Raw genomic sequence first — 55,522 nt, 5'->3', positions numbered from 1 at the left:
GCGTCGCCGGCTGTCTCGGCGGGGGAGGCGGAAGCGGAACCAACCTGGACCTGAGCGGCGTCGAGCTCGACACCGGCGAGTACGACTGCGACCTGACGGAGCCGTCGGACCCGGAGCTCGACTACCGGCCGACCCTCGGTGACCCCGAGTCGGACGTGGTCGTTCGGGCGTTCGAGGACTTCACCTGCGGGCACTGCGCGAGCTACAAGCTCAATCACTTCCCGACGATCCGCGCGGAGTACATCGACCCCGGCGCGATCCGGTACGAACACTGGGACTTCCCGCTCCCGGTCAACGAGCGCTGGGCGGTCCCGGTCGCCAGCGCGGCCCGCGGCGTCGGCGCCCGCAACGGCGACGAGGCGTTCTTCGAGTTCGCCACGGCCGCCTACGAGTCGCAGGGGAGCTACAGCGGCGAGGCGATCGGTGCCGCCGCGGAGGCCGCAGGCGCGGACCCCTGCGCGGCGATGTCGGACGCGCGGTACGCGGCGTACGGGGAGGCGTCGGCGGACGACAAGTCCGAGGGCCTGTCGATGGGCGTTCAGGGGACGCCGACCATCTTCGTGAACGGGAGCCCCGTCGAGGGCGGCTACGGCGCCGAGACGATCGCGGCGGCGATCGAATCCGAGCTCTGAGACGCGGCGAACGTGGTCGCGACCGGCGCGGGCCCGGGTGGATCGTCCCGGAGCGTCGATCTTTTGCCCGTTCGGCGCGTTTTATAAGTAGATGAGCGACGCCGACCGCTCCACCGAAACCGACGCCTCCGGCGGCGACCGCCCGGTGGCCGTCGCCGATCCGGTCGACGTCGAGGCGCCCGACGCGACCGCGGACGCCGACGCGGGTGGAGACCCCGACCCCGACGCCGCCGCGCGCCGCCGGCTCGGTGCGGTCGTGCTCTCGGTGCTGATCTCGCAGGTCCTCCTCTACCCCGGCGTGCCCGACCTCGTCGTCGCGCTCGGCGCGCCCGCCGGCATCGACGCCGGCATGTGGTTCCTCGTCGCCGAGTTCGGCGCGTTCGTGACGTTCGCGGTCGTCTGGGGCGCGCTCTCGGACGCGCTCGGGCGCCGGATCCCCCTGATCGTCGCCGGCGTGCTCGGCGGCGCGGGCTCGTACGTCGCGCTCGCGTCGCTGCCGGGGTTCGGCCTCGGTTTCGAAGCCGCGCTCCTGGTCAGGGTCGTCGGCGGCGCGCTCACCATCGGCGCGTTCTCGCTCTCGATCACGCTGCTGATGGACCTGCGCGGCGGTAACGGCCGCAACATGGGGGCCGCGGGGCTCGCGATCGGGCTCGGCGCCGCGGTCGGCTCGGTCGTCGGCGGATCCCTCGCGGCCCTCGGCGCGCTGTACCCGGTGTACGCCGGCGCGGTCGTGCTGGCCGCCGCGGGGCTGCTCGCGGCGACCGTCGACGACCGGGCGGCGACGCCCTCGACGGAATCGGGAGCCGATCCCGGGGCGACCGACGGCGTCGGCTTCCGCGACGTGCTCGCCCGCGCCCGGACGACGCCGGGGCTCCTCGTCCCGCTCGCGTTCGGCTTCGTCGACCGGCTGACGGCGGGCTTCTTCGCGCTGGTCGGCGTCTACTACTTCCAGGACCCGGCGACGTTCGGGCTGTCGGCGGCCGGCGCGGGCGCGACCCTCGCCCTCTTTTTCGTCCCGTTCGCGCTGCTCCAGTCGCCGTTCGGCGCGCTCTCGGACCGGATCGGCCGCTTCCTCCCCGTGGTCGCGGGCTCCCTCGCCTACGGCGTCGTCACCATCGGCGTCGGCGTCGCGCCGGCGTACCCGGTCGCGGCCGGGCTGATGGTGTTGGTGGGGGTCTGCGGCGCGCTGATGGCGCCGGCGACGATGGCGCTCGTCACCGACCTCGTCGAGCCGGAGGTCCGCGGCGCGGCGATGGGCCTCTTCAACGTGTTCGGCTCGCTCGGCTTCCTGACCGGCTTCCTCATCGGCGGGAGCGCCACGGACGCGTTCGGCTACACGCCGGCGTTCCTCGCGGTCGGCGGGCTGGAGCTGGCCATCGCGATCGCGCTCCTGCCGGCGGTCCGGTCCATCTCGCCCGGCACGGGGGTGCTCGGCCGGCTCGGCGCGAGGGGATGAGCGATCGGCGGGCGACGGTAGCGCGCCTTCCCCCCGCCCCGAGGCGAGTCCTTTTAATCGGCGCGTCACCTGCGTTCCCGTAACCGATGGACCTCCTCGTCGTCGGCGCCGGTGAGATCGGGCGCTGGGTCGCCGACACCGTCTCGGCCGACGCCGCGCCGGTCGACGCGAGCGTCGCGTTCGCCGACCGCGACCCGACCGTCGCGGCCGACGCCGCGGCGGGGCGCGACGCCCGAACGGTCGACGCGGACGGGGACTCAGTCCACGACGCGGTCTGCCTCGCGGTGCCGATGTCGGCGGTGCCCGCGGCGGTCGAGGCGTACGCGCCGCGCGCGGAGGGGGCGATCGTCGACGTCTCCGGCGAGATGACCGACGCGCTCGCCGCGATGCGCGAGCACGCCTCGGACCTCGAACGGGCGAGCTACCACCCGCTGTTCGCACCCCCTCGGGTCCCCGGAAACGTCGCGGCCGTCGTCGACGAGGGCGGCCCGGCGGTGGAGTCCCTCTCGGCGGCCATCGAGGCCGGCGGCAACGACGTGTTCGAGACGACCGCCGCCGAGCACGACGAAGCGATGGAGACGGTCCAGGCGGGCGCGCACGCCGCGGTGCTCGCGTGGCGGCTCGCCGCGGAGCCGGTCCGCGAGGAGTTCCACACCCCGGTATCGGCCGCGCTCGACGACGTCGCGGACACGGTCACCGAGGGGTCGCCCGGGGTGTACGCGGAGATTCAACGCGCCTTCGACGGCGCCGAGGACGTGGCCGACGCGGCGGCCGACATCGCCGCGGCGGACGACGAGGCGTTCGCCGCCCTGTACGAGCGCGCCCGCGGCGACCGCGAGGGGCGAGACCGGCTGGAGTGAGCCGACGCGAAGCGGACGAGACACCAATGATCGACAGAACCGCGGTCCGGAACAACGCGAACTACCTGCGCAACGTCAGACCGATCGACCCCGAGGAGATCGCCGAGTACGTCGAGGGGACTCCGCACCCGGCGGTCGTCCGCGAGACGCTCCGCGAGGAGGCGTTCGACCTCCGGCTCCGCGAGCGCGAGGACGGCGCCTTCGTCCCCGTCGAGGAGGCGCCCGTCGACCCGCCGGGCTGGGCGCCCGAGGCCCTGCCGGAGGCGTACTCGTTCGCCTTAGAGGACCTGCTGGTCCGCGAGTACGGCGCGAACTGGCACCGCGACGACTCCGGCGACGAACTTCGCGAGCGCGTCCGCCGGCTGAAGACCGACTACCTCTACGAGAACGAGGTCGAGTACGACCGCGTCGCGGCGCTCGGCTACGCGATCTACCACCTCCCCGCCTACTACGCGACGGTCGGGTACGTCCTCGACGACCTGACCGAGAACGGCCTGCTCGACCGGACGCTCCGCGTCCTCGACGTGGGCGCGGGCGTCGGGGGGCCCGCGCTCGGCCTCCACGACTACCTCCCGGACGACGCCGTCGTCGAGTACCACGCCGTCGAGCCGAGCGCGGCCACCGAGGTCCTCGACCGGATGCTGGAAGAGACCGGCCGCAACTTCCGGACGACGGTCCACGAGACGACCGCGGAGGCGTTCCTCGGGATCGACGAGGGCGAGGAACCCTCCTCAGCGACGGACGACCCCTTCGACCTCGTCATCTTCGGCAACGTCCTCTCGGAGCTCGCCGACCCGGTCGCGGTCGCGGAGGCCGCCCTCGACGCGCTCGCGCCCGACGGGAGCCTCGTCGCGTTCGCGCCGGCCGACCGGAACACCGCGACCGGGCTCCGCCGGATCGAACGCGCGCTCGTCGCCGGCGACGACGGCGGCTACCCCGGCAACGACGCCGAGATCTACTCGCCGGCGCTCCGGCTGTGGCCTGACGCGATCCCGACCGATCCGGGCTGGTCGTTCGACGTCGCGCCCGATCTGGAGGTCCCGCCGTTCCAGCGCCGGCTCGACGAGGCGGCCGCGCGCGGCGAGACGGACGAGCCGGGCGAGTTCGTCAACGTCGACGTCCAGTTCGCCTACTCGATCCTCCGCCGCGACGGGAAGCGGCGCGTCGACGTCGAGGCGAGCGCCGAGCGGTGCGCGCGCATGGCCGAGTCGGAGCGTCACGTCACCGACCGGGTGAACCTGCTCGCGGTGAAGCTGAGCCACGACTTAAGCGAGGGGGACAACGCCCTCTACCGCGTCGGCGACGGCTCGCAGGCGACGGACCACTACTTCGTCTGTACCCGGGAGACGGCGCTGAACCGCGACCTCCGCGAGGCCGGCTACGGGTCGGTCGTCTTCGTCGAGAACGGGCTCGTCCTCTGGAACGAGGACGAGGGGGCGTACAACGTCGTCGTCGACGACGAGACGGTCGTCGACCTGGTCGCGCCCTGACCGGCCGGAACCTCCTCCGGCGGTCACCCCGACTCAGTCGCCGGCCACCGGCTCGATCAGGTCCGGCGCGTCGACGCTCGGCGAGTTCACCCGCGTCGACACCGGGTGCGCGGTCATCTCGTCGCTCGGGTAGGGGTCGAGCAGCGTGGCCGCCTCGTCCGGATCGCCCCGGAGCCACGTCTCCTCCTCGCCGGCGTCGGGATCTAAGATCACCGCCATCCGGTGGTGGAGGTCCGCGACGATGTCGTTCGGCTCGGTGGTCACGATCGAGAACGTCTCGACCACGTCCGAGTCGTCGTCGGCTCCGTCGTCTCCGTCGCCTCCGTCCCCGCTCCCGCCGCCGAACGCGCCGAGGCCGGTCTGGGTCGTCTCCGGTGTCGGCGGCTCCCAGCGCTCGTAGATCCCGGCCATCGCGAACGGACAGTCGTCCTCGAAGGCGACCCGGTAGGGGGTCTTGCCGGAGGCGTTGCTGTCCCCGTCGGAGCCGCTCCCGCCGACCCACTCGTAGAAGCCGTCGGCGGGGACGAGACAGCGCCGGCGCTCGAAGGCGTCGGCGAAGCTCCGCTTCTCGCGGACTGTCTCCGCGCGGGCGTTGATGAGGTCGAACGACTCGTCGGCCCACGAGGGCGTCAGTCCCCACTCCATCCGGGTCGCCTCCGACGGGGTCTCGTCGGTGATCACCGGCAGCGACTGCCCCGGGGCGCAGTTGTAGCTCGGTTCGCGGTCGCCGAAATCGGCGTCGAACCGGGCCTCGAGGTCGTCGGTCGGGGTGAAGAGCGTGTAGCGGCCGCACATGTCTCCCGCGTTCGTTCGGGAGGCACTTAACTCCGCGACGGGAGGCCGTCCGACAGGTCCCAGCGGTCGGCGATGATCCCGTCGACCCCGGCCGCGAGCAGCCGCTCCGCGTCCTCGCGGTCGGCGGCGGTCCACGCGTTCACCGCGAGGCCGGCCCCGTGCGCCGTCTCGACGAACCCCGGCTCGGTCGCGAGGTCGATCGGGGGGTGGACCGCGACGCACCCGAGGTCCGTCGCCGCGTCGACCGCGCGCTCCGGCGGTCCGTCCGCGACGAGCAGCGCGCGGTCCGTCGTCGGATCGCGGTCCCGCAGCGCCGCCAGCGCCTCGGCGTGAAACGACGAGAACAGCACGTCGGTGGCCGCCCGTCGAGCGGCGTCGAGCGCGTCGCTCGCGATGCCCGGCTGCTTGAGTTCGACGTTGACGAGGAGGTCGTCGGGCGCGGCGTCGAACACTCCTTCGAGCCGCGGGATCGGCTCGGCCGAGTCGAGAACCGTCAGATCGCGGAGCTCCTCCCAGTCCGCGTCCGCGACCCGGCCGGACGCGTCGGTCAGTCGGTCGAGCTTCGCGTCGTGGACGACGACGAGTTCGCCGCTCGCGCACCGGCGCACGTCGACCTCGACGGCGTCGACGTGCGGCGCCGCGCGCTCGACGGCCGCGACCGTGTTCTCCGGGTGCCGGCCGGCGCAGCCGCGGTGGCCGATCAGGGTGACGTCGGTCGGGTCCGTCGGGTCGGTCTCGGCGTCCGCGTCCGTTCCCAGTCCGTTCGCGCCGTCGGTCACGTGCCGCTCTTCGACTCGGACCGTGTTAGCTCTTCGTCGTCCCGGTCGCGCGGCCGCTCCCGTCGGCTTTTTAGTCGCGCGGCGCTCCGGGACCGACATGCGTATCGAGAACAGCTTCATCCCCGTCGAGGGGGTGGGCGAGACGACCGAACGACGCCTCTGGGAGGGAGGAGTCACGACGTGGGACGAGTTCGATCCCGCGGTCGACGTCGCGGGCGTTGGCGCGACGACGGCGGACCGGATCGAGTCGTTCATCGCGGAGGCGCTCGCGCGGCTCGACGACGGCGACGCCGCCTACTTCGACCGCGAGTTCCCCTCCGGCGAGCGCTGGCGGCTCTACGAGAACTTCCGCGAGGAGACCTGCTTTTTCGACATCGAGACGACCGGCCTCGACGAGCGGCGCGACCGCGTGACGACGGTCAGCTTCCATCAGGGCGGCGAGACGACGACGCTGGTCGCGGGCGAGGACCTCACCGCGCGGCGGCTCCGCGAGCAGTTCGCGGACGCGAGCCTGCTCGCGACGTTCAACGGCGCGCGCTTCGACGTGCCCTTCTTGGAGACCTCCTTCGACCTGGAAGTCGACACGCCCCACCTCGACCTGATGTACCCCGCCAAGCGGATCGGCCTCTCGGGCGGGCTGAAACCGATCGAGAAGCAGTTGGGGATCGAGCGGGACCGCCCGGACATCTCCGGGCGCGACGCGGTCCGCCTCTGGCGCGAGTACGAGCGCGGCGAGGAGGACGCGCTGGAGACGCTCGTCTCGTACAACCGCGAGGACACCGTGAACCTGCGGACGCTCGCGGACGCGGTCTGCGAGCGGCTCGACGACGAGGTGTTCGTCGGACCCGGAGACGCGAGCGCGACGAACTGAGCGACGTCGTCGCAAAGCGCGCTCGATCCGGTGCGCTCAGTCCTCGTCGTCGCCGGCCGGCCGCGACGCCACGGGCTCGGGGTCGGTCTCCGGCGGTTCTTCTTCGTCGCTTTCGGACTCGCCTCCGTCTTCGGACTCATCGCCGTCTTCGGACTCATCGCCGTCTTCGGACTCATCGCCGTCTTCGGACTCGCCGCCGTCCTCGGATTCGTCGTCGCCTTCCGACGCCTCGTCGCCCTCAGACGACGAGTCGGGGGTGCGTTCTCCGTCCGGCTCCGGTTCCGTCGCGTCCGAGTCCGGCTCGGATTCGGACTCCGCGTCAGGGGTCGACTCGGCCGCGGGTTCGGCGTCGTCGGGAGCGGCGTCGGTCTCGTCGACCGCTTCGTCGGCCGCCGATCCGTTCTCCGCGACGGGATTTCCGTCGTCGTCTGCGACCGCTTCCCCGGTATCGGCCTCGTCGGTCTCTCGCTTCGACTCCTGAACCAACTTCATCTCGCCGCGCGCCCGGAGGGTACCTTGGATCTCCGCGCCGTCGTACACCACCAGGTCGCCGGCGGAGACGTCGCCGAGGACCCGCGCGCCGCTCTCGACGGTCACCGTCCCGCCGCGGGTCGTCACGTCGCCGTGGATGATCGTGTCGGCGCCGACGGTGACGTCCTCGCGGGCGCGAAGCGACCCGAACACCTCGTTGCGCTCGCCGACGCGGATCGACGCCGCCCGGAGGTTGCCGTGGAGCCGGCAGTCGTCTCCGACCGTCGCCGGCGTCGACACGCGCCAGGCGTCGTCGGAGATCTCGGCGCTCCGCGGGACCAGCAGGGGGTCGCGCACGTCGTCGCCGTCGGCGAGCGCCTCCGCCAGCTCGTCGGCGGCGTCGGTCTCCCCGACGCGCAGGAGCTGCGAGAGGACGATGAAGTAGAAGACGATCGTCGGCACCGGGTTGCGGATCACGATCCAGCCGTTGGCCTCGAACCCCTCCTCGATCGTCACGTCGTCGCCGATGTCGAGGTCGCCGGAGACCATCAGGCGGCCGGTGACGGTCACCCGCTCCCCGAGGTAGGCGTCCTGCCCGACCAGCACGTTCCCGTCGACTGAACACCACGTGTCGAGCCGGCAGTCCCCCTCGGCCTCGATGTCGTTGGCGACGCGCACGCGCTCGCCGATCGCGACGTTGCGGCCGCGGACGCCGAGTTCGACCGTCGACTGCCCGCCCACGAGCACGTCGCCGTCGACGACGACGTCGTGCTCCTCGACGGTCGTCCCCGAGGGGATCGCGAGCTCCTCGATCGGGCCGTCTCCTCGCAGCGACACACCGGGAGCAGTCGCCCCGCCCGTATAAACGGTGCGGGGCGTCGGACGGGCGTCGGACGCGGGCGCGGGAGAGACGCCGCGCTTTTCAGTGCGCCGCCGGTATCGCAGATATGGGATTCGGATCGTACGACGAGAGCGAACAGAAGGATCAGGATGTCGACACGGACGAGGACGACGCGGTGAACGTCCACGAGAACGACCACGACGGCGACGTCTCCATCGAGGGCGACGCCGACACCGACGACCTCGTCGGGCGCCTCTCGGAGATGCGCGACGACGACGAGGAGTAACCGGCGAGAGACTCCCGCCCGATAGCCCCCGGCGGGCCCCGACCGTGTCGCGCTCCTTTTACAGATACGCCGCGTACGCCGACGCATGAGCACCGATCTGACGTTCACCGACCGCGGCGTCGACGTCGTGTATCAGGGCACGGAGTTCGAGCTGGAGAAGACGCTGATCGAGGAAGCGACCGGGAAGTCGTACCGCGACGTCACCGATCACGAGGTGCTGACGATAGTCGCGGAGGACCCGGATCTGGACGGCGAGCCGGTCCGGATCGGCGACGTGCTGTAACGGTCGCCTCCCCGCTCCGGCGGCGCAGTCGCCCCGCCTCTCTTCGACTCGTCCCTCCGCTCCGGCGGCGCGGCCGTCCAGCCCCTCTTTGACCCTTCGGTCGCGCCGTGCTCCCCGCTCCGCTCGTCGTCGACCGCACCGATCCCGCCCGTCAGCCGCGGCCGGGTCGGCCGGCCGGCGTAAGAAATATACAACGTTAGATAGATATAACACACATGGGTGACCACTCCGTGAGACCGCAGACCCTCCATCGGACCGGTCGCGCCGTTCACATGCTCGTGACGGTACTGGTGTTGAACCTCGGGCTGGCCCGCGAGTCGGCACCGATAATCGCCGGCGGCGGGGTGTTGTTCGTGACGTTCTTCCCGTTCAGCCGACTGCTCGCCGACCGCGTCGGCCACACCCGATCTGACGAACGGACCCGCGAACTCACCCGGCTCGCCGCCAGCCGGGCGGCGTTCCTGCTCTTCGGCGTCGCGTTCGTCGCGTTCCTCCTCGGCGCCGCGCTGGAGGCGACCGGCAGACTCGGGGGCGTCGCGGGGAGCGTCTACGCGCAGGCCCGGGTCGTCGTCGTCTGGGCCGCCGTCGCGATCTGCGTCTCCTCCGTCGCGCACGGCACGCGAGCATGGGTACGACGCCGGAGCGTGGCGGGGTGACCGTGGAGTTCGAGACGCGCGTCCAGCGGCTCCGCGAGGAGGCGGGGTTGACGCAGGCCGAGCTCGCGGACCGGGTCGACGTGACACGTCAGACGATCCTCTACGTCGAGAAGGGCGAGTACAACCCATCCTTGGAGCTGGCTTGGCGTATCGCGCGCGAGTTCGACGCGCGCGTCGAGGACGTGTTCGACCTGCCCGACGAGCCGCAGTCGTAGCGCGCGCGGGTCGCTCGCGATCCGGCTCACACCGGGGCCGAGCGCAGCGAACCGCTCGCGTCCGGAGCGGGCGTCGGTCACCGCCCCGGTCGTCGAGTCGCGGTCGGTTCAGTGTGACGGCCGCGGCGCGGTCCTCGTTCCGACCGGACGACTTTTTTCGACGCCCTCCGAAGTCGGGACATGGAAATCGGATTCGAACTCGGAGCGAACGTCCCGTCGGGCGTGTTCGCGCTCCACGCCGCCGTCGCCGTGGTGTTCCTGATCTTCGCGGGCCTGAACGGCGCGAACGGCGAGACGGCTGGCCTGGCGCTGTACCTCGCGATGGCGGGCATGATCGCCCTCGTCGGCGTGGTGGCCGGACGAATCGTCTCGCGTCGGTGAGGCCGGCGGAAGCGTTGCGCTCGCGTTCGGTTCGATCGGTGAGAGCGACGCTTTTCGCACGGCTTCCGAGCGGCTTCCGTTCTCGGGATCCGACCCTCTGCGACCAGACGCGTCGGCTGTCGCTCCCGTTCGGCTCACCCTCTACCATCTCCGTGGTCGCGTGCGCCTCCCCCGGTTGGGGGTAATCCTCCTCTCGGAGGAGCGGCCGGTTCGTCCGGGCGCGCTCCACGACGTGCCGGAGCTCGTCAACGCGATCAGACATCGTCGTCACCTCCGGACGAGCAGTTCGGGCAGGTGTCGTACGGGATCGTGCTGCCGGGCTTCGAGGTGCGCGTGAGCTTCGAGCCGCAGTTCGAGTAGAGCCTCATAGCCGGCCCCCCTCCCCGTCGGGCGCGGCGCACCGCTGGTTGTACTCGGTGATGTACAGACCGCAGAACTCGCAGATCTTCGGCTCGGAGTTTACCTGAGGTTCACGAAGGTTTAAATTTAGGATGGGGCCGGAGGGATTTGAACCCCCGATCGACTGATATCTCCGGTGCGCCTCGGAACTCCAGAGGGTCGTCAACACGACCGATGATCAGTCGGCCGCTCGGTATATCAGTCTGGAGTGTCGTCCCGGGCGTAGCCTCTGGAGTCAGTCGCCATGCCTGGCTTGGCCACAGCCCCGCGTGATCTCGCGTTCCACGCTTGCCGAAACGCGGATAAAGGGGTTTCGATCGAAGCCGATCGAGGGACGGCGACGCGCTCCTCGGCGCGACGGATCCGCCTCGACTCGGGGCTCGCCGGAGGCGGACGAAATCCGACTCACTCCCGATCGTCGGCGCTCCAGTCGCAGTCCTGACATTTGAACCCGGTGACGAACTCGGTCACGCTCGGCATGTACCCGACGGAGATGACGTCGCCGCCGCACTCCGGACAGTCGCGGTCGGCGTCAGTGATCGACTCGGCTTCCAGTACCGACTCCCCTTCGACCAGCTCTGCGAGCGTTTCGGGCGTCACCATCCGCCCCTGAACGACGCGGTTTGACATACCGGGCGTTCGGCGTCGAGCGCCTAAACCCCGGCGACACGCACGGGACACGCGGTGGCGGGCGAGCGGACTCGGGAGTCGGACCGGAACGGGCCGCCCCGAGCACGCTCAACTCACAGCCACGGGGCCCGGGAGTCGTCGTCGGTGAACGGGTCCGACCCGTCGTCGTCCGTCTCGCGTCCGCTGCCGTCGTTCGCGAGCACCGCGACGTCGTCGTCGACGACGGGAGACGGCCCCTTCGGCGGGGCGTCGAGCGGGGGTTCGCTCGGCGGTTCCCCTCCCGGGTCCCCGTCGGAGTCGGTCGGATCGGCGTCGTCCGAGTCGCTCTCCTCGCCGGAATCGTCCGCGGGTCCGCGGTCGCCGTCGTCCGCGTCGCCGGCGGCGCCCGCCACGCCGCCGGAGTCCGGGTCGTACGCGAACAGGGCCGTCACCGCGAGCACCGCGAGCGCGACCGGCGCCTCCGTCTGCATCAGATCGAACGGGCCGAGCAGGATCGGCAGCGCGAGCACGCCCAGCGCGACCGCCGAGCCGAACCGGAACCGGTCGATGTCGACGCGGCCTCGGAGATGGGGGGACAGCAGCGCGATCGACAGCGCGAACGCCACGCCCACGGCGGCGGCCGCGGTGCCGTTGACCACGTACTCGGTCGACGTCTCCACGGCGAAGCCCGACGGATCGAAGCTCGCGACGAGGCCGAGCCCGATGATAACCCCCGGACTCGGGAGGTACTCTCCGATCTCCGAACTGGCGGTCTTGGCGGCGACGGTCAGGATGACCAGCCCGGCGAACCGCTCGAAGACGGGCAGGTTCAGGAGCCCCTGAAGCGTCGGCGCGAGGGCGGCCTCGACGGCGGCGACGGGAACGATCACCGCGCCGATGAGCAGCACGGAAGTCGCCATCTGCCGCCGGGAGCCGTCCATCTCCGCGAGGATCACCGCCGCGGTTGCGGAGCCGCCGAAGATGAGGATCCCGGTTTCGACGACGCCCGTGGCCGATCCGAGGACGCCGGCGACAACGAGGGCGGGGAAGATCCCGTCGATGAGCGGCAGGGCCATGACGGTCGCGAGCAGTTTCGTCGCGCTCCCGACCTGCTGTTCTAATCGCAGGGCGACCGGGTGGCGTGACGTGCTCATTTAGGGACGATAGCCCTGACCGACGGGGCGGCGGTGGGACGCGTGCGACTCGCGACGGTCGGGGGACCAGCACGCGGAGTCCACGCGGGAGGTCCGACGAGCCCATGTAAAGCGTTTGCGCGGATTGCCGGCTGTAAAGCGGACGCCGAGTTCGTCGTTCGGCTGGCCGGCGATGCGCGCGTTCACGGGACTGTCGGAGTCCATACTAGGTATACGTATTTCGGTCGCGTTAAAGGTTGTGTGAGACGTGTCCGCACGACACGAAGGATCGACGGTAGAGGGGCGACTTCGACGACGATACGTCGGCCGCTCCCCGTATTTTCCGATCATTTTTCGGCTTTCGAGTCGACCTCGGGCCGAGTACCCCGGGTGGCGGACCCCGTTCGGTCGGTGTCGCGACGACGTCGCGATGATCGCGCTCTCACGCTGAATGTAGCCATAATCGTGTATACAACACGGATCTGGGTGTGATCAACCACCACGTCCGTGCCGTCTCGCAACGCTTTTCATCGGCCGTTCGTGACGGATTATATGGCGACAGATTCTGGCCGATTCTCGACGAAGCTCGAGGTTCCGGAAGCGCTGACGTTCGACGACGTGCTCCTCCGCCCGAAGGAGAGCCGAGTCGAGCCCGACGACGCGGACCTGAGCACCCGGGTGTCGAACAACGTCGAACTCACCGTTCCCGTGCTGTCGGCGGCGATGGACACCGTTACCGAGAGCGATCTCGCCATCGCGATGGCCCGTGAGGGCGGTCTCGGGGTCCTCCACCGCAACATGACCGTCGAGGAGACGGCCGCCGAGGTCGAGCGCGTCAAGCGCGCTCACGAGCTCGTCATCCGCCGCGAGGACGTCGTCACCGTCTCGCCGGACGACACCGTCCGCGAGGCCGACGCCGTGATGGAGCGGCAGGGCGTCTCCGGCGCCCCCGTGGTCGCCGACGACGACACCGTCCTCGGGATCATCTCCGGGACGGACATCCGACCCTACCTCGAGGTCGGCGAGGACGACGCCGTCCGCGAGGCGATGACCGACGAGGTCATCACGGCCCCGGAGGACGTCGACGCGCGCGCGGCACTGGAGCTGATGTACGAGCACAAGATCGAGCGCGTCCCGATCGTCGACGACGCCGAGGGGCTGGTCGGACTCGTCACGATGCAGGGCATCCTCCAGCGTCGCGAACACGAGGAGGCCGCCCGCGACGAGGACGGGCGGCTCCTGGCCGGCGTCGCGGTCGGTCCGTTCGAGGAGGAGCGCGCCGTCGCGGCCGACGAGGCGGACGTCGACATCATCTTCATCGACTGCGCGCACGCGCACAACCTCAACGTCTTAGACTCGGCGGAGGCGATCAAGGGGACCGTCGACGCCGACGTCGTCGTCGGAAACGTCGGGACGCGCGAGGCCGCCGAGGCCGCGGTCGGCTTCGCCGACGGACTCAAGGTTGGAATCGGTCCCGGGTCGATCTGTACCACGCGCGTCGTCAGCGGCGCGGGGATGCCGCAGATGACCGCGGTCGCGGAGGTCGCGGACGTCGCCGCCGAACACGACGTCCCCGTGATCGCCGACGGCGGGATCCGCTACTCCGGCGACGCGATCAAGGCGCTCGCTGCGGGCGCGAACGCGGTGATGCTCGGCTCGTACTTCGCCGGAACCGACGAAGCGCCGGGGCGCGTCATCACGATGAACGGGAAGAAGTACAAGCAGTACCGGGGGATGGGCTCGGTCGGCGCGATGAAGTCCGGCGGCGGCGACCGCTACCTCAAAGAGGAGGAGGAAGACGAGGAGTTCGTCCCCGAGGGCGTCGAGGCGGCGACCCCGTACAAGGGGAGCCTCGCCTCGGAGCTCCACCAGCTCACGGGCGGGATGCGTTCCGGGATGGGGTACGTCGGCGCGGAGACCGTCCTCGACCTCCACGAGCGCGCGGAGTTCGTCCGCGTCTCCGCCGCGGGACAGAGCGAGAGCCACCCGCACGACGTGATGATCACCGACGAGGCGCCGAACTACAGCCCGGACGAGTGATCGCGGACGACCGCTCGGAGGAGCAGACCGGAGGCGGGTCCGGACACACCGATCGGACCGCGCGCCGAAGAGGTATTTTAATATAGCCAGCGGCGAGATGAAACGTGTGAGCGAACACCCCCTCGCTCCCGTCACCCATGAGTGAGAAACCGCCGCTGGTCCTCGTGGTCGAGGACGAACCCGACCTGGCCGATCTGTATGCCGCCTGGCTCGGCGACGAGTACCGCGTTCGAACCGCGTACGGCGGTCGCGAGGCCCTCGACCAGCTCGACGAGACCGACGACGAGGTCGACGCGATCCTCCTCGATCGCCGGATGCCCGGACTCTCCGGCGACGAGGTCCTCACCGCCGTCCGCGACCGGGGCATCGACTGTCGGGTCGCGATGGTCACCGCCGTCGAGCCCGACTTCGACATCCTGGAGATGGGGTTCGACGACTACCTCGTCAAGCCCGTCACCAGCGACACCCTCCGAGAGACGGTGGAGGGACTGCTGCGGCGCGGCGAGTACGACTCCGAGGTCCAGGAGCTGTTCTCGCTGACCTCGAAGAAAGCGATGTTAGAGTCGGAAAAGAGCGCGAGCGACCTCGCCGACAACGAGGAGTATCAGCGGCTCACCGACCGGATCGAGACGCTCCGCGAGCAGGCCGACGAGTCTCGCGACGCGGTCGCGACCGACGACGAGGACTACGAGAAGCTCTTTCAGGAGTTCGACACCGACGGGTAGCCCGCGACCGAACGGTTCGAGGGAGGTGTGCCGCCGACTCTTTATGACCGATCGAGCCGAAGCCGTGTTCACATGCGCGTCCGGGACCTGCCGCTTTCCCAGTCCGTCGTCGATCACTTCGCCGAGCGCGGCGTGCGCGAGCTGTACCCGCCGCAGCGCGCGGCGGTCGAGGCGGGCGTCTGCGAGGGCGCCGACGTCGTCGCGGCGGTGCCGACCGCGTCGGGAAAGACGTTCGTCGCCCAACTGGCGCTGTTGACCGCGGCGGGGCCCGGCCTGTACGTCTGTCCGCTCCGCGCGCTCGCCAGAGAGAAGTACGAGACGTTCGCTGCGTTGCCCGGCGTCGACGTGGGCATCTCCACCGGCGACTTCGACGCGACGGGCGAGGCGCTCGCGGGCAACGACGTCGTCGTCGCCACGAGCGAGAAGGTGGACTCCGCGATCCGCAACGGCGCCTCGTGGGTGGACGAACTCGCGTGCGTCGTCGTCGACGAGGTCCACCTGCTCGGCGCGGAGCGGCGCGGGCCGACCCTCGAAGTGACGCTGGCGACGCTCCGCCGCCGGAACCCCGACCTCCAGACGGTCGCGCTCTCCGCGACCGTCGACAACCCCGACGCGATCGCGGACTGGCTCGACGCCGCCCTCGTCGAGTCCGACTGGCGTCCGGTCGACCTGCGAACCGGCGTCGCCGTCGGCGGCGAGGTCGCGTTCGACGACGGAACGAAACTGACGGTCGACGTCGACAGCGCCGGGACCGGAGCCGACGCTGACGGCGAGACCGACCCGACCGATGTCACGGCGGCTCTGGTCGGTGACGCGGTCGCGCAGGGCGGCCAGTGTCTCGCGTTCGTCCGCTCCCGCCGCGAGGCGGTCGCCCTCGCGGAGCGGCTCGCGGACGACGGGCTCGCTGCGGCGTTGGGGATCGAGGACGCGGCCGACGCGGCGGCCGAGGAGGTCACCGAGGTCGACGGCACGATCACCGGACGACAGCTCGCGGACTGCCTGCGCGCCGGCGTCGCGTTCCACCACGCCGGACTCCGGTCGGGGCACCGATCGGTCGTCGAGGCGGCGTTCCGCGAGCGTGACGTCGCCTGTATCTGCGCCACGCCCACGCTCGCGGCCGGTATCAACGTTCCCGCCCGACGTGTCGTCGTCCGCGACCAGCGCCGGTACGGGGAGGGCGGCATGGCGTGGGTCCCGACGCTCGAGGTCCACCAGATGTGCGGCCGTGCCGGCCGGCCCGGCCTCGACCCGCACGGGGAGGCCGTCCTCGTCGCCGACGCCGACACGCGGGCGGAAGTACGCGAGCGGTACGTCGACGGCGATCCCGAGGCCGTCGAGTCGCAGCTGGCCGATCCGGGCGCGCTCCGGACGCACGTCCTCGCCGCGATCGCGACGGGGTTCGCGGCGACCGAGACGGAGATCCTCGACGTCTTCGAGGGGACGTTCTACGCCCGGGAGACGGGCGCGGGCGGCCTCGCGGACGCGGTCGCCGTCGCGGTCGACGACCTCGTCGCGGCCGGGATGGTCGCGCGGGAGACGGGCGGCGTCGAGGACTATCGCCTGGTCGCGACGGCGGTCGGCGAGACCACCTCGAAGCAGTACGTCCGCCCCGAGACCGGTGAGCGGATCGTCGCCGGCCTCCGGGCCGCGGCCGGCCTCTCGGACGCGACGACGCTCACCGCCTTCGAGGTGATCTGCGACACGCCGGACATGCGAGACACCTATTTGGGGAACGAGGAACGCGCCGACATCTACCGGTTCGCGCGGCGCAACGCCGCCACCCTGACGACCGATATGACCGAGCCGGACGACTTCGAGGGATGGCTGGAGTCGGTGAAGACGGCGCGCATCCTGGACGAGTGGATCGGCGGCGCGACCGTCGAGGAACTCGTCGAGCGCTACCGGATCGGCCCCGGCGACCTCGACTCGCGAGTCGAACGCGCGGAGTGGCTGCTGAGCGCGGTCGAGGCGCTCGGGGAGACGATCGGCGTCAGCGTCCCCGCGGTGTCGCGGGCGCGGTCGCAGCTGTGAGAGACGGGCGAGAAGAAGCGACGACCCCGGCGTCGGCGGTCAGTCGGCCGATCCGACCGTCCGGTGGAACGGGGTCCGGGCGATCGTCTGCCGTAGTTCTGCGAGCGAGTCGCGGCCGACGTCGCTCGCGGCGGACATCACCGCGAACACCTCCTGTCTGGAGACCTTCACGCCGGTCTCAGTGAGCGCGTCCTCCGGACGGGTCCCGAGCTCGCGGAGGGTGCCGACCGCGAGCAGGTACGGGACCGTCCACGCCTCGAGGGTGTTCCCGTTCGAGAGCGGCATCGTCTCGAGGTACGCCTGCGCGTCGTCGAGGAACGACCGGGCGTAGTCGGCGGTGCGGTCGACCACGCGCGCGGACGACTCCCGGTTCTCGGGGTGAACGACGCGCTCCTGATCGACCCCCTCCGCCTCGAGCCACTCGGCGGGGAGGTAGACGTTGTTCTCCTCGGTGTAGTCGTCGTAGACGTCCTTCGAGACGTTCACGAGCTGTAAGAGGAGGCCGAACTCCTCGGCGGTCTCCCGCAGGCGCTCCGCGCGCTCCTCGCCGACGTCGCCGCGGGTGAGCAGGTTCGTGATGAGGTTGCCGACGGTGCCGGCCGCGTAGTAGCAGTACTGCTCCAACTCGTCGCGGTCGTCGATACGGAGCCCGCCCTCGGTGGCGTGACGGTCGACGAACATCGCCATCCCGTCGACCATCTCCAACACCGGGGGAACGATCGCCTCCTGCGCGTCCGGATCGAGCTCTTCGAACGTCGCCGCGATGGTGGGCGCCTCCGCGACGACGGTCCAGTCGTCGTCGAGCTCCGCCGGCAGCCACTCGTCGACCGCCTCGCGGAACTCCCCGATGTCCGTCTCGTCGTCCGGGTCGATCGCTCGTCGATACGTCCGCAACACGTCGCTCTGGGCGTCCGGCGGGATGTGACCGGCGTCTTCCACCGTGTCCGCGACGCGACAGAGGAGGTAGCCGACGCAGATCTGCGAGGCCATCGGCTCCTCTAACACGTCGACGGTCAGCGCGAAGGTCCGCGAGACCCCTTGGACCGCCTCGTGACACCACGCGAGGTCGGCCGCATCGGGGCCGTGTTCACGTCCGCTCATTCAGTTGGCAGTCTTTACGGCACAACGCATAAAAAGCCTCGTGGAACGGCGGTCGGCCGCGACTCGTCGACGGAGGCGCCGAAATCGCACGACTGCGAGCCCGCTCGCTCCGACGAACCGACAACCCGTGTACAATCGTGTGGAAACGGCTAAGTCCGCTCGGCCGAACGCTCCGGCATGGAGTTCACGCTCACCGAAGAGCAGCGCCAGATCCGCGACACGGTCGCGGAGTTCGTCGACGAGGAGGTCGTCCCGCGCGCGGCCGAGATCGACGAGGAGGACGAGTTCCCCGCCGACCTGATCGACGACATGGCCGACCTCGGGCTCATGGGCATGCCCTTCCCGGTCGAGTACGAGGGCGCCGGTCTCGACTACCACAGCTACGCGATCGGGCTCGAGGAGATCTCCCGAGGTTCCGGCGGACTCGGAACCGTCGTCGCGGCACACACGTCGCTGGCCGGGAACATGCTCTACGAGTTCGGTGACGAGACCCAGAAGGAGGCGTACCTCACCGCGCTCAACACCGGCGAGGAGATCGGCGCGTTCGCGCTCTCGGAGGCCGAGGCCGGTTCCGACGTCCCGGCCATGTCGACCGCCGCGGAGCGCGACGGCGACGGCTACACCGTCAACGGCGGGAAGCTCTGGATCTCGAACGGCTCCGTCGCGGACACGGTCACGCTGTTCGCCAAGACCGATCCCGACGCCGGCCGGAAGGGCATCTCGTCGTTCGTCGTGCGCCCGGAGGAGGACGACGGGTTCGTCGTCGAGGGGACGGAGGACAAGCTCGGCGACAAGGGGTGTCCGACCGCGGAACTCCGCTTCGACGACATGTGGATCCCCGAAGAGCGGCGGCTCGGCGAGGAGGGCGAGGGGTTCGTTCAGGCGCTGAAGACGCTTAACGGCGGCCGGATCACGATCGCGGCCCGGTCGGTCGGCATCGCGCGCGCCGCCCTCAATGAGGCGAAGTCGTACGCCCAGCAGCGCGAGCAGTTCGACCGGCCGATCAGCGACTTCCAGGCGATCCAGCACAAGCTCGCGGACATGGACACGAAGGCCCGCGCGGCGGAGCTGCTGATGCACGAGGCGGCCGACTTGAAGATGCGCGACGAGGACTACATCAAGGAGGCGGCGCAGGCGAAGCTGTACGCCTCCGAGATCGCGCGCGAGGTCGCCAACGAGGGGATCCAGATCCACGGCGGCTACGGCTACACCAAGGACTTCCCCGCCGAGCGATACTACCGCGACGCGAAGCTCTCGGAGATCTACGAGGGGACGAGCGAAGTATTACGTAACACGATCGCCCAGCAGTTGCTCGACGAGTAGGGCGATTGTCGGCCGCGCCGGTCAGGCCCTCGGATCACCGTCGTCGTCCTCGCCGTCGCCGTCCCCGCCGTCGTCGTTCTCGCCGTCGCCGTCCTCGCCGTGGTCATCCTCGCCGTCGCCGTCCTCGCCGTCGTCGTTCGTTCTCTCCGTATCGCCGCGCTCGGCTCCTGGTCCCGGCCCGTGTGCGACGTCGGCGTCCGACGGATTCTGGTCGACCGCGTACTCGCCCGTGTCGATCCGCTCCGCGGGCTCCGAGTAGTCGCGATCGCTCGGCGAGAAATCCGGGCGGACGACGCCGTCGTCGGGGACGTCGAGGTCTTCGTCCGGAGGCTCCTCGGTCGACCCCTCGTCCGCTTCCGCGTCGACGACCACGTCCTCGACGGGTCCGCCGCCGCCGCCGGTCCGGTCGCTTCCCGCCTCTTCGGTGTCCCCGACTTCCTCCTCCGTTCCCGCCTCTTCGGTGTCTCCGACTTCCTCCTCCGTTCCGGCCTCTTCGGTGCCGCCGAATCCTTCGTCCCCGCCGGTCCGTCCGCCGACGCCGACTCCCTCGTCGTCGTCGATCCACTCGAAGGAGCCGGGCCCTTCGCCACGCCGCGCCGCGACGGCGGTCGCGAGGCGTTCGGTGAGCGTCTCCTTCAGCGACTCGGCCTCGTCGAGCTCGAAGTCGACCGCCGCGGCGTCGGTGCCGGTCAGCGATCCGGACCCCGCCGTGTCGGCGACGATCGTCGCGACCCCCCACCGACGCTGGAACACGGTCCGGCTGTCGATCACGTTCTGGATCCGGTAGTACGGGACGACCGCGACGGTCCGGCTCCAGAACCCGTTCCGCGTGAGGAGGTGGTCTTCCCCGAGCCAGTAGCCGCGGTGTTTCCACTTCAGGTGCGCCGCCGGCGGGACGACTAAGAAGAGCGCGGCGACCCCGTACCAGGGGAGCGTTTCCGAGAGGTACCAGTTCGCGCCGTACGCGATCCCCGTGAGCGCGCCGACGATCATCGCGTACCGGATGACGTACCGCCATCGGATCCGCTTCGGCGGGCGATTGAACTCTGGCGAGCCGAACGATTCGATCTCGTGTGCGAGCCGGTAGACGCGGTCGGTCGCCGCGATCGGCACGGCGGACTGGTTGCCGGACTCGGAGTCCTGTCCGGGGGCGTACCCCGCGGTCTCGATAGAGAGGCTCGCGTAGCCGAGCGCGCGCTTGGCCGGGTTGTCCGTGATCCGTAGCGTCTGGACCTTCTCGGTCGGGATCGATCCGCTGTACCGGCGGAACAGGCCGCGCTCGTAGCGGAGTTCGTCTCCAGCACGCGCGAGCCGGAACCCGTAGTAGTTCGAGAAGGCGACGCCCGCACCGATGAGCCACGAGGCGAGAAACAGGAGCGCGACGCCGACGATCGCGGTCGCGGTCACCGCGACGGCGGATGTCTCCGGCAGGAAGTTCGACAGCACCGGGAACGACCCGGAACTGAGGAACGCCAACAGCCCGATCAGGCGCCCGTCGAACGACAGCGCCCCGACCAGGGCGAGTTCGCCGGGGGAGATGGCGAACAGCTCCTCCTCGTTCGGGGCGAACGCGTCGTCGCGGCCGCCCTCGACCGCGTCGGCGTCGGTCGCCGCCCCCTCGCCCGCGTCGGCCGGGCGGTCGACGCCGGACTTCCGGCGCTGGACCTCGCGCTGGAGCCGGGTCGCCTCCTCGGGCGTGACGAACCGGATCGACCCCTCGGTGCTCGAGCCCCCGGCGGTCTCTAAGTCGACCGCGGCGACGCCGATCGCGCGCTGGATCACGCCTCGGCTCACGTCGACGTTCTGGATCCGCCGGTACGGGATCTCCCGCTCGCGCCGCGAGATCACGCCGGAGGAGATGTCGAGCGTGTCCTCGGTGAGGACGTACTCGAAGCGGCGGTAGTACGCGACCTCGTAGGCGAACATCGCGACGAGGATGGCGGCGCCGCCGGCGACCGCGATCGGGAGCCCGAACCCGCCGCTGTTCACGATGACGAACAGCGCGACGGCGGTCCCGGCCGCCTTCTGGAGCGCGCGGTACGGGACCGACTGGGGCGCCAGCTTCACACCGCGTCCTCCCCGTCGGCGCGGATCGCCAGCCGCTTCAGCTCCTCGCGGAGGTCGCTCGCGCCGTCCGGCGTGAGTCCCGGGATCCGGACGTCGGCCCCCCGCGACCCCGCCGTGTACACCACGCAGGAGGCGAGCCCGACCGCCCGTTCTATCGGGCCGCGGCGGGAGTCGACGTGCTGGATCCGCACCAGCGGCACCGTCGTCCGCACCTGCGTGATGACGCCGCGGTCGAGGTGGATCGCGTCCTCGCGGATCTCGTAGCTCCAGCGGCGGTACCGGAGCAGCGCGTGCCCGACGGTGAGCGTCAACGCGACGGCGCCGACCGCCACCGGCGCCCACCTCGGGAGGTACTCGAAGTACACGCCGCCGACGAACGGGGCGGTGATCAGCGCCGAGAGCAGCACCGCGCGGAGGGCCCACACGATCTGGACTCGGGGGTGGAGCGTCTGTGCCGTCATCGACGGTCCCCCGTCGCGTGTCCGTGTGTCATAGCCGGCGATTGCGGTCCCCGACGTATAAGTCCGGTCGGAAGCGGTCGGTGACAGGCGGTCGACGATCCGTGGTAGGAAATCTCTACCGAAGGCGATACTTGCCGAAACCGATATCCCGGGCGATCGAGTCGTGCCGGCCATGGCCGACGACCCGTTCGAGAACATGCTCGCTCAGATGGACCGCGCCGAGGAGTACGCAGACGTGGATCACGGGGTGTTCGAGCGGCTCAAACACCCGGAGCGCACGCTGAAGGTGACGCTCCCGGTGGAGCTGGAGTCCGGCGAGGTCGAGGTGTTCGAGGGGTACCGCTGTCAGTTCGACAGCGCCCGCGGGCCGTTCAAGGGCGGCGTCCGGTTCCACCCGTCGGTCAGCCAGCGCGAGGTCGAGGCGCTCGCCGGCTGGATGACCTGGAAAACCGCCTTGGTCGACCTCCCGTACGGCGGCGCGAAGGGGGGCGTGATCTGCGAGCCGAAAGAGCTCACCGACCGCGACCTCGAACGGCTCACCCGGCGGTACACCGAGGGGATCCGCCGGATGATCGGGCCCGAGGTCGACGTCCCCGCGCCGGACATGAACACGAACCCGCAGACGATGGCGTGGATGATGGACACCTACTCGATGTACGAGGGGTACTCGGTCCCGCAGGTCGTCACCGGGAAGCCGCTGGAGATCGGCGGGACGCCGGGCCGGGTGGAGGCGACCGGCCGCGGGGTCTCGCTCGTCACCGAGCGCCTCTTCGAGTACCTCGACCGTGAGCTCACCGACGCCACGGTCGCGATCCAGGGGTTCGGCAACGTCGGGTCGAACGCGGCCCGGCTCCTCGACGAGTCCGGCGCCAACGTGGTCGCCACCTCGGACGTGTCGGGGGCGGCCTACGACCCCGACGGCCTCGACGTGGCGGCGCTCGGCGCGCACGTCGACGCCGGCGGGCTGATCGAGGAGTACGTCGCGGGCGACCTCCGAGGGAGCGCCGGCGAGGGCGACTCCCGGTGGGACGACCCGGACGCGATCACCAACGCGGAGCTTCTGACCCTCGACGTCGACGTGCTCATCCCGGCGGCCGTCGAGGGCGTGATCACCGCCGACAACGTCGACGACCTCCGGGCGTCCGCGATCGTCGAGGCCGCCAACGGGCCGACGACGGTCGCCGCGGACAAGGCGCTCACCGAGCGCGACATTCAGGTCGTGCCGGACATCCTCGCCAACGCGGGCGGCGTCATCGTCTCGTACCTCGAGTGGGTCCAGAACGCACAGGAGTTCTCCTGGCCGCTGGAGACGGTCAACGCCGAGCTGGAGCGCCGCATCGGAACCGCGTTCGACGAGACGATCGAGCAGTACGACACCGAGGGGCTGCCCGACCTGCGGACCGCCGCGTACACGCTCGCCTTGGAGCGCACCGCGAAGGCCCACGAGTACCGCGGGCTCTTCCCGTGACCGCCCTCTCTCGATCCGTTCTCCCCGCGAGCGCCTCGCCCCCCGTCAGGCGCGCCTGATCCGGTCCGCGGTAACCGCGAGCGGCTCGGCGTAGTGGAGCAGCGGCTCGCCGTCGGGCCGATCGAAGCCGTTCGCCGCGAACAGCGTGTTCGCCCGGATCTCCGCCTCGGCCGGGCGCAGCGTCCACCGCTCGTGGTCGATCTCGCCGACGTACAGCCGTCCGTCCGAGCCGGCGGTGTAAAACCGGTAGTTCTCCAGCAGGAACCCCGGCAGCGACCCCGTCTCGGGCGTGAACGCCTCGCCGGCCGGCCCGTATGTCGCGTCGAACCACGCGTGCGGAGCGCCCTCGTGGACGCGACGGCTCGCGAATCGGACGGCGTCGAACCCGCCGTCGGTGGCGGTGAGCCGGACGTCGGTCTCGGCGCGGTAGTACGGGAGGCGGAACAGCCCGCGGGCGACGGCGACGCCGATCCGGTCGTCGGCGTCGAGGCTGTGGAAGTAGACGCCCGGCCCGTCCGGCCCCTCGACGTAGGTCCGGAGGTTGAGTTCGGGGAACGACAGCCCAATCGGGACCCCTCGCGGGCGGATGTCGTCCATCACGAACGAGACGACCCCGAGGTAGGCGTCGCCGTCGTGGGTCGCGACCGACAGCCCGTCGGGCAGCGCCGCGGCGACGCTCGACGGGTCGACGGGCCAGTGCGCGAACAGACCGTCGCGCCACGTCATCTCCAGCCAGCGGCGATCGAGCATACCGGATCGCAGGGGACGGGCGGACAAAACTCGCACGCCGCCGGCGGGTTCGCCCCGGGGCGGGCGGTCACTCCCGTGACGCGTCGGAGCCCTCCGGCGCGTCTTTCCACTCGCCGACGCCGGAGGGATCGAGGTGGACGTGGACGTCGCCCACGTCGGTCAGCGCGCGGAGGCTCGTGACGAGTTCCGTCTCGACGTCGTGCGCCTCTCGGAGCGTCATCTCCCCGTCGACCTCCACGTGGACCTCGACCTCCAGGTCGGTCCCGTCGTAGAACACGGTCAGGTCGTGGACGCCTTCGACGGCCGGGTGGTCGCGGAGCGAGGCGACGACGCGGTCGCGGTCGCCGGGCGGCGGCGCGCCGCCGACGAGGTACGTGACGTTCTCGCGACCGATCTCGACGCCCTGGTAGACGACGAGGACGCTGACGAGCGCCCCGGCGACCGGATCGAGGATCGGGACGTCGAGGAACACGCCGAACACGCCGACCAGCGCCGCGACGGTGGTGTAGATGTCGTTGAGGCAGTCGGCCGCGAGGGCGGTCAGCGCGGTCGATCCGAGGTCCGCGTTCACCCGCTCCGTGTATCGGTACAGCAGGTACATGTCGGCCATCGCGAAGAGCAGCGCGGCGACGAGGACCGGACTGGCCCGCACCTCGACCGGGCCGACGAGCCCAAGTGCCGACTCGCGCAACAGGATCAGTCCGAGGATCGCGACCGTCGCGCCGACGAACAGCGCCGTCAGCGGTTCGATCCGCTGGTGACCGTGCGGGTGGGTCTCGTCCGCGCTCTCGTACCGCGATCCCCCCCAGACGAACACGACCGCGCTGGCGACGAGGTCGGCGACGGAGTGGGCGGCGTCGGCCAGCAGCGCGACGCTGCCGAACGCGAGTCCCGCCGCGCCCACGACCGCGATCTTCACCGCGTTGCCGGCGACGTTCACCGCCGCTGCCCGCTGGAACCGGGCGCGGTCGCCGTTCCCGAAGGGGCTCGACATAGGCACCGGTGGGCCCCGGACGCTGTTAAGGGTCCCGCGTCGGGTCGACCGTCGCCCCCTCGTCCGGAAGCGCCCCTCGCGTCGCTCGGTTTCGACGCCGTTTCGGCCCGAGGACTCCGTCGTAACGCCTAAGACCGAAACGCTCCTCGGATACGGTAATGAATCACGATCTTTTCGTCCGAGGTGGTCCCCGTGGGCGTCGAAATTAAGGAAACCGAGGTGAGCGACGAGGATTTCGAGGAGATGAAGGGGTTCGTCCGCGACTACCTCGCGGCCAGCGTCGAGGGCGAGGACGACGGCGGACGCATGCGCTGGTACCCCTGGCACTCGTCGTCGTACCGCTTCAACCACATCCTCAACGTCGTCGACCTCGCGACCGAAATCGCGGAGGCCGAGGGCGCCGACGTCGATGTCGTCCGGGTCGCCGCCGTCTTCCACGACGTCGCCAAGCTGGAGGCCGAACAGGACGTCCACGCGGAGGCCGGCGCGCGCGTCACCCGCGAGTACCTCCAGAGCCGCGGCAACTACCCCGAGTCGTTCATCGAGGAGGTGTGCGGGGCGGTCGTCGACCACTCGTACACGGGCGACCTCGACGACGTGCCCTTGGAGAGCCGGTGTCTGATCGAGGCCGACGTGCTCGACAAGGTCGGCGCCAACGGCGCCGTCCTCATGCTGTTGCGGATGGGATACGAGTCGCGCACGCACATGGACGCCGCGAAGATGGTCGACCGCGTGCTCCAGCGCGCGCACGACCACACCGAGCGCGTCGTCTCCGACACCGCAGAGGGCATCGCCCACCAGCGCATCAAGCGCGTGAAGTGGCTCCGCGAGTGGCTCGAAGAGGAGGTGTCCCGGATGGACGCCGAGGGCGTCACCGACCGCTGAGTTCGTCGCAGGCCGTCGACGGCGCCTCCGACCGTTACTCGTCCGAACCGGTGGTCTCGACGAGCGGCAGCATCGACTCAAGGTAGCGGTCGATTCCGGCGCGCGAGTCCGCGACCCACGCCTCGTCGCTCGTCGTCGCCCAGCGGAACATCCCGCCGGTCGCGAACGTCTGGAGCGTCGCGGCCACCTCCGACGCGGCGACGGACCGGTCGTCGTCCGTGGCTCCCGCGGCGTCCCGGGGGACCTCGGCCGCCGCCTCGCGGACGAGCCGTTCGAGGTACTCGCCGAAGACGCGGTCGCTGCGGTCGAAGTGGTCGCGGTACGCCTCGTCGCTCGCGGCCTGCGAACGCAGTTCGGTCATCACCGTGACGAACCGCTCGTCGGGCGCGTACGGGTCGTCGAGCGACGCGGGGTCGACGGCGGCGGTGAGGTAGCCGTCGAGCTGTTCCCGCGCCGAGCGGTCGAAGGCCTCCTCCGGCGCCACCTCCAGGACCTCACTCTCGGCCGCTCCGCCCTCTTCCGACCGCTCCGCGCCGTTCTCCGACCGCTCTGCGCCGTTCCCCGACCGCTCCGCGGCGGCCCCGTCGGCGATGGACGCCTCGAACTCGTCGAGGAGGTAGCCCATGAGATCGATCAGCAGGTCGTCTTTCCCGTCGTAGTGATGGTACACCAGCGACGGGCTCTTGTCGAACTCGTCGCCGATCCGCTGGATCGTGACGTCCGCGTACCCGTGCTCACAGAGCGCGCGGAACGCCGCGCCGAGGATCGCCTGCCGAGTGTCCGACGGCTCCGCGAACGGGTCGTTCATACGCCCCGTTGACGGGCGCGATATATATCGTTCCTGATTGAACGTTCATTCAACAAGCTTATTGATCGGGGGGCCGAGCGGACCGTATGACTCGTTCCGATGCGTCACGATGTGACCGGGCGGCGCGCGCGACCGGAGCCGCTCGGGGAGCCGGCGGAGGAGACCGATGAGCCGGTCGACGCGGCTCGCGACCGCCGCGCTCGCCGTCGTCGCCGCGAGCGCGCTGCTCGTCGGTGTCTCGCTGGCGGGGGCCGCGGCGCCGAGCGCGGGGACCGCGGCCGGCGGCGACGCAGCCGCGTTCGCTGGTGTCGACGGACCGATCGCCGACGGTGCCGTCGCACAGGCCGGCTCCGAGCCGACCGCGAGGCAGATCCGCGGCTCGCCGGTGCTGGACCTGTTCGTCTCGCAGCGCTCGGTCCCCGGCGGCGCCGAATCGACCGTGACGATCGACATCGTCAACACCGGCGAGATGGAGATCGGCAACCAGCTCGACTCCCGGGTCACGACCGCGCGCGGGCTGACCTTGGCGATCGACGACAGCGACGTCCCGATCGACGTCGAGGACGGCGAGATCCCGGTCGGAAACGTCCCGACCGCCGCGAGCCCGGTCTCCGTTCCGCTCGACGTGACCGTGCCCGACGACGTGCCGGACGGAACGTACGAGGTCGAGGCGACCGCTCGCTACCGGTACACCTTCGAGATCATCCCCGAGTTCAACGACCACAAGGACCGGCGCGGCATCGACGAGTTCGACCTGACGATCGTCGTCGACGACGGCGCGCGGTTCGCGGTCCTCGAGACCGACACCGACGCCCAGGTCGGCGGGAGCGGCGACGTGACCGTCACGATGGCGAACGTCGGCGACGAGACCGCCCGCGACGCGGTCGTCTCCGGAACGACGACCAGTCCGGGCGTCCGGCTCGGGGCCGGCGAGGGCGGCGGCCAGTCCTTCGTCGGCGACTGGGCGCCCGGCGAGAACCGGACGGTGACGTTCGACTCGTCGGTCAGCGAGGCGTTCGGCGGCGGCGCGTACGCGATCTCGTCGACCGTCGACTACCGCGACCCGAACGGGATCGCCGAGACCGCGGCGCCCGCGCGCGCCGGCGTCGTCCCGGTCCGCGAGCAGTCGTTCTCGCTGGACAACGTGTCCGGAACGCTCGAGGTCGGCTACTCCGGCACCGTCTCCGGGACGATCACGAACGAGGGGCCGCTCCCCGTCGAGAACGGGGTCCTCGTCGCGGACTCCGGGAGCAACGGCGTGAGCCTCGGTGAGAGCCGGTACGCGCTCCCGAGGATCCCGCCGGGCGAGTCCGCGGCGTTCTCGTTCGACGCCGCCGTGAGCGGGAGCGCCGACCCCGGTCCCCGGCAGTTCCGGTTCACCACCCGGTACGACAGCGGCGACGCGACGGCGACGGCCGAGGCGGCGCGCCGCGTCGAGGTCGCCCCGAGACAGCCCGAGTTCGAGCTCGCCGTCGACAACGCCACCGTCCCGGCCGGCGAGACCCGTCGGATCAACGTCACGATCACGAACCGACGGCCGGAGACGCTGTCGTCGATCAACGCCGGGCTATACGCCGACAGCCCGCTGACGGCGGTGAACGAGGAGGCGTTCGTCGACGACCTCGAACCGGGCGAGTCCGCGGACATCTGGTTCGAGGTCGCCGCCGCGCCGAGCGCGAGCGTCGAGGCACACCCGATCGAGTTCGACTTCCGGTACGACGACGAGCGAGGCAACGACCGCATCTCGGACATCACGCAGGTCCCGGTCACGGTGACCGCCGCCACCGACGACGGGGGCGCGCCGACCGGCCCCATCGTCGTCGGCGTCCTGCTCGTCGCCGCCGTGCTCGGCGGCGCCGTCTGGTACCGACGGCGGTGATCGGATGAGGGAACGCGGTACCGCTCCGGATCGGCCGTCGGGCGATCGCCGAGCGACGGGATCCGGGACGGCGCGACGACGGACGGCGCGACGACGGACGGCGCGACGACAGACGACGCGACGACGGACGGCGCGACGACGGACGACGCGACGACGGACGGCGGACCGCCGGACAGGGGGGCGCCGGTGACCGCCGCGCACCGGCTGATCGAGGCGATCGACCGCGTCGTCACGGAGCGCCCGCTGGCGGTTCTGGCGGTCTTCCTCGTCGTCACCGTCGCGTTCGCGGGCGGGCTGACCGGTATCGAGACGACCGCGGGCGCGGACCAGTTTACCCAGGACATCCCGGCTCAGCGGGCGCTCGACGATATCGAGGAGGAGTTCGAGACGTCGATCGGCGGCTCCGCGACCTCGGCGCAGATTATCGTCTCCGACGACAACGTCCTCTCCCGCGAGGCGCTGGTCCGGATCTTGGAGACGCAACACCGGTTGGAGTCGCGGTCGACGCTCCGGGTCGCGTCGACGTCCAGTCACGCGGACGCGATCGCTCGACGGTTGGATCCGACCGCCGCGAGCGCGGCCGAGCGGCGCGACGCCGTCGTCGAGGCGACGCCCGCGGAACTGCGGACGGCCATCGCGGACGCCGACGCGGCCGGGGCGATCGCGGCGCAGGTATCCGTCGACTACAACCCCACCGCACAGACCGCCGACACCGCGATCGTGGGGATCTCCTACGACCTTCCGGACGCGGCGACGACGGCCCGGGTGACGGAGCTTCAGACCCGTAGCGTCGAGGTCGTCGACTCCGTTCCGGGCAACGTCGCCGGCGAGAACGCGATCCTCTTCGGGGACGGCGTCCTCCAGTCCGAGATCACCGCGCTGTTGACCGACACCGCGATCATCGTCTTCCCGGCGGCGCTCATCCTGATCGTCGGCTTCCTGATCTTCGCCTACCGCGACCCGATCGACATGGCGATCGGGATCTCGGCGCTGCTGATCTCGCTGCTCTGGACCTTCGGGTTCATGGGGTACGCCGGGATCCCGTTCTCCGACTCGCTCGTGACGGTGTTCCCGCTGCTGCTCGCGGTCGGGATCGACTTCGGGATCCACATCGTCAACCGCTACCGCGAGGAGCGGGCGACCGGGACCGGGATCGAGCGGTCGATGCGGACCACGACCGACCAGCTGCTCATCGCCTTCCTGCTCGTGACGATCACCACGGTGTTCGGGCTCGTCTCAAACGTCGTGAGCCCGTTCGACCCCAACCGCGACTTCGGGATCGTCGCGGCCGCCGGGATCACGTTCACGCTGATCATCTTCGGGGTCTTCCTCCCGGCCGCGAAGGTGCTCTCCGACCGGTGGCGCGAGCGGCTGTCGGTTCCGACGTTCGGGACGAGCGCGCTCGGCGCCGGCGGCTCGCGGCTCGCTCGACTCCTCCACGTCGGCGTCGACCTCTCCCGGATCGCCCCGGTCGCGGTCGTCGCCCTCCTCCTCGTCGGGGGCGCGGTCGGCGGCGCCTACGGCACCGGCGTGAACACGGAGTTCTCGGAGGAGGCGTTCTTCCCGGAGCAAGACCGGTTGGAGAGGTACGCGGACCTCCCGGAGCCGTTCGCGCCGACGGAGTACACGTTCCTCGACGTGTTGACGCTGTTCGAAGAGGAGTTCGATCAGGACTTCGTGGGGTCGGTGACGCTGTACGTCGACCAGTCGGTCAGGGACGACGACGCCCTGGAACTGATCGACCGGACCACGCGGAATCCGCCGGACACCTTCGCGACGACCGACGAGCGCCGCGCACAGGCGACGAGCGTCGTCACCGTGATCGAGGACCGCGCGTCGCGGGACCCCGAGTTCGCCGCGCTGGTCGAGCGCAACGACCGCCTCGGCAACGGCGTGCCCGACCGGAACGTCGACGAGGTGTACGACGCCCTTCTGGACTCCCCAGCGAGGGATCGCGCCCGGAGCTACGTGGCGGCCGACCGCGGCAGCGCGCGCATCGACTACACGATCCGGCCGGGCGTCGACGACTCGGAGGCCGTCGCGGACGTTCGCGCCCTCGCCGAGCGCACGCCGCTCGAGGCCGTGCCGACCGGCTCCCTCGTCGTCAACCAGGCCGTGATCGACCTGCTGACGGAGTCGGCGATCCGGAGCCTCTTCGCCGCGTTCGGACTCACGGCGCTGTTCTTAGCGCTGTCGTACGCGTACCTCGAGGGGAGGACGGTCTACGGCCTGTTAAATCTCGTTCCCGTCCTCGTCACGGTCGGCCTGCTCGTCGGATCGATGCGGCTGTTCGACATTCCGCTGACGCCGATCAACGCACCGATCCTCTCGGTCTCGATCGGACTCGGCGTCGACTACACCGTCCACTTCGTCCATCGGTTCGTCGACGAGTACAAGGCGGGGCTCCCGATCGACGAGGCGCTCGACGTCACCATCGCCGGGACGGGCGGCGCGCTCACCGGGAGCATGCTCACGACGGTCTCCGGGCTCGGCGTCCTGTGGCTCGCGGTGATCCCCCTGCTGCGGGACTTCGGCGTCCTGCTCGCGCTGGGCGTGTTCTACGCGTACCTCTGTTCTATCCTGTTGGTTCCGTCGCTGGTCGTCGTGTGGGACCGGTACGGGGCGTTCGTGGGGCTCGGTCTCGACGACGGGCTCCGCGGGGCCGACGCCGACGGCGGGCGCTAGGGATCGGACGCGTTTCGACCGGCGTGAACCTCGACAGCGCGTCGGGCCGGATCAGCCGACGACGCCGGCGACCGGTCGGACGCGGGTCAGCCGACGACGCCGAAGATCAGCTGGACGGTGATGAGGACGAGGCCCGCGGCGCCGGTCGCGAGGGATCCGACGGCGACGCCCTGGGCGTTTCCGAGTCCGCGGCTCCGCGTCGCGAAGTACGCGCCGAGGAAGACGAAACCGATGAGGAGGAGTGCGACGGCCAGGTACGCGACGGTCACCAGTGTGCCGGCGATCCCCGTCGGGATGCCGAAGCTGCCGACGCCGAGGAGGATACTCCCGCCGACGAGAACGGTGATACCGACGAACGAGACCGCCCACACGACCGGCGTCCGGACGACCTCGCTGAGCGCCGTGACGACCGCCTCGTAGCGTCCGCCCGCCTCGTCCCGACCGGGCGCGGTTCGCTTTCCCCCGACCTCGGCGACTGCGATGAACGTGGCGACGACGAGTAGGCCCATCAGACCCGTGCTCAAGAGGGTGAGTGATGTCATGGATATCCGTTGTTAAGGCCTCCGTTCGCGCGTACAAATACCCTTCGACGCACGGGGTTCCCCGCCCAACGCCCCCGCCCGCCCGCTCCGATCGACCGCGCCGCGAGCCTCCTTCGGGAGATCGAAGGCGGCCTCGACCGTCCGACCGACCGCTTCGCTACACAAGAGATAAGTGTGCCATCGCTAAGGGAGAGACAAGAGCAGACAGACGAACATGATAGACCCAGTTATCCTACAACAGGGGAGCGACTGGCGCGCACAGGCGGAGGTCTTCGAGGAGATCTTCTTCGTCTTCCTCGCGCTCGGTACCCTCGTCGGCACCATCGTCGTGGCGTACACGCTGTGGAACGTGTACAAGTACCGCGACGACGGTGACCGGTCGGACGAGGAGTTCGACGCGCCGGTCGTCGGCGAGCTCCCAACGGGACAGGGCGGTCCGAAAGCGAAGAAGCTCTTCCTCTCGTTCGGGTTGAGCGCGATCGTCGTCATCAGCCTCGTCGTCTACGCGTACGGGCTACTCCTCTACGTCGAACAGGGACCCGATACCGGCGACGAAGGGAACATCGAGATCACCGTCGAGGGCTACCAGTACGGCTGGGCGTACGAGTATCCGAACGGCCACACCGAGCGGGGCGAACTGATCGTGCCGGCCGACCACCGGATCAACCTCAACATCACGTCGAGAGACGTCTGGCACAACTTCGGCTCATCGCGGTTACGGATAAAATCCGACGCCATCCCCGGAGAGTACAGTCAGACCTGGTTCTCCGTGAGTTCCGAGACGGTCCGAGAACAGGGCGGTAACGCGACGTACCTCGTCCAGTGCTTCGAGCTGTGCGGTCCCGGGCACTCCGCGATGAAAGGCCAGATCACCGTCCTCCCGCAAGACGAGTGGGAGGAGTGGTACGCTAACACCGGTAACGGCTCCGCGAGCGCCAGTATCCGAGGCTCCGGAGTCGCCGCGCCCAGCGGGGTGAGCGCATGAGCGAACTCCCGCCGACGACTTCGGTCAAGCGCTGGCTCGTCACGACCAATCACAAGGACATCGGTATCCTCTACACGATCACCGCGCTGTTCTTCCTGCTGTTCGGCGGCGTGATGGCGCTGCTCATCCGCCTCCAGCTGTGGGACCCGACGAGCCAGATCCTCTCCGGACTGGCGTACAACGAGGCCGTCACCGCTCACGGACTGATAATGGTGTTCTGGTTCCTCTCGCCGTTCGCGTTCGGGTTCGCGAACTACTTCGTGCCGCTTCAGATCGGCGCGGACGACCTCGCGTTCCCGCGGCTCAACGCCCTGTCCTACTGGCTGTACCTGTTCTCGGGCGTCCTGCTCGCGATCAGCTTCTTCCAGGGCGGCACGCTCTCGGCGGGGTGGACGATCTACGCCCCGCTCAACGTGCCGATGTACACGCCGAGTATCGGGTCCACCGGCGCGGTGCTCGCGCTCGCGATGTTCGTTACCGGCACGACCGCGTCGACGGTGAACTTCCTCACGTCCATCCACCACTCCCGCGCTGAGGGGATGGGGATCATGGACATGCCGATGTTCACCTGGTCGATGCTCACGACCGTGTGGATGATGCTGTTCGCGTTCGCCGCGCTGCTCGCGGTCGGACTCATCCTCGCGGCCGACCGCGTCCTCGGGAGCGTCTACTTCTCGGCGACCGAAGGCGGGTCCCTGCTGTGGGGCCACCTGTTCTGGTTCTTCGGCCATCCGGAGGTGTACATCGTCTTCTTCCCGGCGCTCGGCGTCATGTTGGAGCTGTTCCAGACGTTCTCCGGGCGCCGCCTCGTCGGCAGGAAGTGGGTGATCATCTCCATCTGTCTGATCGCCGTCCAGTCGTTCCTCGTGTGGATGCACCACATGTTCCTGACGACGATCAACCTTGAGATCAAGACGCTGATGATGGCGACGACCATCGGCATCTCACTGCCCTTCGACCTGGTCGTCTTCGCGCTGATCTACACGTTAATCAAGGGACGGATACAGTTCACGACGCCGTTCCTGTTCGCGTTCGGCGCGCTGCTGCTGTTCATCCTCGGCGGGATTACTGGCGTCTTCCTCGGCGCCATCGTGCTCGACTACCAGTTCCGCGGCACGTACTGGGTGGTCGCGCATTTCCACTACGTGATGTTCGGCGGCGCGACGGCGCTGTTCGGCGGGGCCTACTACTGGTTCCCGAAGATCACGGGGAAGATGTACGACGAGTTCCTCGGGAAGCTCCACTTCGCGATCTTCTTTATCAGCTTCAACATGGTGTACTTCTCGATGTTCCTCGGCTGGGAGACCCCCCGCCGGGTGTTCGAGTACAACCCCGAGTTCCAGATCTACCACCAGTTCGGGACGATCGGCGCGTTCGTGCTCGGGCTGTCCTTCTTCATCATGTTCTACAACTTCGCGAAGTCCTACGTCTCCGGCGAGCCCGCCGGCGCCAACCCGTGGGACTACTCGCGCACGGCGGAGTGGGCGGTCTCCTCGCCCCCGCCGCTCGAGAACTGGCCGAACCGGCCGTCGTACGCCTCCGGGAAACTGGAGTTCGTGAAGGACTACGTGCCTGACGGCGGGCCCGCGATGCGGACCGACGACAACGGCGACGTCGCCACCGACGGCGGCGACAGCCACTCGGCGCACATCTCGGAGTACCCCTACTGGGACAAACACCCGAGCCACGCGAGCATCTGGCCGCTCGCGCTCTCGCTGGCGCTCGGAATCACGCTGTTCGGCTTCTCCGGCTTCGCTGACGCGGTCACCGTCCAACTGGGCGAGACGGCGATGCAGAGCAACGTCGTCATCTCGAACGCGCTCTACCCGGTCGCGATCGTCGTGGGGCTCGTCGGCCTCCTCTACACCGGGGTGAAGTGGGGCCTCGAAGACTTCTACGCGCCCCCGACCGAGTTCGCCGAGCGCTGGCCGTTCGACGGCGTCGAGAAGGTGAAGCTGGGGATGTGGTTCTTCCTGGCCTCCGACGTGATCGTCTTCGGCGCGTTCATCTCGGCGGCCGTCTTCGTCCGCTACAACGCGGGCTGGATGACGTGGTCGCCGCTGACCGAGTCGCTGCCGGGACTGATCAACACCTTCGTGCTGATCACGTCGTCGTTCACCGTGATCCTCGCGCTGGTCGCCGCTCGCCGGAAGAGCCGGCAGGGCCTCCTGGCGACGCTGGGGGCGACCATCCTGCTCGGGTTCACGTTCATGGGGATCAAGCTGTGGGAGTGGAACCACGAGATCTTCGACCGCGGCGTGACGATCTCCGCGAACGCCCACGGCGACCCGATTCAGGCGTCGATCTACTACGTGACCACGGGGCTCCACGGGATCCACGTGCTGCTGGGGTTAGTGATCGCCATCTTCCTGTTCGTCAGGGCGTACCAGGGCCACTACCTGGACGACGAGCGGCCGATCGAGTACTTCGGCCTCTACTGGCACTTCGTGGACATCGTCTGGGTGTTCATCTTCCCGCTGTTCTACCTCTTCTGAGGTCCGGTTCGCGGTCGGTTTTTCGTTCGCTTACGCGTCGCCCTCACCGACCGGTTCCGCACACCACTGACAGAAGTCGAACGTCGGATCGGTCTCTTTCCCGCACTCCGGACAGCGCACGGTCCCGTTGTCGTCCGCCCTCCCCGCGGACGGCGCGTTCGGTTCCTCCGCCCTCCCCGCGGACGGCGCGTTCGGTTCCTCTGTCGTCCCGTGGCCGGCCGACTCCGTGCGGCCGGTCGCGCGGGTCTCCTCCCGCTCTCGCTCGTACTCGCGGTTGTTCCGGAGCGCGACGACGTACGCGTCGATCACGCTCGCGCCGACGACCGCGGCGGCGGGCGCGACGTCCCGGACCGGCGGTGGGTTACCGGCGAGCGCGCCGGAGATTGCGGATTCGGGGACGAACACGAAGACCGCCGCCGTGACCGCCACGTACCAGCCGAGCGCCCGGGCCCACCGACGGAGATACGCGTGACCGAGTCCGGAGACGACGAGCGCGAGCAGGGCGGCGAGCCACGGTCGCCGGCGAGTGCGTTCCGACATGGGCGGTCGTACGACCTCCCGCCCCGAGAAGCTACCCCTCTCTCGGAGCGTTTATGTGCCGGACGGGCCGAATCCGGGTATGTTCGGGTTGCCGTCCGGCGAGTTCCTCGGCGGAGTCGCATTCGCGGTGTTCGGCGTCGCGAGTTGGGGGATCGGCCTCGGCGTCGCGTACCTCCTGTACCGGCGGTGGCGCGGCGACGGACCGCGCGATAACGACTGAGACGGGGGCCCGGAAGCGACGAGCGCCTGCGTCGAGGTGGTCGACCCGGCTTCCGGTTCGGCCACGCTTTTCACCTCGCTCGTCCGATCCCGCGTATGACAGACACGGCGCTCGTCGTCGGCGGCACGCGATTCATCGGCCGCCACACCGTCGCGGAACTGCTGGCGCACGACTACGAGGTCGCGATATTCAACCGGGGGAACCACGAGGACCCCTTCGCGGACGACGACCGCGTGACCCGAGTCGAGGGCGACCGGAAGGACGAGACCGCGCTGCGCGCGGCGAAGCTGTCGGTCGAACCGGACGTCGTGATCGACTGCGTCGCCTACCAGCCGGCCGACGTGGAGACCGCGACCGAGGTCTTCGCCGACGTCGGCGGCTACGTGTACATCTCGTCGGGGTCCAGCTACGCCGCCGAGGAGATCCCCAAGCGCGAGGGCGAGACCCCGCTTGAGCCGTGTACCGACGAGCAGGCGACCGACGACTCTCACGAGACGTACGGCAACCGGAAGGCCGAGGGCGACCGCGCGGTGTTCGCGGCCGCCGAGGCGGGGGTTTCCGCGATGGCCGTCCGCCCGTGTATCGTCTACGGGCCGCACGACTACACGGAGCGGCTCGACTACTGGATCGACCGCGTGCTCACGCACGACCGCGTGGTCGTCCCCGGCGACGGGCAGAACCTCTGGCACCGGGCGTACGTCGAGGACGTCGCGAGCGCGCTGCGGATCGTCGCCGAGCGCGGCGAGCCGGGCGCGGCGTACAACGTCGGCGACCGGCGCGCAATCACCCTTCGGGAAACGGTGGAGACGGTCGCCGACGCCGCGGGCGTCGACTGCGAGGTCGTCACCGCGAGCGACGACGCGCTCGCGGCCGGCGGACTCGACGCCGGCGACTTCCCCCTCTACCGCGAGTACCCGCACCTGCTCGACACCTGTGCGCTCGCGGACCTCGGCTGGGAGTCGACCTCGGTCGACGAGGCGATGGCACGGACGGTCGAAGAGCACCGCGAGTCCGACCGCGACGGGAGCGAGCGGGACCCCGGCCGCGAGGCCGAAGAGCGCGTCATCGGCGTGAAGGAGACGCTCTGAGGCGGGAGGCATCTCCCCGCCCCGCGGGTCGAGCCGCGGTCAGTACGCGGCGTCCCACCGCGCCGGCTTCCGCCGGTTCCCGCAGTCGCGACACTCCATCCGGTCCATGGTGTCTATCGCGATGTCGGTGCCCTCGCACTCGCCACAGAGGTAGCCGTACCGGCGCTCGTGGTCCGGGTCGGCGTACGCGACGTAGAACGGGGCCTGGGAGCCGCGGTCGCTCTCGTCGAACGCGACGTGGACGGTCTCGCCGTCCTCGGTCTCGTAGGTCGCCTCGGAGATGCCCGTGAGGCGCCCGATCTGCTTCCGGTACTCCAGTTCCGCGAAGCTCTCGCCGCCGATGTCGACGCCGCGCTCGCCGGCGAGTTCGTATCCCTCGCGCTCGTAGAACTCCGTTCCCGCCTCGTTGTCGGCGAGCACGCGGGCCTCGATACGGTCGACGTCGGCCGAGCGGAGCGCGGACTCGACGCGCTCGAGCAGCGCGGAGCCGATACCGGACCCCCTGTGGTCGGGGTGGACGTGGAGCCAGTCGATCTCGCCGACGCGCTCGCGTCGCCCGACGACGTAGCTCTCCGCGAACCCGACGACGACCCCGTCGACGAGGGCGACGGGGAACACCGCGTCGTCGTCGGTGACGTCGTCGCCGAGGTCGCCGGCGTCGTACCACTCCTCGACGGCCTCGTCCAACAGTCCCTCGTCGACGGCGTGTCCGTACGACGCCACGAGCGATTCCCGGGCGACCGATCGGACCGCGTCGATGTCTTCGGCGGTTGCGGCGCGTAGGTCCATGTGAGCAAATTCCGCTCCGACTACAAAAAACTCGGTCGGATCCCGCACCGCCGGCGACGACGGGGCCCTCTCGGCGGGTCGTCGAACCCTAGCGCACGAACGGGCCGCGCTGGTCGATCGGTTCCCCGTGTGGCCGTCCCGAGACCGCAACCGCCCGGAGAGAGTCCTCCGTAGCGACGCCGACCGTCTCAGTCTCCGTCACCGGAAGCACGTCGCCTTCGGTGAACGCGTCGCCGTCGCTCGTCTCCCCGACCTCTACCGTCCCCACTCCGTCGACGGCGTAGAGGAAGCCGGTCCACCCGTCCGGGACCGACCAGCGCCACGAGTCGGTGACCTCGACGTCGAGGTACTCCAGCGGCGTGTGCGTCGAGAGCGGGGACCCGTCCCCGACGACCGTGGTGACCGTCGCGCCGTCGACCGCTTCGGTCGGGAGGTCGTCGGCCGCGGCGTCCGAGTAGTCCGGGTCCATCTGCTTGTCCTCGCGGGGGAGGTTCACCCACAGTTGAAGTCCGTTACAGCCCGCGCCGTCGGCCGGGAACTCCGAGTGCCGGATCCCGCCGCCGGTCGTGATGTGCATCGCCTCGTTCTCGCGAGCGGTGTTCGTCACTCCGAGGCTGTCCTCGTGGTCCATGCCGCCCTCGATCATGTAGGAGACGATCTCGAATCCGCGGTGCGGATGCATCGGGAACCCCTGGTCCGGTTCGATGTAGAACCGCTCGAAGAGGACGAAGGGGTCGAGGTGTTGCGGGTGCGCCTCGGTCGGGAAGGCCCGGTTCGAGTTCACCCCGGTGCCGTGGCGGACGGTCTGGCCCGGGAGGGGCGCCGTCCGGGTCGCGCTCGACTCGTTTTCAGTCACGTCCGAACGGAGCCGACCACAGCCGATAAGCATCACGATTACGGAACCGAGAAAAAGTCAAATTCTGTACTGTATTTTTAGATATCTCGCTCAGTAGCCTGAAAAGGTCGTTATTTGGGTACTACTGAAAAAACAGATAATTTACTGGAATCCGCTACAGAGAATCTTCTTACCGCTGCCGCGAGTACACTGGGACGCAACAATGAGCTACGAACTCGATCCGCTGCCGTACGATTACGACGCGCTGGAACCCCATATTTCCGAGCAGGTGCTCGAATGGCATCACGACACCCACCATCAGGGGTACGTCAACGGCTGGAACTCGGCCGAAGAGACGCTCGAAGAGAACCGCGAGGCGGGCGACTTCTCTTCGTCCGGCGGGGCCATCCGGAACGTGACCCACAACTCCTCGGGCCACATCCTCCACGACCTGTTCTGGCAGAACATGTCGCCGGCGGGCGGCGACGAGCCCGAGGGCGCGCTCGCGGACCGCATCGCAGAGGACTTCGGCTCGTACGACGCCTGGAAGGGCGAGTTCGAGGCCGCGGCCTCAGCGGCCAGCGGCTGGGCGCTGCTGGTGTACGACACGTTCTCGAACCAGCTCCGCAACGTCGTGGTCGACAAGCACGACCAGGGCGCGATCTGGGGCGGCCACCCGATCCTCGCGCTCGACGTCTGGGAGCACTCCTACTACCACGACTACGGCCCGGCCCGCGGCGAGTTCGTCGACAACTTCTTCGAAGTCGTCGACTGGGACGAGCCGTCCAGCCGTTACGAGCAGGCCGTCGAGCTCTTCGAGTAATTGGGTAGTCGACCGCGCGATTGGTCTGAGGTGACGTTTCCGCGCTCCGTGCGCCCGCCGCCGGCGACGGAGCGATACTGTGGGGGTCTCGGCGGCGATTTCTCTCCCTTCTCGGCTATGGAACGTCGGAGCTCCGGAGACTCTCCCGTCCGAAACGGTTGTTCGCTTATAAATGATAAACTGGCGACCGGCGGTGAACACCTCCAAAGCCCCACCCGCACAGCACCGCGACCGCACCTCACGCCTCCCCAGCCTCGTCGGTCGGTCTCCCCTTCGCTCCGACCGGCCCACTCCCTCGCGCGGTGCTGTCGCCGGCGCTTCGCGCCGGCTTCCAGAGGGACCTCCGGTCCCTCGCGGCTCGGCCGCGAGGCGGCCTCGCAGGTACGCGCCACCGCACCTTCTTTTATAAATGATCGTCGCTGTCCGCAGTCGTCGAGCGGCGGTCGTCGGGATTCGGGCGGTCACCGCGCGTCGAGGTCGGGTGCGTCGGTCTCGACGACCGTTCCGGTCTCGTCGACGCCCACGCGCATCTCGTCGCCCGCGCAGGAGATCGTCAGGCGAACGCGGAGCGGCTCCTCGGAGACGACCGTCGTCGCGGCGTCGCTCACGCACCAGTCGAACGTCCAGAACGGCGCTGAGCTCGGGTCGACGCCGCGGTCCGCGTGGAACCGGAGGACGTCCGCGTCGTCGAGCAGCAGGAGACCGACGGTGGATCGGAGGTCGTAGCTACAGCGCCGGCAGGCGTGCTCGACGGCGACCTCCTGGTCCTCCTCGTCAGGGGTGCGCACGAGGTCGGTCTCGACCGTCCCGGTACACTCGGGGCAGACGCCGTCCGCGGCCAGGCAGTAGTGGTGCCGGACGTAGTGGCCGAAGGCGTCCAGCAGGTCGTCGGTCGAGCGGCCGTCGAGCGCGCCCGCCGGGAACGGGTAGCTCACCTGGATCGCGCCGCAGTCGGCGCAGCCGACGGAGAGGGTGTCGTCGACGTACCACGCGTGGAGGTCGCCCCCGCAGGCGTGACACGACCCCTCGGCCGGGAAGAAGCCCAGCTGCGCCCGCTCCGTCAGCGTGCCGGTGAAGATGGCGCTCACGACCTTCCGCCCGGGCGCGCGGAACTCGTAGCCGTCGTCTCGCCGCCGGACGAAGTGGCCGGTGAGCTGGTCGAGGTGGTAGCTGAAGTTCGCGCTGTCCGCCGCGTCGACCCGCTCGAAGAGGTCGGTGAAGCTCACGGGCGACTCGTCGCCGCCGAGCTCGAGCAGCGCGTGGAGGACCTCGACCCGCGTCTCGTTGCCGAGGGTGGCGAACACCTCGGACGGCGGGATCCGCGACTCGGTTCGCGGGGCCGCGACCGAGGCGTCGACGCCGTCGGTTCGGTCCGTCCGCTCCTCGTCGGGGGCGACGCCGCCGGACCGGTCGAACTGACTCATGCGTCACCCATTGTTTACCAGGCGGTAAAGTCTGTTGGAGCGGCCGTCATATCCGCGGTTCCCCCGGTCGGCCGGAGATTCCGATCCGGTGGGCATCTCCGCTATCTGTCCCCTTTTCACTGTTTCTACCGTTTGGTAAAACGCAATGAGTGACCTATCGATCGACGCGGCGTGGGACGAGCTTTACGTCGACGGCGAGTGGCGGGCGAGCGAGAGCGGCGAGACCATCGCCGTCGAGGACCCCTCCACCCGCGAGGCGGTGACCGAGGTGGCCGCCGCGACGGAGGCGGACGTGGACGCGGCCTACGAGGCCGCCGCCGAGGCGCAGGAGACGTGGGGCGAGCGGCCGCCCGCGCACCGACAGGAGGTCGTCGAGCAGTTCCACGAGGCGCTCGACGCCCACGCCGACGAGATCATCGAGCTGCTGGCGTACGAGGTCGGCGGCTCGACCATCATGGGCGAGACGTCGATCCAGATCGCGGGCGATCACGCGGCCGAGGCCGCCACGCTCCCCCGCCGGATGAAGGGCGAACACGCCGCCTCCAACATCCCCGGCAAGGAGAACCAGCTTCAGGTCGGCCCGAAGGGCGTCGTCACGGTGATCTCGCCGTGGAACTTCCCCCTGAACCTCTCGATGCGGGCGGTCGCGCCCGCCATCGCGGCCGGGAACGCGGTCGTCCTCAAGCCCTCGACGAACTCCCCGATCACCGGCGGGCTGCTGTTCGCCAAGCTGTTCGAGGAGACCGACCTCCCCGGGGGCGTCGTGAACGTCGTCACCGGGCGCGGCTCCGAGATCGGCGACCGCGTCGCGAGCCACCCCGAGAGCGACGTCGTCGCGTTCACGGGCTCGACGGAAGTGGGCAAACACGTCGCGGGCCTCGCCGGCGAGAACCTCGCCGTCCCGGCGATGGAGCTCGGCGGTAACAACGCGCACGTCGTCACCGCGGACGCCGACCTCGACCGCGCGCTCGACGCCGCCGCGTTCGGCTCCTTCGTCCACCAGGGGCAGGTGTGTATCTCGATCAACCGTCACGTCGTCCACGAGGATATCTACGACGAGTACGTCGCCGGCCTCGTCGACCGCGCCGAGTCGCTCCCGACCGGCGGCGTCCACGACCCCGAGACGATCGTCGGCCCGATCATCGACGAGTCGCAGCGCGACGAGATGCTCGGCTACGTCGACGAGACGGTCGCCGCGGGCGCGACGCTGGAGACGGGGGGCCACACGGTCGACGTCGACGGCGTCGAGGACTCGCTCGTCGTCGCGCCGACCGTCCTCTCGGGCGTGACGAACGACATGCCCGCGGCGGCGAACGAGCACTTCGGCCCGATCGCCCCGGTGATCCCGTTCTCGGATGTCGACGAGGCGGTCGAGATAGCTAACGACACGGAGTACGGGCTCTCGGGCGCGGTCCACTCCGGCGACCTCGGCACGGCGAAGGAGATAGCCGACCGCATGGAGACCGGCAACGTCCATATCAACGACCAGCCGATCAACGACGAGGCGCACGTCCCGTTCAGCGGGGTCGGCGCCTCCGGCGTCGGCCACTACAACAGCGACGCCTTCCTCGACGAGATCACCGAGACGAAGTGGATCTCGATCCAGCACGAGCCGCGCGAATACCCGTTCTGAGCGGGTCTCACCCGCTGCGCGGCCGCTGACCGAGACGCCTCGGTCGGCTCGTCGCCTTAGACGCTCCACTCCTCCTCGGTGTAACACATCTCCCAGAACGCGTGTTCGAGGCGGGCGCTCCGGAGGAACGCCGCCCGCATCGCGTCGCGCTCGCCCGGGTACGCCTCGCCGTAGCGGTCGACGAGCTCGCGCATCCATCCGACCGTCTCGCGGAACTCGTCGCTCGTGTACTTCTCGATGAACGGGGTGTACCGGTGCTCCTCGGCCGCGAGCGACGCCATGTGGTCGGCGACGTCGAGGTACCCCTGTCCGCACGGGTAGACCGCGGCCGCGATCTCCGCGATCGACCCCTCGTGGGCCGTTCGCACGAGGAAGTCGGTGTAGGCGGCGCAGGTCGGCGCCTTCTCGACGGACTCCAGGTCCGCCGGCGAAAGCCCGTAGTCGGCGGCGAACGAGCGGTGAAGGTCCATCTCGTCGGCGAGCGTGGCGTGCGCCGTGCCGATGAGCCGCCGTGCCGTCTCCTCGTCGTCCGCCTTCGTCCCGGCGAGCGCGAAGACGCGCGCGTAGTCGAGCAGGTATCGGTAGTCCTGTTTCACCCAGTGACGGAACGGCGCCTCGTCGAGGCTGCCCTCGGCGAGCTCGACGACGAAGGGATGCTCCTTCTGTGCGTCCCAGATGGCCGATCCGGCATCGAGGAGTCGGTCGCTGAAGTCCATCTCGTCGGGGCCTCGTTCCGCGGCGTGTTATAACTAACTAATATCACTAAGTAATAAGCTGGCGGGAGATCGATGTCGATAGCGGGTCGGGCGAACGGGAGGAGACGCGGTCGCTCGGGACGCGGAAAACGAGGCGCTTGGACGAAGGGGGGTCGGCAGCGGGAATCGACCGCCGCGGGCGGCGTTACGAGATCGAGTACGTCGCGGCCGCCATCAGCAGCATGGTGAGGGCGAGCGCGAGGCCCATCAGGTAGGTCAGCGAGCGGTTCTCCCACCGGAGGTGCTGGAAGTACGCGACGATGAGCAGCGTCTTGACCGTCGCGATCGCCAGCGTGCCGCCGACCGCTTGGGCGTACGTGAACTCGACGAAGGTCGACTCGAAGAGGAGGAAGTTCAGCGTCGCCGCCACCAAGAGGGCGACGTATATCGCCGTATACATTTTCACGGAGTCGTGCGCCATCGTACCTCCACGTTCGTCCCTGCGCTTAAAGAATTAACCATCCGGGGTCTCGGGCGTCGCCGCCGAGCGGGGCTGGCCGGGGTTTCGATCCCGAAACGACTATGAGCGCGACGACCGGAGCGACGCTCGGTCGCAGTACACGACCGGTATCCGCCGTGACTCCGCTCGAACCGACCGACGACCTGCTCGAATCGCTGTACGTCGTCAACAAGGTCGCCAAGCAGTTCGCCGACGAGGCCACCGCGGCCTACGAGCGCGGCGACGTCACCGAGAGCAACGTCCGCTCGGCGCGGAAGGACGCGCTCTATCGCCTCAAGACCGCCGTCCTCTCGCGGGTCGTCTCCTACGACGCCGACCGAGTCACCGGCGAGTACCACGCCATCAACGGCGACGTGTGGCTGTTCCTCACGATCGACGACTGGCACTTCCACCAGCCGCCGCACGCGATCGGCGGCGACCTCACCGACGCGATCGCGATCTCGAACTCCCGGGCGAACCCGATCGACGCCCCGTACGAACGGGATTCCGCCGTGGCGCGCTCGGACCGCACGCTCGAAGAGGCCCTGTCGCGGCTCGCCGAGGTCGGCGCCAACGCCAACGACCACCTCGCGCGGCCGACGGTCACCAGCGAACGCGACCGGATCGTCGACGTTCGCTGGCCGTTCCTCTCCTGAGAGCGGTTCACTGGAAAAATCCCCGTTCGCCTCCGAACCGTCCGACGCGAGCCGTTCAGGCCTCGACGACTTCGATCGCGCCGAGCATCCCGTTCGCCTGATGGGGCGTACACTGGTACAGTTGGATCCCGGTGTTGTCGAACGACTGCTCGAAGGTGTGCCCCTCCTCGGAGACGGCGCTGCCGCTGTTGAAGTCGGACTCGGACGCCTCGACCGAGGCCACGTTGTGCGCGCCGCCCTGTCCGGTCCACTCCCAAACGACGGTCGTGCTGGAGGTGATGCGGATCGCCGGCGGCGAGAAGGCGAACCCGACGTCCCCGGCGCCGACCTGAACGGTCACCTCGTCCTCCCCGGTGAAGTCGGTGATGGTGCCCTCGTACAGGCGGGCGTCGGCAAGGTACTCGTCGATCTCGGCCGGCACGTCGTCGACGGCGGTGCCGCCTCCGCCGTCTCCCCCGCTTCCGCCGCCGGAACCGTCACCGCCGCCGCCGCTCGACCCGTCGCCGCCGCCCGAACAGCCGGCGAGCGTTCCGATGGTCAGCGCGGCGCCGGTGCCGGCGAGATACCGCCGTCTGGACAGTTTATCAGACATCACCGATCGTAGGGGTTGGAGCCTTACAAACCCCGTGATGGCTCTCGGTTCGCGGGAACGCGACGGGGGAAATCGGTCCGCTCGACGAGCCGCCGGACCGGTCGGGAGGGGCGGGTTTATCGCGCTCCGGACCCTCCCGGCGACCAATGCGCGAAGACGCGCTGGCGACCCGGCTCGTCGAGCACTACGAGACGACGGCCGACGACCCGGCGATCCGGCTCGAGGAGCCGTACGACGCCGACGGGCGGGAGGGCGTCGTCGACCTGTTCATCCGGACGCGGACGCCGGAGCCGGTCGACCGCGTGATCGAACTCAAGGCCGACGCCGCCGTCCGGCGCGCCACCGGCGCGAACGAGGTCCTCCGGCAGTACCGACGGATGGAGCGGTACTTCCACGCCGACGAGCGCCACGCGCTCCGCCCCAAGCTCGGCCGGGTCGAACCGGGCGCGCGCTACCTGCTCTGCTTCGCGCCGACGCCCACCTGCGTCCACCACGTCGCGACGAACCGCACGCTGTACGGCTCGGTCGACTCGGACTCGCGGGCCGGCGACGTGCCCGCGGTCAGCACCGTCGCGTTCCTGACGGGGCTGGACGGCGGTCCGGCCGCCCTCGGCCTCGTCTCCGTCAACGGCGACGCGGAGTTCGGCTCGGCGCCGTTCAAGCGTGCGGTGCCGGACGGCTCGCGGCTCGCCGAGAGCCTGCGCGCCGTCGACGACGACCTCGTCGAGTTCCCCTGAGACGGTCGATCAAGCCGTCTCGAATCCGTTTACAGCCCCAGTTCGCGGCCGATGACGACGTGTTGGATCTCGCTCGTCCCCTCGCCGATCTCCATCAGCTTCGCGTCGCGGTAGAACCGCTGCGGGGCGAAGTCGGTCGTGTAGCCGTAGCCGCCGAGCGTCTGGACCGCCTCCTCGGCGACCTCGCGGGCCGCCTCGCTGGCGTCGAGCTTCGCCAGCGCCGACTCCCGGGTGACCGACTCGCCCGCGTCGTACTTCGCGGCCGCCCGATGGGTCAGCAGTCGGGCACGCTCGGTCTGGCGGTGCATGTGGACGATCTTGTCGCGGACCGCGTCGAACTTCGCGATCGGCTTCTCGAACTGCTCGCGCTCGCCCGCGTACTCCTTCGCGGCCTCGTAGGCGCCCTGCGCGAGGCCCACCGAGAGCGCGGCGATGGAGATCCGCCCGCCGTCGAGCGTCTTCATCGTCTGTGTCCACCCCTCGCCCGCCTCGCCGAGCAGCCGGTCGTCCGGGATCCGCACGTCGTCCAGCTGGATCTCACAGGTCGGCGAGGAGTTGAGTCCCATCTTGTCCCAGACGGTCGTCACCTCGAAGCCGTCGTCGTTCTCCGGGTCGACGATGAACGTCGAGATGCCGTCGTAGCCGGCCTCGGGGTCCGTGACGGCCTTCACGAGGATCGAGTTCGCGACGTTCGCGTTCGTGATGAACTGCTTGGTGCCGTTGAGCACGTACTCGCCCGCGTCGGCGTCGTACTCGGCCGTCGTGTCCATGTCGGAGGCGTCGGAGCCGCTGCCCGGCTCCGTGAGCGCCCACGCGCCGATCCCCTCGCCCTCCGCGAGCGGCCGGAGCCACCGCTCCTTCTGTGCGTCGGTGCCGAACAGGTCGATCGGCTTCGCGCCCAGCGAGGTGTGGGCGGCGTACGAGAGGCCGATCCCGCCGGAGACGCGGCCGATCTCTTCCGTGACGAGCGAGTACATGAGCTGGTCGCCGCCGAGGCCGCCGTACTCCTCCGAGACCGGGACGCCCATCATGTCGAGCTCCGCGAGCGACTCGAACACCTCCTCGGGGAACCGGTGTTCGTCCTCGATCTCCTGCGCGATGGGGGCGATCTCCTTCTCGCAGAACTCCCGGACGGTGTCGCGTATCATCCGGTGTTCGGCGGGTACCTCGAAGTCCATGGGCAAGAATTGCGACCCGCGGGCATAAACGATGCGAACGTCCGTGACAGTCCGTGTTGTCGGGGTCGACCGCGAGCCGACGACTTATGAGGCGTCGCCGCGTTCTGCCGGTATGGAGTTCCGGCAGCTCGTCCGCGGTCGCGTCGACTGGCCCGACATCGAGCGGGTCGCGCGCGAGCTGGCGGACCGATACGATCGCGACGAGACCCGCGTGCGGTTCCTCGACGCCGACAACTGGCTGTCGACACCGATGGTCGTCGACGACGACCTCTTCGTGAAGGTGATCACGCGACAGAACACGCTCGTCCACGCGCTGTTCACGACGGGGCGGAATCTCGGGGCGTTCTCGGCCGGCACGGAGGGCTTCTTCGAACGCCACGAGACCCCGTACGAGATGGCGCGCCACGAGCTGGAGGCGACGCGGCGAGTCCGCGAGCTCGGAGTCAACGCGCCCGAGCCGATCGAGGCGTTCGAGGTCGACGGCCTCGGCGTGCTCGTTTTAGAGTACCTCCCCGAGTTCCGCACCCTCGGCGAGCTCGACGCGGAGACCGTCGCCGGGCTGGCGCCCGATCTCTTCGCCACGCTCCGGACGGTCCACGACGCCGGGCTCACCCACGGCGACCTCCGGGCCGAGAACGTCCTCGTTGCGGACGGCGAGCTCTACGTCATCGACGCGACCCGCGTGAGCGAGGACGGGCGCGAGGCGGCCCGCGCCTACGACCTCGCGAGCGCGCTCGCGGCGCTGGAGCCGCTGATCGGCGCGGCCGACGCGATCGAGGCCGCGCTGACGAGCTACTCACCCGACGAACTCCTCGCGGCGCGCCGGTTCCTCGACTTCGTCGCGATCCGCCCGGACCACGACTTCGACGCTGCGACGCTGACGGGCGAACTCGAGAAGCGCACGGCGTAGGGGTTCCTCGCCGCCGATACCCGTCTCAGTCCCCGGTCGAGTCCGCCGGTCCGTCGACGGGACCCGCGCGCTCGCGGCTGACGATCCAGATGCCGACGGCCATCAGCGCGCCGCCGGCGAGGAAGCCCGGGCCGAGCGACTCCCCGAGCAGCGCGGCCCCGAGCGCCGCGCCGACGACGGGCTGTGCGAAGAAGAACGCGGCGACCGTCCCGGCGGAGACGTACTCCAGTCCCTTGTACCAGAGGAACCACGCCGCCGCCGTCGACGCGAGTCCGAGGTACGACACGGCGGCCGCCGACTCGACGGTGAGCGGGAGTTCGGTCGGCGATCGGCCGAGATACCACAGCTCGCCGGCCGCGAGGGCTCCGAGCATCGGGACGCTCGCAAGCGAGGAGTACGTCGCCGCGCGGAGCGCCCCGTGTCGCCTGACCGCGCGGAGCCCCCAGACCGTGTACCCGGCCCACGCCGCGCTCGCGATGAGCAGCAGCGCCACGCCGAGGAGGTTGCCGGCGGCGACCGACGCGAGCTCGTACCGCCCGGCGAGGACGACCGCCGTGCCGACGCCCGCGAGCGTCATCCCTCCCGCCTTCGCCGGCGTGACGCGCTCTCCGAGCGCGAGCGCCCCCAGCGCGACGGTGAACACCGGGGTGAGGACGGTCAAAAGCGAGCCCTGGCTGGCGTTCGTCAGCTCCGTGCCGACGAACTGCGTGGCGACCGTCAGGGTCACCCAGCCGCCGAGCGCCGCGAACGTCGGCCACTCCTCGCGCGACGGCGCGGCGTCGCCGCGGCCGGCGACGACGAGCCAGAGCGCCCCGGCGCCCAGCGTGACCCGGAGGAACCCGAGCGTCACCGGCGGGATCAGCGCGAACCCCCACTTGCTGACGACGTACATCCCGCCCCACAGCGCCGCGGCTGCGAGGGGCGCGAGGGCGAACGCGTACCGTCCGAACGTGGGCATTGAGTGGAATCGGGAGGCGAGCCGGGAGAGGACTCAGCCGCCCAGGTACAGCTGGGAGACCTCCTCGTCGTTCAGCAGCTCCTCCGGCGTCCCCTCGAACCGGACGGTCCCCTGATCGAGGACGTAGCCGCGGTCGGAGATGCCGAGCCCCTTCGTCACGTTCTGCTCGACCATGAGGATCGCCGTGTCCATGTCGTTGACCTCCCGGACGTCCTCGAACACGTCGTCGGCCGTGTTGGGGGCGAGCCCCGCGGAGGGCTCGTCGATGAGCAGCACGTCGGGCTCCATCACCAGGGCGCGGGCGAACGCGAGCACCTGGCGCTGGCCGCCGGAGAGCGTCTTCGCCTTCGAGCCGCGCTTCTCGTCGATGATCGGGAACCGGTCGTACAGCGTCTCGATCACCTCTTCGAGCCCCCCGTCGCGGGCGACGCCGCCCATCCGGAGGTTCTCGTCGATCGTCAGCGAGCCGAACACGTTGTCGGTCTGGGGGACGTAGCCGATCCCCTCGCGGACGATCTCCTCGGGCGCCATCCCGCCGATGTCGCGGCCGTGGTACTCCACGGTCCCCGTCCACGGGGTCAACATCCCGAACGCGGTCTTGAGGACCGTCGACTTGCCGGCGCCGTTCGGGCCGACCAGACAGACGATCTCGCCCGGATCGAGCCGGACCGAGCAGTCGTCGAGCACCTGTACCTCGCCGTACCCGCTGTCGACGCCCGACAGCGAGAGCACGGGATCGGTTCCGCCGTGAGGCCCGTCCGCGGCCCCGGTCGTGTCGTCCGTCATTCCGTCGCTCATGCGCCGCCTCCGAGGTACGCGTCGATGACGCGCTGGTCGTTGCGGACCGAGTGCGGCGGCCCCTCGGTGAGGACGTGTCCCTGATCTAAGACGACGATCGGGTCCGCCAAGTCCATCACGAACTCCATGTCGTGTTCGATGAGCAGGAACGTCGTCCCCTGCTCGTTGAGCCGCCGGATCTGTTCTTTGAGCTTCTTCGCCAGCGTCGGGTTCACCCCCGCCACGGGCTCGTCGAGCAGCAGCACCTCCGGCTCGGCGAGCATCGCCCGCGCGAGCTCGACGAGCTTCATCTGCCCGCCGGAGATGTCGGTGGCGGGCTGGGTCGCGAGGTGGTCGATCTCGAACTCCGCCAAGATCCGCTCCGCCTCGGCGAGGTTGGCCGACTCGCTCTCGGCGACCGTGCCGGGCGAGGTGAACAGCGTGAGGAACGACTCGCCGGGCTGCTTCCGCGGCCCGACCAGCATCGCCTCGCGCACCGTCATCCCCTCCAGCTTCCGGGGCGTCTGGAACGTCCTGACGAGGCCGCGCTCGGCGACCTCGTACGGCTCCATGCCGGTCACGTCCGTCCCGTTCACCTCGACCGTCCCCCCGTCCGGCTCGTAGAACCCGGAGATGAGGTTGAAGATGGTCGACTTGCCGGCCCCGTTCGGACCGATGAGGCCAGTGATCGTCCCGCGCTCGACGTCGAAGGTGGCGTGGTCGGTCGCCGCGAGCCCGCCGAACGACTTCTGGAGGTCGTCGACGCGGAGGACGACGTTCTCGGTGTCGGCGTCACTCATCGCCGCCACCTCCCTTGCGCTCGCGGACGCCGCTGTCCGGCGTCTCGGGCGTTCCGCCCCCGTCGACGGCGCTCGGCCAGATCAGCTCCCGCTGCGGCGGAAGGACCCCCTGAGGCCGGTAGCGCATGACGGCGACGATGACGACGCCGATCAACAGCAGCCGTAGCGGCGCGGGGTCTATCGGGAGCGCCACGTCGTTCAGGAAGCGCGTCCCCTCGCGGATCGTGACGATGACGACACCGCCGAACAGCGCCCCGCGGTTGGAGCCGCTGCCGCCGAGGATTACCGCGACCCACGCGTAGAACGTCGTGATCGGGTCCAGGTCGCCCGGCCCGACGTAGAGATTCAGATGCGCGTAGAACACGCCGGCCAGCGCCATGATCAGGCTGCCGAGGACGAACGACTGCATCTTGAACGAGTAGGTGTTCTTGCCCAGCGCCCGCGCGAGGTCCTCGTCGGAGCGGATCGTGCGCAACACGCGCCCCCACGGCGACCGGTGCGCACGCCTGAGTACGAGGTACGCGCCCCCCGCGAACGCCACCACCAACAGGCCGTTCAGCGACGCCTGCCAGAACGGCGTTTCGAGGAACACCGGCGACCCGGGTACTACCTCCAACCGGAGTCCCGGCATCGCTTCGGGGAACGTCGAGAGCACCGGCCACCCGACGAAGAATCCGGGGATACCGCGAAGGCCCGCGCTGCCGTTCGTCAGCCACCGCTCGTTGAGTACGATCAGCCGCACGACCTCCGCGAGTCCGAGCGACGCGATGGCGAGGTAGTCGGCCCGGAGCCGGAGCGTCGGGATACCGATCAGCAGCGCCAGCACGAACGCGACGACGAGCGCGACGGCGAGCCCGACGAGGGGGTTGAACCCCCCCGCTATCGGCGAGCCGCTCGCGGTCATCAGCGCAGTGCCGTACGCGCCGATGCCGAAGAACGCGGCGACGCTGAAGTTGATCAGGCCCGTGAACCCCCACTGGGCGTTCAGGCCGAAGGACAACAGCGCGTACATCCCCGCCAGTCCGACGAGGAACAGGAAGTACGTCGGGCTGAGCCCGCCGGTGAGCATCGCGACGAAGAGGAACAGCAGGAACGCGACGCTGACGCCGAGCACCCACCACTCCGGGCGGGTCAGGTCGGCGAACGCCGCTTTCGGGTCGTCGAGGAGACTCATGTCGCACCCTCCCCGGCGATCCCGTTGGGGCGGACCAACAGCACGACGACCATGATCACGAACGCGATCGCGTTCGCGTACTCGATGGTGACCAGGTTCTCGATCAGTGTCGCGAGCCAGTTCGGACGGATCGGTAGCGCCTCGACCACGTTGGAGAAGAACGGCGTTAGCTGATTTATCATGCCGATGAGGAACCCGCCCGCCATCGCGCCGTAGACGGAGCCTATCCCGCCGAGGATCACCGCCGCGAATATCACCAGCAGCAGGTTAAAGCCCATCCGGGGCGCGAGCTGGTTGAAGAGCCCGAGGAACACGCCGCCCGCGCCGGCGAGCCCGGCGCCGATGACCCACGTCCAGAGCTTGACCCGCTTCGTCCGGATACCGCTGACCCGCGCGAGGTCGGGGTTGTCCGCCATCGCGCGCATCTTCCGACCGAGGTCGGTGTACTGGAGCAGGACGTGGAGCCCGACGACGAGCGCCACCGCCGATCCGAATATCGCGACGTCGTGGAGCGTTATCCGGACGCCGTACGGTACCAGGGCCTCGATCGGCCGCAGCGGCCGGACGTCGAACCGAGTGAAGTCGGAGCCGAACCGGATCTGGATCACCGCGCGGTAGATGAACGCGATCCCGATCGACGTGATCAGCAGGCCGATCGAGTCGACGTCGAGCGGCTCGTAGATGAGCTTCTCGGTGGCGACCGCCACGACCGCGGCCACGGCGATCCCGACGATCAGGGCCAGGAAGAAGCCGTACGGGAGCCCCAACACCGCGCCGCCGAGCCCGCCGACGGCGCCGAAGGTCACGAGCGCCGAGTACGCGCCGATCGTCATCGTGTCGCCGTGCGCGAAGTTCGCGAAGTCCGCGATGCTGTACACCAGCGACAGCCCGATGCTGCCGAGGACGATGATGCTGCTGAACACCAACCCGTTGGCCAGGTATCCGAGGACGGTCATCGGTCGGAATTAGCCTTCGATGAAGTCGATGCCTTCGTACGCGTGGTCCTGGACCTCCAGGACCTGAAGGAAGCCGACCGGGTCCCCGTTCTCGTCGAAGTTGATGGGGCCGCTGACCCCCTGGTAGTCGACGTCGTCCGGGCCGCCGCCGTCCGCGAGGATCTGGCTGGCGGCCTCGAACGAGGTCACTTCCTCGCCCTCCGGACCGGAGACGCGCCGGACGGTGTCCTGAAGCGCCGCGCCGGAGAACTCGTCGGCGGCCTGAATCGCGAGCGCGGCGTTTATCACGCAGTCGTACGCGTACGCCGCCCACGAGGTCGGCTGCCGGCCGTACTCGGACTCGAAGGCGTCCGCGAACGACTGGTAGTTCTCCTCCTCGACGGGCGCGGACGGAACGACGATCTTCATCCCCTCAATGCTCCCCTCGGGGGTGTTCTCCAAGACGTTGTCGCCGGAGACGGAGTCGGCGCCGTAGAACTGCGCCTCGTACCCCGAGGAGTACACCTCGTTGACCATCGTCGCGAATTCGGCCTGGTAGGTGATGAACAGCCACGCGTCGGCGCCGGAGCTGTTCATCTCCGAGATGACGCTGGAGTACGACTGCTGGTCCTGGTCGTGGGGCGTGTTGTAGACGACCTCGCCGTCGTACGCGTCGACGAACGCGTCCGTGAGGCTCTGGCCGTAGTCGTTGTTGACGTAGGTGATCGCCACCTCGTCGTAGCCGTCGTCGGTGATGAGGTTCGAGAGCGCGAGCGACTGGCTCCGTCCCGACGGCGACATCCGGAGCAGTCCCGGGAATTCTGTGAGGTTGAGTCCGGTGGAGTTCTGACTCAGCTGAACGACGTCGGTCCCCTCGATGACGCTCTCGTAGATGGCCAGCGAGACGCCAGAGCCGACCGCGCCGATCAGGAACGGCACGCCGTCCTGATTGACGAGCTTCTGGGCGGCCGCGATCCCGCCCTGGTTCTCGCTCTCGGAGTCCTCGACGACGATGTCGAGGTCTCGCCCGTTGATGCCGATCTCGTTGACGCGCGAGAGGGCGAGGTTGACGCCGCGCTGGTTCCGCTCGCCGAACGCCGACAGCGACCCGGTCTGGGAGTCGACCATCCCGATCTCGTAGGCCTCGGTCGAGTCTCCCCCGTCGCCGCCCTCGCCGCCCTCGCCGCCCTCGCCGCCCTCGCCGCCCTCGCCCCCGTCGTCGGTCGTACTGAGACAGCCCGACAGTCCGACGAGCCCCGCACCGCCGGTCAGCTTCAGCAGCGTTCGCCGGTCCGTCGTGTCCGTGGTATCTCGTGACATATGTTTCCGATAGTCCCGAGCACATTCGGCTACCTCAACCCCGGCCCGTCCATGGTCGGGACGAGCGGGACAGATCGGTGAATCAGCGGGTAGTGGCAGTGAATACATTTTATACAGAAATGTATTTTCGGAACAATTGGTCGGGTACCAATATATACCGCTTCGGATCCGCGGTGATCGTATGATACCGCCCATCGCGAGCAACTTTGTCGCCGGCGAGACGCCGGAGGCGGCGCTCGCTCACGTCGAGGGGCTTAACGACCGCGGCGTGGCCGGCATCCTGAACCTGCTCGGCGAACACTACGAGGAACGGCCCCCCGCCGACGCCGACGCCGACGCGTACGTCGACCTCGTCGAGGCGATCGCGGAGCGCGGCGTCGACGCCTGCGTCTCCGTCAAATCGAGCCAGATCGGCCTCGACGTCGGCGACGACGTCTTCGAAGAGAACCTCGCGCGCATCGTCGAGGCGGCCAACGCCCCGGCGGCGACCGGGTCCGACGGGACGGGCACGTTCGTCTGGATCGACATGGAGGACCACGAGACCACCGACGTGACGCTCGACGCGTTCGAACGGCACGCGGTCGAGACGGACGGCAACGTCGGCGTCTGCGTGCAGGCGAACCTGAAGCGGACCCGCGAGGACCTCGAACGGCTCGCCGACCTCCCGGGGAAGGTCCGACTCGTCAAGGGCGCGTACGACGAGCCGGCCGAGATCTCTTATAAAAAGAAGGCGCGAGTCGACGAGTCGTACCGCAACTGCCTCGCCTACATGTTCGAGGCGTTCGACGACGGCGTCGCCGTCGGGAGCCACGACCCCGCGATGATAGAGTACGCGACGGAGCTGTACGCCGAACACGGGACCCCCTACGAAGTACAGATGCTGACCGGCGTCCGGGAGTCGGCGCAGTTCGAACTCGCCGCCGAAGACGACGTGACGGTCTACCAGTACATCCCGTACGGCTCCAAGTGGTTCTCCTACTTCTACCGGCGGATCCGGGAGCGCAAGTCGAACGCGCTGTTCGCGCTGCGCGCGGTCGTCGGGAGCTGAACGAACTGGGTCAGAGACCGGCGATCGGGCGTTACGATTTATCAATCAGAGCGTGGTGTTGCGGTCAACTGTTTATAAGTGATTGATGGATCGACAACGGACACCGCCAAAGCCCCAGCCGCTCGCCTATAAATAACTGACAGTAGATCGGCGGAGAGTACCTCCAAAGCCTCAACGGCTTATTTATAAATAGCTACCAGCAGATCGGTGGCGAGTACCTCCAAAGCCCCAGCCGCGAGGCGGGCGCAGGCGACGCAAGCACCGCAGGGAGGGAGCGGTAGCGACCGAATGAGGAGCGTGGTTCGAGAGAGCAAAGCTCTCTCGTCACGAGACGCCCTCGGCGTCTCGAACGACAGCGAGCGTGCGCCCGCCTCGCGGCTGCCCCTTTGAGTCCCACCCGACCGCACAGCACCGCAGCCTCATCCCTCCCCAACCTCGTCGGGCGCGTCCTTCGGGCTCCCTTCGGTCGCCCTCGTCGCGCCCGACTCCCTCGCG

The 55,522-nt window shown here is 69.5% G+C and carries 54 protein-coding genes and 1 tRNA gene (1 of these 55 cut by a window edge); 28 read left to right on the top strand and 27 right to left on the bottom strand.

Translation table 11 applies throughout. The features are described from left to right. The 4 genes from EXE42_RS04225 to EXE42_RS04210 all read left to right on the top strand — a co-directional run. A protein-coding gene (locus EXE42_RS04225) for a DsbA family protein (RefSeq protein WP_092921531.1) crosses the window boundary here: on the top strand, positions 1-632 show its 3' portion. The gene continues 55 nt to the left of window position 1, outside the view; only the last 632 of its 687 coding nucleotides appear in the window; its start codon lies beyond the left edge, outside the window; it ends in the stop codon at positions 630-632. Positions 633-723: 91 nt separating this feature from the next. Next, positions 724-2,088: an MFS transporter gene (locus EXE42_RS04220; protein WP_241988330.1), complete on the top strand. Its 1,365-nt coding sequence runs from the start codon at positions 724-726 to the stop codon at positions 2,086-2,088. An 86-nt stretch (positions 2,089-2,174) separates the two neighbouring features. Further along, positions 2,175-2,948 (top strand): prephenate dehydrogenase, encoded by a 774-nt coding sequence (locus EXE42_RS04215; protein ID WP_137693739.1) that lies wholly within the window; start codon positions 2,175-2,177, stop codon positions 2,946-2,948. Between the two features lie 26 nt (positions 2,949-2,974). Then, positions 2,975-4,438 carry a small ribosomal subunit Rsm22 family protein gene (locus tag EXE42_RS04210; protein WP_137705959.1) on the top strand — a complete coding sequence of 488 codons (1,464 nt, stop codon included), beginning with the start codon at positions 2,975-2,977 and terminating at the stop codon, positions 4,436-4,438. Between the two features lie 33 nt (positions 4,439-4,471). Here EXE42_RS04210 and EXE42_RS04205 read toward each other — a convergent pair whose 3' ends face one another. After that, positions 4,472-5,233, bottom strand: a complete 762-nt coding sequence (locus tag EXE42_RS04205; RefSeq protein WP_137705958.1) for an SOS response-associated peptidase — start codon at positions 5,231-5,233, stop codon at positions 4,472-4,474. A 26-nt stretch (positions 5,234-5,259) separates the two neighbouring features. After that, on the bottom strand, positions 5,260-6,012 hold the full coding sequence (locus tag EXE42_RS04200) for a glycerophosphodiester phosphodiesterase (protein WP_241988329.1): 753 nt from the start codon (positions 6,010-6,012) through the stop codon (positions 5,260-5,262). A gap of 97 nt (positions 6,013-6,109) precedes the next feature. Between EXE42_RS04200 and EXE42_RS04195 the strand changes: the two genes are divergently transcribed. Continuing rightward, entirely contained in the window at positions 6,110-6,883 is a 774-nt protein-coding gene (locus EXE42_RS04195; protein ID WP_092921541.1) for a ribonuclease H-like domain-containing protein, read from the top strand. Positions 6,884-6,919: 36 nt separating this feature from the next. Here EXE42_RS04195 and EXE42_RS04190 read toward each other — a convergent pair whose 3' ends face one another. Next, entirely contained in the window at positions 6,920-8,191 is a 1,272-nt protein-coding gene (locus EXE42_RS04190) for a polymer-forming cytoskeletal protein (protein WP_137705957.1), read from the bottom strand. A gap of 110 nt (positions 8,192-8,301) precedes the next feature. Between EXE42_RS04190 and EXE42_RS04185 the strand changes: the two genes are divergently transcribed. The 5 genes from EXE42_RS04185 to EXE42_RS04165 all read left to right on the top strand — a co-directional run bounded on the left by EXE42_RS04185 (position 8,302) and on the right by EXE42_RS04165 (position 10,016). Next, positions 8,302-8,481: a DUF5786 family protein gene (locus EXE42_RS04185; protein ID WP_008445673.1), complete on the top strand. Its 180-nt coding sequence runs from the start codon at positions 8,302-8,304 to the stop codon at positions 8,479-8,481. An 85-nt stretch (positions 8,482-8,566) separates the two neighbouring features. Further along, on the top strand, positions 8,567-8,764 hold the full coding sequence (locus EXE42_RS04180) for a DUF5800 family protein (protein WP_092921545.1): 198 nt from the start codon (positions 8,567-8,569) through the stop codon (positions 8,762-8,764). Positions 8,765-8,979: 215 nt separating this feature from the next. Then, entirely contained in the window at positions 8,980-9,420 is a 441-nt protein-coding gene (locus EXE42_RS04175; protein WP_241988328.1) for a hypothetical protein, read from the top strand. 2 nt (positions 9,421-9,422) lie between these two features. Further along, complete coding sequence (locus tag EXE42_RS04170) at positions 9,423-9,635, top strand: helix-turn-helix transcriptional regulator (protein WP_137705956.1); 213 nt, start codon at positions 9,423-9,425, stop codon at positions 9,633-9,635. Positions 9,636-9,815: 180 nt separating this feature from the next. After that, the gene (locus tag EXE42_RS04165) at positions 9,816-10,016 is read left to right on the top strand and encodes a hypothetical protein (RefSeq protein WP_092921547.1); all 201 of its coding nucleotides are present in this window, start codon (positions 9,816-9,818) and stop codon (positions 10,014-10,016) included. Positions 10,017-10,508: 492 nt separating this feature from the next. Here EXE42_RS04165 and EXE42_RS18495 read toward each other — a convergent pair. From EXE42_RS18495 to EXE42_RS04155, 3 genes are all read right to left on the bottom strand, one after another. Further along, a tRNA-Trp gene (locus tag EXE42_RS18495) sits at positions 10,509-10,682 on the bottom strand. Positions 10,683-10,820: 138 nt separating this feature from the next. After that, complete coding sequence (locus tag EXE42_RS04160; RefSeq protein ID WP_137705955.1) at positions 10,821-11,045, bottom strand: DUF5795 family protein; 225 nt, start codon at positions 11,043-11,045, stop codon at positions 10,821-10,823. 113 nt (positions 11,046-11,158) lie between these two features. Further along, entirely contained in the window at positions 11,159-12,178 is a 1,020-nt protein-coding gene (locus EXE42_RS04155) for a DUF5794 domain-containing protein (protein WP_137693733.1), read from the bottom strand. Between the two features lie 531 nt (positions 12,179-12,709). Here EXE42_RS04155 and guaB point away from each other — a divergent pair. The 3 genes from guaB to EXE42_RS04135 all read left to right on the top strand — a co-directional run bounded on the left by guaB (position 12,710) and on the right by EXE42_RS04135 (position 16,953). Next, positions 12,710-14,197 (top strand): IMP dehydrogenase, encoded by a 1,488-nt coding sequence (guaB, locus tag EXE42_RS04145; RefSeq protein WP_137705954.1) that lies wholly within the window; start codon positions 12,710-12,712, stop codon positions 14,195-14,197. A gap of 137 nt (positions 14,198-14,334) precedes the next feature. After that, positions 14,335-14,922, top strand: coding sequence for a HalX domain-containing protein (locus tag EXE42_RS04140; RefSeq protein ID WP_092921557.1), 588 nt, complete (start codon positions 14,335-14,337; stop codon positions 14,920-14,922). Positions 14,923-14,994: 72 nt separating this feature from the next. Then, positions 14,995-16,953: a DEAD/DEAH box helicase gene (locus EXE42_RS04135; protein WP_137705953.1), complete on the top strand. Its 1,959-nt coding sequence runs from the start codon at positions 14,995-14,997 to the stop codon at positions 16,951-16,953. A gap of 39 nt (positions 16,954-16,992) precedes the next feature. Here the strand turns inward: EXE42_RS04135 and EXE42_RS04130 are convergent, their stop codons facing one another. Next, positions 16,993-18,054 (bottom strand): phytoene/squalene synthase family protein, encoded by a 1,062-nt coding sequence (locus tag EXE42_RS04130; protein ID WP_092921561.1) that lies wholly within the window; start codon positions 18,052-18,054, stop codon positions 16,993-16,995. Between the two features lie 177 nt (positions 18,055-18,231). Between EXE42_RS04130 and EXE42_RS04125 the strand changes: the two genes are divergently transcribed. Continuing rightward, entirely contained in the window at positions 18,232-19,377 is a 1,146-nt protein-coding gene (locus tag EXE42_RS04125; protein ID WP_092921563.1) for an acyl-CoA dehydrogenase family protein, read from the top strand. A gap of 21 nt (positions 19,378-19,398) precedes the next feature. On the opposite strand, the gene EXE42_RS04120 is transcribed toward EXE42_RS04125, so the two are convergent. Both EXE42_RS04120 and EXE42_RS04115 read right to left on the bottom strand, forming a co-directional pair. Then, entirely contained in the window at positions 19,399-21,444 is a 2,046-nt protein-coding gene (locus EXE42_RS04120) for a PH domain-containing protein (protein ID WP_092921565.1), read from the bottom strand. Then, a complete protein-coding gene (locus EXE42_RS04115; protein ID WP_137705952.1) occupies positions 21,441-21,905 on the bottom strand; it encodes a PH domain-containing protein in 465 nt (154 codons plus the stop codon). The genes EXE42_RS04120 and EXE42_RS04115 overlap by 4 nt, the downstream gene beginning before the upstream one ends. A 172-nt stretch (positions 21,906-22,077) precedes the next feature. Here EXE42_RS04115 and EXE42_RS04110 point away from each other — a divergent pair, with 172 nt between their 5' ends. Then, positions 22,078-23,373, top strand: a complete 1,296-nt coding sequence (locus tag EXE42_RS04110; protein WP_137705951.1) for a Glu/Leu/Phe/Val dehydrogenase — start codon at positions 22,078-22,080, stop codon at positions 23,371-23,373. 45 nt (positions 23,374-23,418) lie between these two features. Here EXE42_RS04110 and EXE42_RS04105 read toward each other — a convergent pair whose 3' ends face one another. Both EXE42_RS04105 and EXE42_RS04100 read right to left on the bottom strand, forming a co-directional pair. Beyond that, on the bottom strand, positions 23,419-24,123 hold the full coding sequence (locus tag EXE42_RS04105) for a YqjF family protein (protein ID WP_137705950.1): 705 nt from the start codon (positions 24,121-24,123) through the stop codon (positions 23,419-23,421). Positions 24,124-24,190: 67 nt separating this feature from the next. Then, the gene (locus EXE42_RS04100; protein ID WP_092921574.1) at positions 24,191-25,117 is read right to left on the bottom strand and encodes a cation diffusion facilitator family transporter; all 927 of its coding nucleotides are present in this window, start codon (positions 25,115-25,117) and stop codon (positions 24,191-24,193) included. 183 nt (positions 25,118-25,300) lie between these two features. Between EXE42_RS04100 and EXE42_RS04095 the strand changes: the two genes are divergently transcribed. After that, positions 25,301-26,002, top strand: coding sequence for an HD domain-containing protein (locus EXE42_RS04095; protein ID WP_092921576.1), 702 nt, complete (start codon positions 25,301-25,303; stop codon positions 26,000-26,002). Positions 26,003-26,036: 34 nt separating this feature from the next. Here the strand turns inward: EXE42_RS04095 and EXE42_RS04090 are convergent, their stop codons facing one another. Beyond that, positions 26,037-26,810, bottom strand: a complete 774-nt coding sequence (locus EXE42_RS04090; RefSeq protein WP_137705949.1) for a TetR/AcrR family transcriptional regulator — start codon at positions 26,808-26,810, stop codon at positions 26,037-26,039. 166 nt (positions 26,811-26,976) lie between these two features. On the opposite strand from EXE42_RS04090, the gene EXE42_RS04085 reads away from it, so the two are divergent. After that, complete coding sequence (locus tag EXE42_RS04085) at positions 26,977-28,689, top strand: COG1361 S-layer family protein (protein WP_137705948.1); 1,713 nt, start codon at positions 26,977-26,979, stop codon at positions 28,687-28,689. A gap of 186 nt (positions 28,690-28,875) precedes the next feature. Beyond that, positions 28,876-31,374: an RND family transporter gene (locus tag EXE42_RS04075; RefSeq protein WP_092921582.1), complete on the top strand. Its 2,499-nt coding sequence runs from the start codon at positions 28,876-28,878 to the stop codon at positions 31,372-31,374. 86 nt (positions 31,375-31,460) lie between these two features. Here the strand turns inward: EXE42_RS04075 and EXE42_RS04070 are convergent, their stop codons facing one another. Beyond that, positions 31,461-31,883 (bottom strand): hypothetical protein, encoded by a 423-nt coding sequence (locus EXE42_RS04070; RefSeq protein ID WP_137693721.1) that lies wholly within the window; start codon positions 31,881-31,883, stop codon positions 31,461-31,463. Positions 31,884-32,130: 247 nt separating this feature from the next. Between EXE42_RS04070 and coxB the strand changes: the two genes are divergently transcribed. Both coxB and EXE42_RS04060 read left to right on the top strand, forming a co-directional pair. Then, the gene (gene coxB / locus EXE42_RS04065) at positions 32,131-32,901 is read left to right on the top strand and encodes a cytochrome c oxidase subunit II (RefSeq protein ID WP_092921586.1); all 771 of its coding nucleotides are present in this window, start codon (positions 32,131-32,133) and stop codon (positions 32,899-32,901) included. After that, entirely contained in the window at positions 32,898-35,396 is a 2,499-nt protein-coding gene (locus tag EXE42_RS04060) for a cbb3-type cytochrome c oxidase subunit I (RefSeq protein WP_092921588.1), read from the top strand. Before coxB ends, EXE42_RS04060 begins: the two co-directional genes overlap by 4 nt. A gap of 30 nt (positions 35,397-35,426) precedes the next feature. Here the strand turns inward: EXE42_RS04060 and EXE42_RS04055 are convergent, their stop codons facing one another. After that, entirely contained in the window at positions 35,427-35,936 is a 510-nt protein-coding gene (locus EXE42_RS04055) for a zinc ribbon domain-containing protein (RefSeq protein WP_092921590.1), read from the bottom strand. A gap of 79 nt (positions 35,937-36,015) precedes the next feature. On the opposite strand from EXE42_RS04055, the gene EXE42_RS19210 reads away from it, so the two are divergent. Next, on the top strand, positions 36,016-36,156 hold the full coding sequence (locus EXE42_RS19210) for a hypothetical protein (protein ID WP_167603383.1): 141 nt from the start codon (positions 36,016-36,018) through the stop codon (positions 36,154-36,156). A gap of 95 nt (positions 36,157-36,251) precedes the next feature. Beyond that, positions 36,252-37,244 carry an NAD-dependent epimerase/dehydratase family protein gene (locus EXE42_RS04050; protein ID WP_137705947.1) on the top strand — a complete coding sequence of 331 codons (993 nt, stop codon included), beginning with the start codon at positions 36,252-36,254 and terminating at the stop codon, positions 37,242-37,244. Positions 37,245-37,283: 39 nt separating this feature from the next. Here the strand turns inward: EXE42_RS04050 and EXE42_RS04045 are convergent, their stop codons facing one another. Then, on the bottom strand, positions 37,284-38,033 hold the full coding sequence (locus EXE42_RS04045; RefSeq protein WP_137705946.1) for a GNAT family N-acetyltransferase: 750 nt from the start codon (positions 38,031-38,033) through the stop codon (positions 37,284-37,286). A gap of 88 nt (positions 38,034-38,121) precedes the next feature. Further along, complete coding sequence (locus tag EXE42_RS04040; protein WP_137705945.1) at positions 38,122-38,889, bottom strand: pirin family protein; 768 nt, start codon at positions 38,887-38,889, stop codon at positions 38,122-38,124. Positions 38,890-39,091: 202 nt separating this feature from the next. On the opposite strand from EXE42_RS04040, the gene sod reads away from it, so the two are divergent. Then, positions 39,092-39,691, top strand: a complete 600-nt coding sequence (sod, locus tag EXE42_RS04035) for a superoxide dismutase (RefSeq protein ID WP_137705944.1) — start codon at positions 39,092-39,094, stop codon at positions 39,689-39,691. A gap of 461 nt (positions 39,692-40,152) precedes the next feature. Here sod and EXE42_RS04030 read toward each other — a convergent pair whose 3' ends face one another. Next, positions 40,153-41,115, bottom strand: coding sequence for a helix-turn-helix transcriptional regulator (locus EXE42_RS04030; protein ID WP_092921598.1), 963 nt, complete (start codon positions 41,113-41,115; stop codon positions 40,153-40,155). Between the two features lie 145 nt (positions 41,116-41,260). Between EXE42_RS04030 and EXE42_RS04025 the strand changes: the two genes are divergently transcribed. Next, positions 41,261-42,748, top strand: a complete 1,488-nt coding sequence (locus EXE42_RS04025; RefSeq protein ID WP_137693717.1) for an aldehyde dehydrogenase family protein — start codon at positions 41,261-41,263, stop codon at positions 42,746-42,748. A 56-nt stretch (positions 42,749-42,804) separates the two neighbouring features. On the opposite strand, the gene tenA is transcribed toward EXE42_RS04025, so the two are convergent. Further along, the gene (gene tenA / locus EXE42_RS04020) at positions 42,805-43,464 is read right to left on the bottom strand and encodes a thiaminase II (protein WP_137705943.1); all 660 of its coding nucleotides are present in this window, start codon (positions 43,462-43,464) and stop codon (positions 42,805-42,807) included. A 184-nt stretch (positions 43,465-43,648) separates the two neighbouring features. After that, positions 43,649-43,924 carry a cytochrome C oxidase subunit IV family protein gene (locus tag EXE42_RS04015; protein ID WP_092921604.1) on the bottom strand — a complete coding sequence of 92 codons (276 nt, stop codon included), beginning with the start codon at positions 43,922-43,924 and terminating at the stop codon, positions 43,649-43,651. A 155-nt stretch (positions 43,925-44,079) separates the two neighbouring features. Between EXE42_RS04015 and EXE42_RS04010 the strand changes: the two genes are divergently transcribed. Further along, positions 44,080-44,598, top strand: a complete 519-nt coding sequence (locus EXE42_RS04010) for a hypothetical protein (RefSeq protein ID WP_092923203.1) — start codon at positions 44,080-44,082, stop codon at positions 44,596-44,598. Positions 44,599-44,653: 55 nt separating this feature from the next. On the opposite strand, the gene EXE42_RS04005 is transcribed toward EXE42_RS04010, so the two are convergent. Next, positions 44,654-45,190: a halocyanin domain-containing protein gene (locus EXE42_RS04005; RefSeq protein ID WP_092921606.1), complete on the bottom strand. Its 537-nt coding sequence runs from the start codon at positions 45,188-45,190 to the stop codon at positions 44,654-44,656. Between the two features lie 146 nt (positions 45,191-45,336). On the opposite strand from EXE42_RS04005, the gene EXE42_RS04000 reads away from it, so the two are divergent. Next, positions 45,337-45,927, top strand: coding sequence for a hypothetical protein (locus EXE42_RS04000; protein WP_137705942.1), 591 nt, complete (start codon positions 45,337-45,339; stop codon positions 45,925-45,927). Positions 45,928-45,956: 29 nt separating this feature from the next. On the opposite strand, the gene EXE42_RS03995 is transcribed toward EXE42_RS04000, so the two are convergent. Further along, on the bottom strand, positions 45,957-47,105 hold the full coding sequence (locus EXE42_RS03995) for an acyl-CoA dehydrogenase family protein (protein ID WP_137705941.1): 1,149 nt from the start codon (positions 47,103-47,105) through the stop codon (positions 45,957-45,959). Between the two features lie 112 nt (positions 47,106-47,217). On the opposite strand from EXE42_RS03995, the gene EXE42_RS03990 reads away from it, so the two are divergent. Continuing rightward, the gene (locus EXE42_RS03990) at positions 47,218-48,015 is read left to right on the top strand and encodes an RIO1 family regulatory kinase/ATPase (RefSeq protein WP_092921612.1); all 798 of its coding nucleotides are present in this window, start codon (positions 47,218-47,220) and stop codon (positions 48,013-48,015) included. Positions 48,016-48,040: 25 nt separating this feature from the next. Here EXE42_RS03990 and EXE42_RS03985 read toward each other — a convergent pair whose 3' ends face one another. The 6 genes from EXE42_RS03985 to EXE42_RS03960 are packed head-to-tail and all read right to left on the bottom strand — an operon-like array spanning position 48,041 to position 53,979. Further along, positions 48,041-48,973, bottom strand: a complete 933-nt coding sequence (locus EXE42_RS03985; RefSeq protein WP_137705940.1) for a DMT family transporter — start codon at positions 48,971-48,973, stop codon at positions 48,041-48,043. A 33-nt stretch (positions 48,974-49,006) separates the two neighbouring features. After that, entirely contained in the window at positions 49,007-49,771 is a 765-nt protein-coding gene (locus EXE42_RS03980) for an ABC transporter ATP-binding protein (RefSeq protein ID WP_174549001.1), read from the bottom strand. Next, positions 49,768-50,550 carry an ABC transporter ATP-binding protein gene (locus tag EXE42_RS03975; RefSeq protein ID WP_137693711.1) on the bottom strand — a complete coding sequence of 261 codons (783 nt, stop codon included), beginning with the start codon at positions 50,548-50,550 and terminating at the stop codon, positions 49,768-49,770. The genes EXE42_RS03980 and EXE42_RS03975 overlap by 4 nt, the downstream gene beginning before the upstream one ends. After that, a complete protein-coding gene (locus EXE42_RS03970; RefSeq protein WP_092921616.1) occupies positions 50,543-51,724 on the bottom strand; it encodes a branched-chain amino acid ABC transporter permease in 1,182 nt (393 codons plus the stop codon). The genes EXE42_RS03975 and EXE42_RS03970 overlap by 8 nt, the downstream gene beginning before the upstream one ends. Continuing rightward, positions 51,721-52,680 carry a branched-chain amino acid ABC transporter permease gene (locus EXE42_RS03965; protein ID WP_092921618.1) on the bottom strand — a complete coding sequence of 320 codons (960 nt, stop codon included), beginning with the start codon at positions 52,678-52,680 and terminating at the stop codon, positions 51,721-51,723. The genes EXE42_RS03970 and EXE42_RS03965 overlap by 4 nt, the downstream gene beginning before the upstream one ends. A 9-nt stretch (positions 52,681-52,689) precedes the next feature. After that, positions 52,690-53,979 carry an ABC transporter substrate-binding protein gene (locus EXE42_RS03960; RefSeq protein ID WP_092921620.1) on the bottom strand — a complete coding sequence of 430 codons (1,290 nt, stop codon included), beginning with the start codon at positions 53,977-53,979 and terminating at the stop codon, positions 52,690-52,692. Positions 53,980-54,160: 181 nt separating this feature from the next. Here EXE42_RS03960 and EXE42_RS03955 point away from each other — a divergent pair, with 181 nt between their 5' ends. Next, on the top strand, positions 54,161-55,027 hold the full coding sequence (locus EXE42_RS03955) for a proline dehydrogenase family protein (RefSeq protein ID WP_092921622.1): 867 nt from the start codon (positions 54,161-54,163) through the stop codon (positions 55,025-55,027). Positions 55,028-55,522 lie beyond the last annotated feature (495 nt).

The sequence above is a fragment of the Halorubrum sp. SP3 genome (assembly GCF_005435195.1).
Lineage (GTDB): Archaea > Halobacteriota > Halobacteria > Halobacteriales > Haloferacaceae > Halorubrum > Halorubrum sodomense.
This window is presented reverse-complemented; position numbering and strand designations above follow the sequence as displayed.

What these genes read in the sequence shown, in the direction of transcription:
- EXE42_RS04220 (WP_241988330.1), top strand. Translation starts at nt 724, where the DNA reads ATGAGCGACGCCGACCGCTCCACCGAAACCGACGCCTCCGGCGGCGAC.
- EXE42_RS04215 (WP_137693739.1), top strand. Translation starts at nt 2,175, where the DNA reads ATGGACCTCCTCGTCGTCGGCGCCGGTGAGATCGGGCGCTGGGTCGCC.
- EXE42_RS04210 (WP_137705959.1), top strand. Translation starts at nt 2,975, where the DNA reads ATGATCGACAGAACCGCGGTCCGGAACAACGCGAACTACCTGCGCAAC.
- EXE42_RS04205 (WP_137705958.1), bottom strand. Translation starts at nt 5,233, where the DNA reads ATGTGCGGCCGCTACACGCTCTTCACCCCGACCGACGACCTCGAGGCC.
- EXE42_RS04195 (WP_092921541.1), top strand. Translation starts at nt 6,110, where the DNA reads ATGCGTATCGAGAACAGCTTCATCCCCGTCGAGGGGGTGGGCGAGACG.
- EXE42_RS04185 (WP_008445673.1), top strand. Translation starts at nt 8,302, where the DNA reads ATGGGATTCGGATCGTACGACGAGAGCGAACAGAAGGATCAGGATGTC.
- EXE42_RS04180 (WP_092921545.1), top strand. Translation starts at nt 8,567, where the DNA reads ATGAGCACCGATCTGACGTTCACCGACCGCGGCGTCGACGTCGTGTAT.
- EXE42_RS04175 (WP_241988328.1), top strand. Translation starts at nt 8,980, where the DNA reads ATGGGTGACCACTCCGTGAGACCGCAGACCCTCCATCGGACCGGTCGC.
- EXE42_RS04165 (WP_092921547.1), top strand. Translation starts at nt 9,816, where the DNA reads ATGGAAATCGGATTCGAACTCGGAGCGAACGTCCCGTCGGGCGTGTTC.
- EXE42_RS04160 (WP_137705955.1), bottom strand. Translation starts at nt 11,045, where the DNA reads ATGTCAAACCGCGTCGTTCAGGGGCGGATGGTGACGCCCGAAACGCTC.
- EXE42_RS04155 (WP_137693733.1), bottom strand. Translation starts at nt 12,178, where the DNA reads ATGAGCACGTCACGCCACCCGGTCGCCCTGCGATTAGAACAGCAGGTC.
- guaB (WP_137705954.1), top strand. Translation starts at nt 12,710, where the DNA reads ATGGCGACAGATTCTGGCCGATTCTCGACGAAGCTCGAGGTTCCGGAA.
- EXE42_RS04140 (WP_092921557.1), top strand. Translation starts at nt 14,335, where the DNA reads ATGAGTGAGAAACCGCCGCTGGTCCTCGTGGTCGAGGACGAACCCGAC.
- EXE42_RS04135 (WP_137705953.1), top strand. Translation starts at nt 14,995, where the DNA reads ATGCGCGTCCGGGACCTGCCGCTTTCCCAGTCCGTCGTCGATCACTTC.
- EXE42_RS04130 (WP_092921561.1), bottom strand. Translation starts at nt 18,054, where the DNA reads ATGAGCGGACGTGAACACGGCCCCGATGCGGCCGACCTCGCGTGGTGT.
- EXE42_RS04125 (WP_092921563.1), top strand. Translation starts at nt 18,232, where the DNA reads ATGGAGTTCACGCTCACCGAAGAGCAGCGCCAGATCCGCGACACGGTC.
- EXE42_RS04115 (WP_137705952.1), bottom strand. Translation starts at nt 21,905, where the DNA reads ATGACGGCACAGACGCTCCACCCCCGAGTCCAGATCGTGTGGGCCCTC.
- EXE42_RS04110 (WP_137705951.1), top strand. Translation starts at nt 22,078, where the DNA reads ATGGCCGACGACCCGTTCGAGAACATGCTCGCTCAGATGGACCGCGCC.
- EXE42_RS04105 (WP_137705950.1), bottom strand. Translation starts at nt 24,123, where the DNA reads ATGCTCGATCGCCGCTGGCTGGAGATGACGTGGCGCGACGGTCTGTTC.
- EXE42_RS04100 (WP_092921574.1), bottom strand. Translation starts at nt 25,117, where the DNA reads ATGTCGAGCCCCTTCGGGAACGGCGACCGCGCCCGGTTCCAGCGGGCA.
- EXE42_RS04090 (WP_137705949.1), bottom strand. Translation starts at nt 26,810, where the DNA reads ATGAACGACCCGTTCGCGGAGCCGTCGGACACTCGGCAGGCGATCCTC.
- EXE42_RS04085 (WP_137705948.1), top strand. Translation starts at nt 26,977, where the DNA reads ATGAGCCGGTCGACGCGGCTCGCGACCGCCGCGCTCGCCGTCGTCGCC.
- EXE42_RS04070 (WP_137693721.1), bottom strand. Translation starts at nt 31,883, where the DNA reads ATGGGCCTACTCGTCGTCGCCACGTTCATCGCAGTCGCCGAGGTCGGG.
- coxB (WP_092921586.1), top strand. Translation starts at nt 32,131, where the DNA reads ATGATAGACCCAGTTATCCTACAACAGGGGAGCGACTGGCGCGCACAG.
- EXE42_RS04060 (WP_092921588.1), top strand. Translation starts at nt 32,898, where the DNA reads ATGAGCGAACTCCCGCCGACGACTTCGGTCAAGCGCTGGCTCGTCACG.
- EXE42_RS04055 (WP_092921590.1), bottom strand. Translation starts at nt 35,936, where the DNA reads ATGTCGGAACGCACTCGCCGGCGACCGTGGCTCGCCGCCCTGCTCGCG.
- EXE42_RS19210 (WP_167603383.1), top strand. Translation starts at nt 36,016, where the DNA reads ATGTTCGGGTTGCCGTCCGGCGAGTTCCTCGGCGGAGTCGCATTCGCG.
- EXE42_RS04050 (WP_137705947.1), top strand. Translation starts at nt 36,252, where the DNA reads ATGACAGACACGGCGCTCGTCGTCGGCGGCACGCGATTCATCGGCCGC.
- EXE42_RS04045 (WP_137705946.1), bottom strand. Translation starts at nt 38,033, where the DNA reads ATGGACCTACGCGCCGCAACCGCCGAAGACATCGACGCGGTCCGATCG.
- sod (WP_137705944.1), top strand. Translation starts at nt 39,092, where the DNA reads ATGAGCTACGAACTCGATCCGCTGCCGTACGATTACGACGCGCTGGAA.
- EXE42_RS04030 (WP_092921598.1), bottom strand. Translation starts at nt 41,115, where the DNA reads ATGAGTCAGTTCGACCGGTCCGGCGGCGTCGCCCCCGACGAGGAGCGG.
- EXE42_RS04025 (WP_137693717.1), top strand. Translation starts at nt 41,261, where the DNA reads ATGAGTGACCTATCGATCGACGCGGCGTGGGACGAGCTTTACGTCGAC.
- tenA (WP_137705943.1), bottom strand. Translation starts at nt 43,464, where the DNA reads ATGGACTTCAGCGACCGACTCCTCGATGCCGGATCGGCCATCTGGGAC.
- EXE42_RS04015 (WP_092921604.1), bottom strand. Translation starts at nt 43,924, where the DNA reads ATGGCGCACGACTCCGTGAAAATGTATACGGCGATATACGTCGCCCTC.
- EXE42_RS04005 (WP_092921606.1), bottom strand. Translation starts at nt 45,190, where the DNA reads ATGTCTGATAAACTGTCCAGACGGCGGTATCTCGCCGGCACCGGCGCC.
- EXE42_RS04000 (WP_137705942.1), top strand. Translation starts at nt 45,337, where the DNA reads ATGCGCGAAGACGCGCTGGCGACCCGGCTCGTCGAGCACTACGAGACG.
- EXE42_RS03995 (WP_137705941.1), bottom strand. Translation starts at nt 47,105, where the DNA reads ATGGACTTCGAGGTACCCGCCGAACACCGGATGATACGCGACACCGTC.
- EXE42_RS03990 (WP_092921612.1), top strand. Translation starts at nt 47,218, where the DNA reads ATGGAGTTCCGGCAGCTCGTCCGCGGTCGCGTCGACTGGCCCGACATC.
- EXE42_RS03985 (WP_137705940.1), bottom strand. Translation starts at nt 48,973, where the DNA reads ATGCCCACGTTCGGACGGTACGCGTTCGCCCTCGCGCCCCTCGCAGCC.
- EXE42_RS03980 (WP_174549001.1), bottom strand. Translation starts at nt 49,771, where the DNA reads ATGAGCGACGGAATGACGGACGACACGACCGGGGCCGCGGACGGGCCT.
- EXE42_RS03975 (WP_137693711.1), bottom strand. Translation starts at nt 50,550, where the DNA reads ATGAGTGACGCCGACACCGAGAACGTCGTCCTCCGCGTCGACGACCTC.
- EXE42_RS03970 (WP_092921616.1), bottom strand. Translation starts at nt 51,724, where the DNA reads ATGAGTCTCCTCGACGACCCGAAAGCGGCGTTCGCCGACCTGACCCGC.
- EXE42_RS03965 (WP_092921618.1), bottom strand. Translation starts at nt 52,680, where the DNA reads ATGACCGTCCTCGGATACCTGGCCAACGGGTTGGTGTTCAGCAGCATC.
- EXE42_RS03960 (WP_092921620.1), bottom strand. Translation starts at nt 53,979, where the DNA reads ATGTCACGAGATACCACGGACACGACGGACCGGCGAACGCTGCTGAAG.
- EXE42_RS03955 (WP_092921622.1), top strand. Translation starts at nt 54,161, where the DNA reads ATGATACCGCCCATCGCGAGCAACTTTGTCGCCGGCGAGACGCCGGAG.